The organism is Streptosporangium sp. NPDC006007 (assembly GCF_040614315.1).
Taxonomy (GTDB): domain Bacteria; phylum Actinomycetota; class Actinomycetes; order Streptosporangiales; family Streptosporangiaceae; genus Streptosporangium.
The window spans coordinates 1-54,050 of sequence record NZ_JBEXUG010000040.1; the positions used below are offsets into that span (position 1 = coordinate 1).

General features: G+C 70.3%; 50 protein-coding genes and 1 riboswitch. Of the genes, 33 read left to right on the forward strand and 17 right to left on the reverse strand.

All coding sequences use genetic code 11. The features are described from left to right. Window positions 1-605: 605 nt before the first annotated feature. Entirely contained in the window at window positions 606-2,684 is a 2,079-nt protein-coding gene (locus ABZ194_RS24700; RefSeq protein ID WP_355599381.1) for a S9 family peptidase, read from the forward strand. Next, window positions 2,681-3,136 carry an aldo/keto reductase gene (locus ABZ194_RS24705; protein WP_355599382.1) on the forward strand — a complete coding sequence of 152 codons (456 nt, stop codon included), beginning with the start codon at window positions 2,681-2,683 and terminating at the stop codon, window positions 3,134-3,136. Before ABZ194_RS24700 ends, ABZ194_RS24705 begins: the two co-directional genes overlap by 4 nt. Window positions 3,137-3,259: 123 nt before the next feature. On the opposite strand, the gene ABZ194_RS24710 is transcribed toward ABZ194_RS24705, so the two are convergent. Then, window positions 3,260-5,686, reverse strand: a complete 2,427-nt coding sequence (locus ABZ194_RS24710; protein WP_355599383.1) for a lysylphosphatidylglycerol synthase transmembrane domain-containing protein — start codon at window positions 5,684-5,686, stop codon at window positions 3,260-3,262. An 889-nt stretch (window positions 5,687-6,575) separates the two neighbouring features. Here ABZ194_RS24710 and ABZ194_RS24715 point away from each other — a divergent pair. The 3 genes from ABZ194_RS24715 to ABZ194_RS24725 all read left to right on the forward strand — a co-directional run bounded on the left by ABZ194_RS24715 (window position 6,576) and on the right by ABZ194_RS24725 (window position 10,856). After that, entirely contained in the window at window positions 6,576-8,135 is a 1,560-nt protein-coding gene (locus ABZ194_RS24715; RefSeq protein WP_355599384.1) for a M28 family metallopeptidase, read from the forward strand. A 138-nt stretch (window positions 8,136-8,273) separates the two neighbouring features. Next, entirely contained in the window at window positions 8,274-10,358 is a 2,085-nt protein-coding gene (locus ABZ194_RS24720) for a molybdopterin oxidoreductase family protein (RefSeq protein WP_355599385.1), read from the forward strand. A gap of 30 nt (window positions 10,359-10,388) precedes the next feature. After that, a complete protein-coding gene (locus tag ABZ194_RS24725) occupies window positions 10,389-10,856 on the forward strand; it encodes a hypothetical protein (RefSeq protein WP_355599386.1) in 468 nt (155 codons plus the stop codon). Window positions 10,857-10,960: 104 nt separating this feature from the next. On the opposite strand, the gene ABZ194_RS24730 is transcribed toward ABZ194_RS24725, so the two are convergent. Then, window positions 10,961-11,335, reverse strand: a complete 375-nt coding sequence (locus ABZ194_RS24730) for a VOC family protein (protein ID WP_355599387.1) — start codon at window positions 11,333-11,335, stop codon at window positions 10,961-10,963. A 157-nt stretch (window positions 11,336-11,492) separates the two neighbouring features. After that, on the reverse strand, window positions 11,493-11,816 hold the full coding sequence (locus ABZ194_RS24735; RefSeq protein ID WP_355599388.1) for a multidrug efflux SMR transporter: 324 nt from the start codon (window positions 11,814-11,816) through the stop codon (window positions 11,493-11,495). A gap of 17 nt (window positions 11,817-11,833) precedes the next feature. After that, window positions 11,834-11,900: riboswitch (guanidine-III (ykkC-III) riboswitch) on the reverse strand. A gap of 209 nt (window positions 11,901-12,109) precedes the next feature. Between ABZ194_RS24735 and ABZ194_RS24740 the strand changes: the two genes are divergently transcribed. Then, a complete protein-coding gene (locus ABZ194_RS24740; protein WP_355599389.1) occupies window positions 12,110-13,990 on the forward strand; it encodes an acyl-CoA dehydrogenase in 1,881 nt (626 codons plus the stop codon). A 131-nt stretch (window positions 13,991-14,121) separates the two neighbouring features. Here ABZ194_RS24740 and ABZ194_RS24745 read toward each other — a convergent pair whose 3' ends face one another. Next, the gene (locus tag ABZ194_RS24745) at window positions 14,122-14,859 is read right to left on the reverse strand and encodes a DUF4386 domain-containing protein (protein ID WP_355599390.1); all 738 of its coding nucleotides are present in this window, start codon (window positions 14,857-14,859) and stop codon (window positions 14,122-14,124) included. Window positions 14,860-14,938: 79 nt separating this feature from the next. After that, window positions 14,939-15,163, reverse strand: coding sequence for a helix-turn-helix transcriptional regulator (locus tag ABZ194_RS24750; RefSeq protein ID WP_355599391.1), 225 nt, complete (start codon window positions 15,161-15,163; stop codon window positions 14,939-14,941). Between the two features lie 415 nt (window positions 15,164-15,578). Between ABZ194_RS24750 and ABZ194_RS24755 the strand changes: the two genes are divergently transcribed. The 5 genes from ABZ194_RS24755 to ABZ194_RS24775 all read left to right on the forward strand — a co-directional run bounded on the left by ABZ194_RS24755 (window position 15,579) and on the right by ABZ194_RS24775 (window position 19,926). After that, entirely contained in the window at window positions 15,579-16,313 is a 735-nt protein-coding gene (locus ABZ194_RS24755; protein ID WP_355599392.1) for an NUDIX domain-containing protein, read from the forward strand. After that, the gene (locus tag ABZ194_RS24760; protein ID WP_355599393.1) at window positions 16,310-17,266 is read left to right on the forward strand and encodes a lipopolysaccharide kinase InaA family protein; all 957 of its coding nucleotides are present in this window, start codon (window positions 16,310-16,312) and stop codon (window positions 17,264-17,266) included. Before ABZ194_RS24755 ends, ABZ194_RS24760 begins: the two co-directional genes overlap by 4 nt. A 57-nt stretch (window positions 17,267-17,323) precedes the next feature. Further along, window positions 17,324-18,280 carry a hypothetical protein gene (locus tag ABZ194_RS24765; RefSeq protein WP_355599394.1) on the forward strand — a complete coding sequence of 319 codons (957 nt, stop codon included), beginning with the start codon at window positions 17,324-17,326 and terminating at the stop codon, window positions 18,278-18,280. A gap of 154 nt (window positions 18,281-18,434) precedes the next feature. Next, on the forward strand, window positions 18,435-19,649 hold the full coding sequence (locus tag ABZ194_RS24770) for an adenylosuccinate synthetase (protein WP_355599395.1): 1,215 nt from the start codon (window positions 18,435-18,437) through the stop codon (window positions 19,647-19,649). 52 nt (window positions 19,650-19,701) lie between these two features. Next, window positions 19,702-19,926 (forward strand): DUF6458 family protein, encoded by a 225-nt coding sequence (locus ABZ194_RS24775; RefSeq protein ID WP_355599396.1) that lies wholly within the window; start codon window positions 19,702-19,704, stop codon window positions 19,924-19,926. Between the two features lie 28 nt (window positions 19,927-19,954). Here ABZ194_RS24775 and ABZ194_RS24780 read toward each other — a convergent pair whose 3' ends face one another. Then, the gene (locus ABZ194_RS24780; protein WP_355599397.1) at window positions 19,955-20,248 is read right to left on the reverse strand and encodes a Dabb family protein; all 294 of its coding nucleotides are present in this window, start codon (window positions 20,246-20,248) and stop codon (window positions 19,955-19,957) included. 267 nt (window positions 20,249-20,515) lie between these two features. Here ABZ194_RS24780 and ABZ194_RS24785 point away from each other — a divergent pair, with 267 nt between their 5' ends. Further along, on the forward strand, window positions 20,516-20,839 hold the full coding sequence (locus tag ABZ194_RS24785; RefSeq protein ID WP_355599398.1) for a hypothetical protein: 324 nt from the start codon (window positions 20,516-20,518) through the stop codon (window positions 20,837-20,839). A 224-nt stretch (window positions 20,840-21,063) separates the two neighbouring features. Here ABZ194_RS24785 and ABZ194_RS24790 read toward each other — a convergent pair whose 3' ends face one another. From ABZ194_RS24790 to pdhA, 3 genes are read right to left on the reverse strand one after another with little or no spacing between them, the layout of a single operon-like run. After that, complete coding sequence (locus ABZ194_RS24790; RefSeq protein WP_355599399.1) at window positions 21,064-22,530, reverse strand: dihydrolipoamide acetyltransferase family protein; 1,467 nt, start codon at window positions 22,528-22,530, stop codon at window positions 21,064-21,066. A gap of 15 nt (window positions 22,531-22,545) precedes the next feature. After that, on the reverse strand, window positions 22,546-23,529 hold the full coding sequence (locus tag ABZ194_RS24795; RefSeq protein ID WP_355599400.1) for an alpha-ketoacid dehydrogenase subunit beta: 984 nt from the start codon (window positions 23,527-23,529) through the stop codon (window positions 22,546-22,548). Continuing rightward, a complete protein-coding gene (pdhA, locus tag ABZ194_RS24800; RefSeq protein WP_355599401.1) occupies window positions 23,526-24,617 on the reverse strand; it encodes a pyruvate dehydrogenase (acetyl-transferring) E1 component subunit alpha in 1,092 nt (363 codons plus the stop codon). Before pdhA ends, ABZ194_RS24795 begins: the two co-directional genes overlap by 4 nt. A gap of 313 nt (window positions 24,618-24,930) precedes the next feature. Here pdhA and purS point away from each other — a divergent pair, with 313 nt between their 5' ends. The 8 genes from purS to ABZ194_RS24840 all read left to right on the forward strand — a co-directional run bounded on the left by purS (window position 24,931) and on the right by ABZ194_RS24840 (window position 34,193). Then, entirely contained in the window at window positions 24,931-25,176 is a 246-nt protein-coding gene (gene purS, locus ABZ194_RS24805; protein WP_355599402.1) for a phosphoribosylformylglycinamidine synthase subunit PurS, read from the forward strand. Window positions 25,177-25,347: 171 nt separating this feature from the next. Then, window positions 25,348-25,791 (forward strand): ATP-binding protein, encoded by a 444-nt coding sequence (locus tag ABZ194_RS24810; RefSeq protein ID WP_355599403.1) that lies wholly within the window; start codon window positions 25,348-25,350, stop codon window positions 25,789-25,791. A gap of 100 nt (window positions 25,792-25,891) precedes the next feature. After that, entirely contained in the window at window positions 25,892-26,575 is a 684-nt protein-coding gene (gene purQ / locus ABZ194_RS24815) for a phosphoribosylformylglycinamidine synthase subunit PurQ (protein ID WP_355599404.1), read from the forward strand. A 32-nt stretch (window positions 26,576-26,607) separates the two neighbouring features. Next, window positions 26,608-28,875 (forward strand): phosphoribosylformylglycinamidine synthase subunit PurL, encoded by a 2,268-nt coding sequence (gene purL, locus ABZ194_RS24820; RefSeq protein WP_355599429.1) that lies wholly within the window; start codon window positions 26,608-26,610, stop codon window positions 28,873-28,875. 228 nt (window positions 28,876-29,103) lie between these two features. Continuing rightward, entirely contained in the window at window positions 29,104-31,275 is a 2,172-nt protein-coding gene (locus tag ABZ194_RS24825; protein WP_355599405.1) for an adenylate/guanylate cyclase domain-containing protein, read from the forward strand. A gap of 255 nt (window positions 31,276-31,530) precedes the next feature. Continuing rightward, window positions 31,531-32,199: a Crp/Fnr family transcriptional regulator gene (locus ABZ194_RS24830; protein ID WP_355599406.1), complete on the forward strand. Its 669-nt coding sequence runs from the start codon at window positions 31,531-31,533 to the stop codon at window positions 32,197-32,199. Between the two features lie 61 nt (window positions 32,200-32,260). Beyond that, window positions 32,261-33,766, forward strand: a complete 1,506-nt coding sequence (locus ABZ194_RS24835; protein WP_355599407.1) for an MFS transporter — start codon at window positions 32,261-32,263, stop codon at window positions 33,764-33,766. After that, a complete protein-coding gene (locus ABZ194_RS24840) occupies window positions 33,747-34,193 on the forward strand; it encodes a sterol carrier family protein (protein ID WP_355599408.1) in 447 nt (148 codons plus the stop codon). The genes ABZ194_RS24835 and ABZ194_RS24840 overlap by 20 nt, the downstream gene beginning before the upstream one ends. A gap of 109 nt (window positions 34,194-34,302) precedes the next feature. Here the strand turns inward: ABZ194_RS24840 and ABZ194_RS24845 are convergent, their stop codons facing one another. Continuing rightward, window positions 34,303-35,379: a hypothetical protein gene (locus tag ABZ194_RS24845; RefSeq protein WP_355599409.1), complete on the reverse strand. Its 1,077-nt coding sequence runs from the start codon at window positions 35,377-35,379 to the stop codon at window positions 34,303-34,305. Window positions 35,380-35,549: 170 nt separating this feature from the next. Between ABZ194_RS24845 and purF the strand changes: the two genes are divergently transcribed. Beyond that, window positions 35,550-36,986 carry an amidophosphoribosyltransferase gene (gene purF / locus ABZ194_RS24850; protein WP_355599410.1) on the forward strand — a complete coding sequence of 479 codons (1,437 nt, stop codon included), beginning with the start codon at window positions 35,550-35,552 and terminating at the stop codon, window positions 36,984-36,986. A gap of 43 nt (window positions 36,987-37,029) precedes the next feature. Continuing rightward, window positions 37,030-38,064 (forward strand): phosphoribosylformylglycinamidine cyclo-ligase, encoded by a 1,035-nt coding sequence (gene purM / locus ABZ194_RS24855; protein ID WP_355599411.1) that lies wholly within the window; start codon window positions 37,030-37,032, stop codon window positions 38,062-38,064. A gap of 206 nt (window positions 38,065-38,270) precedes the next feature. Here the strand turns inward: purM and ABZ194_RS24860 are convergent, their stop codons facing one another. After that, window positions 38,271-38,504: a DUF3073 domain-containing protein gene (locus tag ABZ194_RS24860; RefSeq protein ID WP_355599412.1), complete on the reverse strand. Its 234-nt coding sequence runs from the start codon at window positions 38,502-38,504 to the stop codon at window positions 38,271-38,273. Window positions 38,505-38,654: 150 nt separating this feature from the next. Continuing rightward, window positions 38,655-39,758, reverse strand: coding sequence for a Glu/Leu/Phe/Val dehydrogenase dimerization domain-containing protein (locus ABZ194_RS24865; protein WP_355599413.1), 1,104 nt, complete (start codon window positions 39,756-39,758; stop codon window positions 38,655-38,657). Window positions 39,759-39,948: 190 nt separating this feature from the next. Here ABZ194_RS24865 and ABZ194_RS24870 point away from each other — a divergent pair, with 190 nt between their 5' ends. Together ABZ194_RS24870 and bldC are read left to right on the forward strand one after the other, a co-directional pair. Next, window positions 39,949-40,806, forward strand: coding sequence for a hypothetical protein (locus tag ABZ194_RS24870; protein WP_355599414.1), 858 nt, complete (start codon window positions 39,949-39,951; stop codon window positions 40,804-40,806). Between the two features lie 319 nt (window positions 40,807-41,125). Then, window positions 41,126-41,329 (forward strand): developmental transcriptional regulator BldC, encoded by a 204-nt coding sequence (bldC, locus tag ABZ194_RS24875; RefSeq protein WP_013133571.1) that lies wholly within the window; start codon window positions 41,126-41,128, stop codon window positions 41,327-41,329. Window positions 41,330-41,498: 169 nt separating this feature from the next. Here bldC and ABZ194_RS24880 read toward each other — a convergent pair whose 3' ends face one another. Further along, window positions 41,499-42,110, reverse strand: a complete 612-nt coding sequence (locus ABZ194_RS24880; protein ID WP_355599415.1) for a TetR/AcrR family transcriptional regulator — start codon at window positions 42,108-42,110, stop codon at window positions 41,499-41,501. Window positions 42,111-42,325: 215 nt separating this feature from the next. Between ABZ194_RS24880 and ABZ194_RS24885 the strand changes: the two genes are divergently transcribed. The 3 genes from ABZ194_RS24885 (at window position 42,326) to ABZ194_RS24895 (ending at window position 44,721) form a co-directional block, all read left to right on the forward strand. Next, entirely contained in the window at window positions 42,326-43,417 is a 1,092-nt protein-coding gene (locus tag ABZ194_RS24885) for a LacI family DNA-binding transcriptional regulator (protein WP_355599416.1), read from the forward strand. 123 nt (window positions 43,418-43,540) lie between these two features. After that, window positions 43,541-43,789: a hypothetical protein gene (locus tag ABZ194_RS24890; protein ID WP_355599417.1), complete on the forward strand. Its 249-nt coding sequence runs from the start codon at window positions 43,541-43,543 to the stop codon at window positions 43,787-43,789. Window positions 43,790-43,857: 68 nt separating this feature from the next. Then, a complete protein-coding gene (locus ABZ194_RS24895) occupies window positions 43,858-44,721 on the forward strand; it encodes an N-acetylmuramoyl-L-alanine amidase (RefSeq protein WP_355599418.1) in 864 nt (287 codons plus the stop codon). Between the two features lie 56 nt (window positions 44,722-44,777). On the opposite strand, the gene ABZ194_RS24900 is transcribed toward ABZ194_RS24895, so the two are convergent. Together ABZ194_RS24900 and ABZ194_RS24905 are read right to left on the reverse strand one after the other, a co-directional pair. Further along, window positions 44,778-44,981: a cation transporter gene (locus tag ABZ194_RS24900; protein WP_355599419.1), complete on the reverse strand. Its 204-nt coding sequence runs from the start codon at window positions 44,979-44,981 to the stop codon at window positions 44,778-44,780. A gap of 20 nt (window positions 44,982-45,001) precedes the next feature. Beyond that, window positions 45,002-46,090: a quinone-dependent dihydroorotate dehydrogenase gene (locus ABZ194_RS24905; protein ID WP_355599420.1), complete on the reverse strand. Its 1,089-nt coding sequence runs from the start codon at window positions 46,088-46,090 to the stop codon at window positions 45,002-45,004. Window positions 46,091-46,317: 227 nt separating this feature from the next. Between ABZ194_RS24905 and ABZ194_RS24910 the strand changes: the two genes are divergently transcribed. The 6 genes from ABZ194_RS24910 to ABZ194_RS24935 all read left to right on the forward strand — a co-directional run bounded on the left by ABZ194_RS24910 (window position 46,318) and on the right by ABZ194_RS24935 (window position 51,244). Beyond that, window positions 46,318-46,701, forward strand: coding sequence for a hypothetical protein (locus ABZ194_RS24910; RefSeq protein ID WP_355599421.1), 384 nt, complete (start codon window positions 46,318-46,320; stop codon window positions 46,699-46,701). A 71-nt stretch (window positions 46,702-46,772) separates the two neighbouring features. Further along, window positions 46,773-47,531: a phosphatase PAP2 family protein gene (locus ABZ194_RS24915; protein WP_355599422.1), complete on the forward strand. Its 759-nt coding sequence runs from the start codon at window positions 46,773-46,775 to the stop codon at window positions 47,529-47,531. Window positions 47,532-47,550: 19 nt separating this feature from the next. Continuing rightward, window positions 47,551-48,255 (forward strand): phosphatase PAP2 family protein, encoded by a 705-nt coding sequence (locus ABZ194_RS24920; RefSeq protein ID WP_355599423.1) that lies wholly within the window; start codon window positions 47,551-47,553, stop codon window positions 48,253-48,255. Window positions 48,256-48,675: 420 nt separating this feature from the next. Continuing rightward, window positions 48,676-48,891, forward strand: a complete 216-nt coding sequence (locus ABZ194_RS24925; RefSeq protein ID WP_355599424.1) for a hypothetical protein — start codon at window positions 48,676-48,678, stop codon at window positions 48,889-48,891. Between the two features lie 585 nt (window positions 48,892-49,476). Continuing rightward, window positions 49,477-50,289, forward strand: a complete 813-nt coding sequence (gene lepB, locus ABZ194_RS24930; RefSeq protein ID WP_355599425.1) for a signal peptidase I — start codon at window positions 49,477-49,479, stop codon at window positions 50,287-50,289. A 106-nt stretch (window positions 50,290-50,395) separates the two neighbouring features. Continuing rightward, window positions 50,396-51,244 (forward strand): universal stress protein, encoded by an 849-nt coding sequence (locus ABZ194_RS24935; protein ID WP_355599426.1) that lies wholly within the window; start codon window positions 50,396-50,398, stop codon window positions 51,242-51,244. A 66-nt stretch (window positions 51,245-51,310) separates the two neighbouring features. On the opposite strand, the gene ABZ194_RS24940 is transcribed toward ABZ194_RS24935, so the two are convergent. Both ABZ194_RS24940 and ABZ194_RS24945 read right to left on the reverse strand, forming a co-directional pair. Next, window positions 51,311-53,224, reverse strand: a complete 1,914-nt coding sequence (locus tag ABZ194_RS24940; RefSeq protein WP_355599427.1) for a glycoside hydrolase family 15 protein — start codon at window positions 53,222-53,224, stop codon at window positions 51,311-51,313. A 336-nt stretch (window positions 53,225-53,560) separates the two neighbouring features. Further along, window positions 53,561-53,935 (reverse strand): DUF2267 domain-containing protein, encoded by a 375-nt coding sequence (locus ABZ194_RS24945; protein ID WP_355599428.1) that lies wholly within the window; start codon window positions 53,933-53,935, stop codon window positions 53,561-53,563. Window positions 53,936-54,050 lie beyond the last annotated feature (115 nt).

Below are 54,050 nucleotides of genomic sequence, written 5' to 3' on the forward strand. Positions count from 1 at the left end.
TCAAACTCTCCAAACAATGTCTGAAAAAGTTCACCCCGGCTGAAAACACCCGTCCACACAGGACCGGGTGCGTCAACCAAAGGAATCCCTCCCCCTGCACGCCCGCGAAGAGCGCGGACAGGGGCGGGGTTGTGCATCATGCACTGGCTTTTAACACACTGTTGAGTTCTCAAGAAACGGACGCGTTCACCGGTCACCCAGCCAACCGGCCGGAGCTCCCAGGGCGTTTCGTTCGCTTCGTTGTGCCTTTATTCTTTCAGGCCCGCCTTCCCGAGTCAAACCGATCCATTCGGATCCATTCGGATCCATTTGATTCGATCAAGCGAGTCTTACGGGAATTCAGGCTGCCCTGTTCCCAGGGCAACCCCTCAAACTTACCAGCCTCTGAGCGGCTCTGCGAACCGATCTCCAAAACCATTGGTCTGAGGGAATCGTCGACAGACACGGGACAAGCCACACCTAAGTCACCGGAGTGAGGGGGTGGTTTGCGCCGAACATCGCCGACGTCAGAACATTAGCAGCCCCAGCAGGCCGCTCGGGACCGAACGGCAAAGCCCGTACCCGAAATCCGGGCCGGAGGCCATGGAAAACATAGACTCGGCGGGGTGAGCAGCCAGACACCGCCTACGGCGAAGAAGGTTCCCAGCGAGCGCGTGCACCACGGGGACACCGTGGTCGACGACTACGCGTGGCTGACCGTCAAGGACGACCCCGAGACGGTCGCCTACCTTGAGGCGGAGAACGCCTACACGCAGCAGGCGACCGCCCATCTCAAAACCCTCCAGGAGACGATCTTCCAGGAGATCAAGGGACGCACCCTGGAGACCGACCTCTCGGTCCCCGTCCGGAAGAACGGCTGGTGGTACTACTCCCGCACCGAGGAGGGCAAGCAGTACGGCATCCAGTGCCGGGTGGCGGCCGACGGGGAGACCCCTCCGGAGCTGAAGGCCGGCGAGCCGCTCCCCGGCGAGCGGATCCTGCTCGACGGCAACGAACTGGCCGGGGAGAGCGACTTCTTCTCCATCGGCACCAGTTCGGTCAGCCCCGACGGAACCCTGCTGGCCTACTCCGTCAACTTCACCGGCGACGAGCGCTTCACCCTGAAGGTGAAGGACCTCGGCACCGGAGAGCTCCTCGGCGACGAGATTCCGGGCATCTTCTACGGCGGAGCCTGGTCGGCCGACGGCACCACGTTCTTCTACACGACCGTCGACGACGCCTGGCGGCCCAACCGGATCCACCGGCACACGATCGGCACCCCGGCCGAGAACGACGTGCTCGTCCACGAGGAGACCGACGAGCGGTTCTGGATCGGCGTCGGCCTGAGCCGGAGCGAGCGCTATCTCGTGCTCTCGGCGGGCAGCAAGATCACTAGCGAGGTCCGCATCCTGGAGGCCGACGACCCGGCGGGCGAGTTCCGCGTCGTCCGGCCCAGGGAGGCCGGGGTCGAGTACGGCATCGACCACGCCGGAGATCACTTCCTGATCCTGCACAACCGGAACGCGGAGAACTTCGAGCTGGCCACCGCGCCGCTCGACGCCCCCGGTGAATGGACCCCGCTGATCGAGCATCGCGCGGACACCCGGCTGCTCGACGTCGACGCCTTCCAGAGCCACACGGTCGTGCACTTCCGCCGGGACGGCCTCACCGGCATCCGCGTCCTGCCGGAGGGGTCCGGGGACGCGGGCGGCGCCGAGCCGTACGAGATATCGTTTCCGGAGCCGATCTACGACGTCGCGCCGGCCGGTAATCCGGAGTTCGTCACCGAGCGGCTCCGCCTCGGCTACACCAGCATGGTCACCCCGCCCTCGGTCTACGACTACGACCTGCGGACCCGGGAGCTGATCCTGCTGAAGCGGAAGGCCGTGCTGGGCGGTTACGACCCGGACGACTACCAGCAGTTCCGCGAGTGGGCCACCGCCTCGGACGGTACTCGTGTCCCCATCTCGATCGTGGTCAGGAAGGGCACGGAGCGGCCGGCGCCGACCCTGCTGTACGGCTACGGCAGCTACGAGATCTCGATCGACCCGTCGTTCTCGGTGGCCAGGCTCAGCCTGCTGGACCGGGGCTTCGTCTTCGCCATCGCGCACATCAGGGGAGGCGGCGAGATGGGCCGCCGCTGGTACGAGGACGGCAAGTTCCAGAAGAAGAAGAACACCTTCACCGACTTCGTCGCCGCGGCCGAGCACCTGAGGGCGGCGAACTGGTCGAGCTCGATCATCGCCAGGGGTGGCTCGGCCGGCGGGCTGCTCATGGGGGCGGTCGCCAACCTCGCACCGGAGACCTTCACCGGCGTGGTCGCCGAGGTGCCGTTCGTGGACGCACTGAACACGATCCTCGACCCGTCGCTGCCGCTGACCGTCATCGAGTGGGACGAGTGGGGCGATCCGCTGCACAACGCGGACGTGTACGCGTACATGAAGTCGTACTCGCCCTACGAGAACGTGGACGACCGGACCTACCCGCCGATCCTGGCGATCACCAGTCTCAACGACACCCGGGTCTTCTACCACGAGCCCGCCAAGTGGATCGCCAAGCTCCGCGACACCGCGCGCGGCGGACCGTTCCTGCTCAAGACGGAGATGGGCGCCGGGCACGGCGGTCGCAGCGGGAGATACGACTCCTGGCGTGAGGAGGCGCTCGTCCTCTCCTGGATTCTCGACACGGTCACGGTGAACCGATGACCTACGTCGCGGCGGACGACAGATACGACGGGCGTCAGCCCTACAACAGGGTCGGCAGGAGCGGCCTCAAGCTGCCCGCGGTCTCGCTGGGGCTCTGGCACAACTTCGGCGACGACAAGCCCTTCGAGATCCAGCGGGCCATCCTCAGGCGGGCCTCGGTGGGGCACTTCCTCACCCCGGAGATGCTGACCGCGGAGACGATGCGGCATGTCCGCACGCTCAACGAGATCGCCGGGAGTCGCGGCCAGTCTCTCGCGCAGATGGCGCTGGCGTGGGCGCTGCGCGACAGCCGGGTCACCTCGGTGCTGATCGGCGCGAGCAGCGTCCGGCAGTTGGAGAACAGCCTCGGCGCGGTGCGCAACCTGTCGTTCGGGGCCGAGGAGCTGGAGGCGATCGACAGGGACGCGGTCGAGGCGGGTCTCAACCTCTGGACCGAGGCCGACGAGGCGTGATCCTCAGGGGTTCCGCCCCTCGGCGAGAGATCCCGAGGACGCCGGGTGGAGCCCGTAAGAGGGCGGGGCGGGACTGTCCAGGAGAGGCCGGACGGGGACGCGCCGGGCGGGATCTCAGGGGCGTCAGAGGGCCTCGTGTCGCTGCAGGTAGGTGAACGAGGCCCAGCCGGGGAGCACCGGCAGCCAGAAGGTGAGCAGCCGGAACAGCAGCACGGCCGAGGTCGCGACCTCTCCGGGCAGGCCGGAGAGGGTCAGGCCGACGGAGAGGGACGCCTCGACGGCGCCGAGGCCGCCGGGGGTGGGCGCCGCCGAGCCGATGGCGTTGCCGGCGAGGAAGACGATGGCGACGGTGGCGAAGTTGAGTGATCCGCCGAAGGCGCGGACGGAGGCGTCCAGGCAGACCACGAAGAAAATGGTCAGCAGCAGGGTGCCGGTGAAGCCCTCAATGATCTTCCGGGGCGACTGGAGCACGTCCAGCAGCCGGGGGATGACACCGGAGAACAGTGAGCGGAGCCGCCCGGTGAGCACCCGGCGCAGGCGGGGAACGCTCAGGATGAACAGCACCACCATGGCCACGGCCAGCAGGGCGAACACCAGGGTGCGCGACGGGGTGAAGGACGTGGCCGCGCTGGAGCCGGTGATGTAGGCGAACAGCAGGAGCAGCGAGATGTGCGAGGCCAGGCCGATGAGCTGGGAGGCGCCCACGCTGGCCACGGCCTGACCGGGCGGGATGCCGCGTTTCTGCAGGTAGCGGCTGTTGATGGCGACGCCGCTCACCGCGGCGGGGGCGACCAGCTTCACGAACGACCCGGCGAACTGGACGAGCACCGTACGGCCCAGCGGGAGCCTCTCCGGCACGAAGCCCCTGAGCATCAGCGCGGCGGCGACATAGCTCAGCGCCGCGGCGACCAGCGCCACCCCGGTCCAGCCCCACTTGGCAGAGGTGATCATGTTCAGGTTGATCTGCGTGAGGTAGTAGACCAGGAAGTAGGCGGCGAAGGCGCTGGCGATGATGGTGATGAGGGTCCGGGGGCGGAAGCGCTCCAGCCGGACCTCCTCGGTCTCGACCTTGGGTTCGAGTTCGACGATCCGCTCGCGGATCGCGGTCAGCAGCTCCTTGTCCTTGCTGAGGGCGGCCCTGGTCTCGCGGGTGAGCGCGATCCGCTGGAGCAGCGGGAGCGCGCCGGCCAGCGTGTTCGGTCCGGCGACGGCGGCTGCCGCGGCGACGGAACGGTCGGCGCCGACGCGCAGGCTGAGGTAGGTGAGCAGCTGGGCGATGTCAAGTCGGAGCAGGAGGTCGCCGGCGGCGATCTCGCCGCTGCGGGCGTCCATGAGGACGACCCGGCCCTCACGGTCGACGTGGATGCTGTCACCGGTCAGCCGCCGGTGGGCGAGCCGCTGGACCTGCAGGAGCAGAACCTGTTCCCAGATCTGGGCGAGCAGGTTGTCGTCGATCTCGTCGTCGGGGATCTCGTCGAGCGGGCGGGTGTCGATGTGCTCGTAGGCGAGCAGCGCCGCCTCGGTGCCGATCTCACTGGTGCCGACGAGCCGGGGTGTGCTGGCCCCGGCGGCCTGCGCGGCGTACGCCATCAGGGCCTCGCGCTCCAGCTCGGCGCGGAGGGAGCGGATGGCCCGGCGGCGGGTCTCGGTGTTGAGCCGGATCCGCCGCCAGAGCCGGTAGAGCAGCCCGGCGACCTGGCGGTCGCGGTCGAGGACGGTGACGTCGAGGCGGCTGCCGTCCCTGAGCCCGACGGCGTACCTCCGGCTGCTCTGGTGGTCGTCGTCCAGCCTGTGCGCCTTGACCGAGGCGAAGCCCAGCTTGGTGAGGGTGGCGATGACCGCGCTGCCGGGCGGCCGGGTGTTGGGGCTGCCCAGGCCGTACAGCGTGGCGTAGCCGACGGCCAGGCCGACCAGGATCGAGACGACGATGCCGAGGATGGTGGCCGCGGTGGCGGCGAAGAGGGCGGCCGCGTTGAGCGCGACCGCGCTCCACAGGGCGGCGCGCCAGGTGGGGCGGCGGGATATCCGTGCCGCGGTGACGTAGGCGATGACCGAGGTGAGCAGGGTGTTGAGCGGTTCGACTCCGCTCCTGCCCCCGGTCAGCAGGACCTGCAGGTCCTCCGGGCCGGCCTTGAGGATCCACTCGCCGAGGGTGAAGGAGAGCACCATGCCGGCGATCGCCGCGAAGAGGCCCTCGGCGACCCTCAGGCCGTCGCGGTGGAGCACCCGCTCGATGGCGTAGGCGGCGGGGACTCCGAGCATGGCCGCGCCGCTCAGCACGCCGACCAGACCGCTGAGCAGGAACGGCGCCCGGTTCGTCCCGTCGATGACGTCGCCTTCGAGGCCGTTGAGCGTCTTCTTCGCCACCAGGGCGAGCAGCACCACGGCCACGAGCCCGATCAGGGTGGCCAGGAAGCGCAGCAGGTCGGACGGGCGGCGGATGCGCTGCGGGAGCAGCGGCTCGATGACGAGCACGACGGAACCACCGTCCGTCGACGGCTCCACACCGTCGACGGACGACGCTCTGTCACGTTCCCTGATTTCCGTCACCGCCTGCGATTCTGCACGTTCCGCATTACAAGTGCGTCACTGATCTTCTCGTTCAGTGCCCACAATCGACGTCATACCTATCTCTCCGACCCTCTGAGGGCCTTGATCACATAGCTCCCATCCTGGCCGCCGAGATCGAAAAAGAGGGCATCCGATGATGCCGGACGGCGCCGTGACCGGCGAATACGTCGGCGGTGCGCGGCGCCGTACGCGGATCGTGGAGAATGTCGCCTCCGGCGCGGCGGACCAAGTGATCATGTGTTGACGCGCGGAGATCGCAACGCCGGGCGCGACGAACGTGGAGCGGGAGACCGGCGGTCCGGCGTCCGGACACGGCGGAGAAAGGGATCCGGTGCCGTGGCGGCGCCGGCACGTCGGCGGCCGGTCTCCCGGCGGTGTCGGCACCGTCGCCGGAGAGGATGTCGAACGTCCGATTCGCCGGGGGTGTCAGCGCAGACAAGATCAATCCGGCGAACATCGCGTACCTATCCGAGGTTGAGAATTGACCAGCTGACCTGCGGTGATGATAGCCGCAGTGAGCGTTGACCTGGAAAGGTGATCATCATGTGCCGCAGCTCACTCGCCACAGCCCCGGTTTCACCGCACCTGACCCCAGCCGCCTCCGGCGACCGCTCGTGCCCGGGAGACGGCGGGGAACGCCTCGGGCGGCCGTGGGCCGTCCAGGCGCGCGGCGGCACATGACCATGAGCCTTCACGGCAGCGACACCACGACCGTCAAGTGGCCGCGGGGAACACCCCGAACACTGATTTGACTCCACTCGATAACAAAAGTGAGATCGGTCTTTAAAGATCGCGATTGGACATACTACGTTCCGCTTATCGCGATCGCCGGGTATTTCCTGCTCCACTCTCGTTAGAGGAGTTTCGCATGCGCGCACGCGCGTACAAGGGTTTACTGGCCGCTGTCACCGCGGCCTCGGCCATGACCCTCCCCATCATCTCGGCCGGCCCCGCCGGCGCCGAACCCGAGCCCGACGCCAGGACGTTCAGCCAGTCCGTCAAGACATCGTCCGTCAAGCGGCACCTGGAGAGGCTCCAGCGGATCGCCGACGCCGGCGGTGGCACCCGCGCCTCGGGAACCCCGGGGCACGAGGCCTCGGTCGCCTACGTGGCGGGCAGGCTGCGTGCGGCGGGCTACAGCGTGACCCTGCAGGAGTTCGAGTTCCCGTTCTTCCGCAACGTCACCGACGCCGCGCTCGACCGGGTCGAGCCCGCCGCCAAGAAGTACGTGCTCGACACCGACTTCAAGACCATGACGTACTCCGGCTCGGGCAACGTCACCGCCCCCGTGCAGGGGGTGGACCTCGTCCTGCCGCCGAGCCCGACGCCGAGCTCCACCTCGGGCTGTGAGGCGAGCGACTTCGCGGGCTTCACGCCGGGCAACATCGCGCTGGTGCAGCGCGGCACCTGCAACTTCCAGGTGAAGGCCGAGCTCGCCGAGGCGGCCGGCGCCGCCGGCGTGATCATCTTCAACGAGGGCCAGGCGGGGGCGGGCTCCAACGACCGCCGGGTCCTGCTGAGCGGCACGATCGGCGCGCCCACCACCCACATCCCCGTCGTCGGCGCCACCTTCGCCGTCGGCGACGAGCTGGCCGCCACCGGGTCGAAGGTCACGCTCGTCGCCGACACCGAGAGCGACCTGCACCGCAAGACGCGCAACGTCCTGGCCGAGAGCCGCTGGGGCGACCCCGGCAAGGTCGTCATGCTCGGCGGCCACCTGGACAGCGTCATCGACGGACCCGGCATCAACGACAACGGCTCCGGCAGCGCCGGAGTGCTGGAGACGGCCCTGAGGGCCGGCGCCCTGCCGACCAGGAACAAGCTCCGCTTCGCCTTCTGGGGCGCCGAGGAGCTGGGCCTGCTGGGCTCCAAGCACTACGTGGCCAACCTCTCCGCCGAGGAGAAGGCCAAGATCAAGTTGTATCTGAACTTCGACATGATCGCCTCGCCGAACTTCATCTACGGGATCTACGACGGCGACGACTCCGACAGGACGGGCGCTCCGGCGGGTCCCCCCGGATCGGACAAGATCGAGAAGCTCTTCGAGTCGTACTTCAGGGCGATCGGCCAGCCCCACATCGGCACCGACTTCACCGGCCGCTCCGACTACGGTCCCTTCATCGCGTCGGGCATCCCCGCGGGTGGCCTGTTCACCGGCGCCGAGGGCATCAAGACCGCCGCGCAGGCCGCCACGTTCGGCGGCGAGGCCGGGGCGCCGTACGACAGGTGCTACCACCAGGCCTGCGACACCGTCGAGAACATCAGCGACCGCGCGCTGGCGGTGAACACCGGCGCGATCGCGACGGCGGCGTTCGTCTACGCCTACAGCGACGACCTGCCCGGCGGCGGGACCCCCGGCTCCAGCCGGCCGGGAACCGGCGGCGGCGGTCTCGGAAACGACCACGACCACGCCGGGGTCGAGAGGTGACACCGGCGTCCCCGACGCGTTGAGGTCGAGGGGGTGCGGCCGGACAGGCCGCACCCCCTCTCCCATGTCCCTCCCCCGCCCTCCTCTCGCGAGCCCCGCGCCCGGCCGGAGAACGCCACGCCCGGATAAGGTCGGGGCATGGCACTGGGCGAACTGCAGATTCTGGGGGCCTGTCCGCTGGACTGCCCGGACACCTGCTCGTGGGTGGTGACCGTCCGGGACGGCCAGGCGGTCAAGATGCGCGGCAACCCCGACCACCCGTACACCCGCGGCGCGCTCTGTGTGAAGGTCAACCGCTATCTGGAGCACACCCGGGCCGCGGACCGCATCCTGCGCCCGATGCGGCGGGCCGGCCCCAAGGGGTCCGGCAGGTTCGAGCCGATCAGCTGGGACGAGGCCCTGGAGGAGATCTCCGTACGGCTGCGCGGCATCGTCGAGGAGCACGGCGGCCAGGCGATCTGGCCGTACCTGGGCACCGGCACGCTGGGCTACGTTCAGGGGTCCGAGGGGATCGCGGGCCGGCGGTTCTGGAACGTCCTGGGCGCCTCCAAGCATTTTCTGAACATCTGCTCCACCGCGGGAAACGTCGGGCTGCGGCACGTCAACGGCACGCCCGGCGGGATGGATCCGGAGACGTTCGCCCTGTCTCGGCTGATCCTGCTCTGGGGCACCAACACGCTGACCAGCGGCCACCACCTGTGGAAGTTCATCCAGGACGCCCGCGCCGCCGGGGCGTACGTGGTGGCGATCGACCCGATCCGCACCCGAACCGCCGAGCAGGCCGACGAGCACCTGCCGATCCGGCCCGGCACCGACGCGGCCCTGGCCCTCGGCCTGATGAACGTGGTCCTGTCCGAGGGCATGGAGGACCGCGACTACCTCGACCGGCACACGAGCGGCTGGGCGGACTTCCGCGCGGAGATCCTGCGCTGCCCCCCGGAGCTGGCGGCGAAGATCACCGGCCTGCCCGAGCGGGACATCCGGGCCCTGGGCGTACGGCTGGCCCGCACCCGCCCGACCGGCATCCGCGCCACGATGGGCATCCAGCGGCACGCGGGCGGCGGTGCCGCGCTGCGCGCGATCGCCGCCATCCCCGGGGTGACGGGCGACTGGCGCCACCCGGGCGGCGGGATCGCCTACTCCACCAGCGGTCACATCCACCTGAACATCGACACCCGCGACGACCTGCTCGCCGAGCCGGTCCGGCAGCTCACGATGACCCGGCTGGCCGAAGGGCTGGACGAGTCGGTGAAGTGCCTGTGGGTGTACGCGGCCAACCCGATGGGCTCCACCGCCGACCAGAACCGCGTCCGCGAGAGGCTGCTGCGCGAGGACCTGTTCACCGTGGTGATGGAGCAGTTCCCGACCGACACGGTGGACTACGCCGACATCGTGCTGCCGGCGACCATGCAGATCGAGCACGTCGACCTGCACGCGGGCTACGGGCACATGTATCTGATGTGGAACGAGCCCGCGGTCGAGCCGCCGGGCGAGTGCCTGTCCACCACGGAGACGTTCCGCCGCCTGGCCCGGCACATGGGGCTGACCGAGCCGTCGTTGTACGACTCCGACCTGGAGCTGGCCGAGCAGCTGCTCGCCTCGGGGCATCCGTCGCTGGAGGGCGTCACGGTGGACCGGCTCCGTAAGGAGGGCTGGGTGCGGCTCAACGTGCCGCGGCCGTTCGTGCCCTTCGCCGACGGCTTCCCGACGCCCTCGGGCCGGCTGGAGTTCGGGACCGGGCCCGCCTACGTCCCGCCGCGCACGGCCTCCGCAGGGAGCGGGCCGTATCCGCTGGCGCTGATCACCCCCGCCGCCCACACGTTCCTCAACACCACCTTCGGCAACAACCCCGAGCTGCTGCGGCGCTCCAAGGGGCCGCGAATCCTGATCAACCCCGAGGACGCCGCGCGGCGGGGGCTGGGCGACGGGGGGCGGGCCCGGGTGTTCAACGATCACGGCGAGTTCGAGGCCGTGGCGGAGATCAGCGACCGGGTACGGCCCGGCGTCGTGGCCTCCACCAAGGGGCACTGGCGCAAGCTGAGCGCCGGGGGCGCGACGGTGAACGCCGTGGTGGAGGAGCGTGACGCCGACATGGGCCGGGGCGCGGTCTACCACGACAACCTGGTCGAGGTCGCTCCCGCCTCCGGTACGGCCGGCCTCGGCGGACCTCGCGCGTTCTGTGACGAAAGCAAGGGTCGAAATCAGGGTTCCTCCCCGATGTGAGGAGGGGGGTCGGGAGGGCAGGCTGATGTCATGAACGACGAACTGACTCGACGTGACGAGATGTCCCTGGCGGGTGCCGCCCTGCGCGGGGCGCCGTGGAAGGCCGCCGCGGTGACCGGGGGGGCGGCCGCCGCCGCCGGCTTCGGCCTGGGGGTGATCCTGCCGGGCAGGGGGGACCTGACCTGGGCGCTGACACTCGGCATCGGGTTGTTCGCGCTGATCGCGGCCGTCGGCTCGGTCGGCAGGCCCAACACCGGGGACCGGGTGACGCGGCAGGCCCGGCTCTGGGCGCTCCGCCGCCCCTGGCGTTTCTCCCTCTACCCGGCGCTCGGCGCCGCCGCGCTCATGTATCCGGTGCAGCTCGTCATCGACGACCAGGGCGTGTTCGGCGCCGCGCTGGACGCGCTCCAGGGCGGGGTGACGGTGTATCTGATCACCGCGCTCCTGGCGCTGACGCTGAGGGGCCGGGGGCGCCCCTCTCTGCCCTACCGCCCCTAGAGCGGGCCTCCGCCCCGCACCACGGGACCGTCTCCGCGCCGCCCCTGTTCGGGTCTCCGGCCGTAGGGCGGGGACGCGCGCCCCGCCCTCTCATCGGTGGGACGTCACCCCGGCGTCCTCTCGTAGCCGGCCCGGCAGACGCAGAACTCGTTGCCCTCCGGGTCGAGCATGGTCACCCAGCCGCTTCCCTCGGGGGTGCGCCGGTCGTCGTGGATCGTGGCGCCGACCCCGAGCAGCCGCTCGACCTCCTGGTCACGGGTGGTGCCGCCGGCGCCGGTGACGTCCAGATGGACGCGGTTCTTGGCCGACTTGCCCTCGGGGACCCTGATGAACAGCAGATCCGGCGTGCCGGGGAGCAGGACCTCGTCGTCGTCCTTTCCGGTCTCGGGGTGGATCTCGCCGCCGGTGGCCCGGCTCCAGAAGGTCGCCAGCTCGTACGGCCGGGCGCAGTCGAAGGTCACGCACTGAACGTCAATCATGGGTCCACCCAATCGCGACACCATCTAAAGCGTCAAGCCGGTTATTTCCCGTCGCCCACCGGCGGCACCGGATCGATCCGCACCCCCGGCGAGGCCGCCGGCCGGCCCGGCCCCGCCCGGAAGCCCGCGGTTCCGGTCCCATCGGGGGTCCCTCCGGTCAGTGGCCGCCCCCGGCGAGGTTGAGGCCGACGACGCCGGCGAGGATGAGGGCGATCGAGGCGATTTTGAGGAATGACACGTCGTCACCCAGGACGAGCATGCCCAGGGACGCGGTCCCGACGGCGCCGATGCCGGTCCAGACGGCGTAGGCCGTGCCGACCTCCAGGCTCTTCAGCGCCAACGCGAGCAGGCCGAAGCTGAGCACGGCGAAGACGGCGAACCCGACGCTCGGCAGGAGAACGGAGAACCCGTCGCTCATCTTGAGCGAATAGGCCATCGCGACCTCGAACAGTCCGGCGACGACGATGATCATCCAGGCCATGACGGCTCCCCCTGACAGGAGCGTCGTCTTTTCCGACCGGGTACGGCGCGTCTCGTCCGGGAGCGGCTCTTTTGAGGGCTCTAGGGAGAAAACATAGCAAAAATCACTTTGATTCCCGCCGGAGGGTGAACCACCGGTCACGCGGGCGACCCACCGGGCGATCCATCGGGAGATCACCGCGACGAACGTCCCATCGGAGCGGTTTTTAGGGGTTACTGGCGGGTAGCATCAGAGGTAAGGTTACTGGCGAGTATGAAAAGTTCCGGTTCCCCCGGTTTCAAGGAGCAGAGTCCATGGGCCACTACAGGAGCAACCTCCGCGACCTGGAGTTCAACCTCTTCGAGGTCTTCGACCGCCGCGACATCCTGGGCACCGGCCCGTTCACCGACTTCGACGAGGACGTGGTCCGCAGCGTCCTGGAGGAGGTCAACCGGCTGGCCACCGGGGTGCTGGCCGACTCCTTCGCCGAGGGCGACCGCATCCCGCCGACCTTCGACGCCGCCACCCACACCGTGACCCTGCCGGAGGGGTTCAAGAAGTCGTTCGCCGCCTACCGGGACGCGGGCTGGACCAACCTGGGCCTACCGGCCGAACTGGGCGGGCCCGGCCTGCCGCCGAGCGTGAACTGGGCGCTGGCCGAGCTGGTGCTGGGCGCCAACCCGGCGATCTGGATGTACGCCAGCGGTCCCGCGTTCGCCTACGTACTGCACCTGATCGGCACCTCCGAGCAGAGGCGGTTCGCCGAGCTGGCGATCGGGGGGCAGTGGGGGGCGACCATGGTGCTGACCGAGCCGGACGCGGGCTCGGATGTGGGGGCCGGCCGCACCAGGGCGGTGGAGCAGCCGGACGGCACCTGGCACATCGAGGGGGTCAAGCGGTTCATCACCAGCGCCGAGCACGACCTGGCCGACAACATCTTCCACCTGGTGCTGGCCCGCCCCGAGGGCGCCAGGCCCGGCACCAAGGGCCTGTCGATGTTCCTGGTGCCCAAGTACCACGTGGACCTGGAGTCCGGGGCGCTGGGAGAGCGCAACGGGGTGCGCGTCACCGGCCTGGAGCACAAGATGGGGCTGAAGGTGTCCACCACGTGTGAGCTGACCTTCGGCGGGCCGGACGGACCGGCTGTGGGCACCCTGGTGGGCGGGGTGCACGAGGGCATCAAGCAGATGTTCATGATCATCGAGCACGCGCGGATGATGGTGGGCACCAAGGCCATCGCGACCCTGTCGACCGGATACCTCAACGCGCTGGCGTACGCCAAGGAGCGGGTGCAGGGCGCGGATCTGACCCGGATGGCCGACAAGGCCGCGCCGAGGGTGGCGATCACCGCCCATCCGGACGTGCGCCGGGAGCTGATGCTGCAGAAGGCGTACGCCGAGGGGATGCGTGCGCTGGTGCTGTTCACCGCGACCTGGCAGGACGCGGTGCAGATCGCCCGGTCCGCCGGGCGGCGCGACGAGCGGGCCGAGGCGATGAACGATCTGCTGCTGCCCCTGGTCAAGGGGGTGGGCTCGGAGCGGTCCTACGAGATGCTGGCGCGCTCGCTGCAGACGCTGGGCGGGTCGGGATATCTGCAGGACTACCCGATCGAGCAGTATCTGCGAGACGCGAAGATCGACTCGCTGTACGAGGGGACGACCGCGATCCAGGGGCTGGACCTGTTCTTCCGCAAGGTGCTGCGGGACGGCGGGGCGGCGCTGGGCGTGCTGCACGAGCAGGTGGCGGGCTTCGCGGCCTCGACGGCGGGCAACGGGCGGCTGAAGCAGGAGCGGGCGCTGCTGGCCGAGGCGGCCGGCGAGGTCAAGGCGATGGCCGACGCGATGGGCGGCTGGGCGCTCACCTCGCTGCAGACCCCGCGGGAGGTGTATCGGGTGGGGCTGAACACCACCCGGTTCCTGCTGGCGCTGGGCGACGTGGTGATCGGCTGGCTGCTGCTGCGCCAGGCCGAGGTCGCGCTGGAGGCCCTCGACACCCTGACCCCCGCCACCGCCGGCGCCACCGCCGGCGCCGCCGGCTCCGGGACGGGGACCGGCAGGGATCGGGCGTTCTACACCGGCAAGGTGGGGGCGGCGTCCTTCTTCGCGCAGACCGTGCTGCCCCGGATCGCGGCCGAGCGCCGGGTGCTGGAGGCCACCGACCAGAGTCTGATGGACCTGCCCGAAGACGCCTTCTGACCCCGGCCCGTCCGGACCGGCGGCCCTGCCGGTCCGGGCGCCCTCTCACACGGTGGTGACGATCTCGCCGCCCGGCCGGGCGCCTCGTCCGGGCCCGGGACGTTCCTCCCGGGGAGCCATACGATCGCCGCTCAGGCCGCGACGGGGACCTGCCCACCCCGCGGTGAGGCTTTCACACCTCTCAGGAGCAGCCAGAAAAGCAGGGCCACCTCCGCGACCGCGGCCGGCGCGATGGCGAACGGGCTCAGAGTCGCCCCCAGCTCCGGGGCCGGGAACCGCGTGAACGTGTCCACGAGATAGCCGCCGCCTCCGGCGGCGAGAAGGACCCCGAGCGCGCGGGGGAACATGCGCGAGGTGTGGACGAGGTATCCCAGCGGCAGCAGCCACAGGCCGAAGAAGATCTGTGCGATGAGGTAGCCGTGGTGCTGGAGGTCGAACATGAGCAGCACCAGCGCGTCGGCCCCCCGCGCGCCGAAGGCTCCCGCGAAGGAGGGGTCGGTGGCGACGAGGAGCGCCGCGAACTGATGAACCAGGTTGAGGCAGGTGATGGCCACGGCGATCGCCACGAAGATCACCATCACACGGCCCGCGTTCCTGTTCACGTGTTCGAGGAGCAGGAACAGGGTCATGGCCACCAGCAGGAAGAACACCGCTTGCACGAGGTCGGCCACGAAGCCCGCGCGGACCAGGCCGGCGTGCGCCACGACGTTTCGCGCGGTGGCGGTGGCGTCGCCGGGCACGTAGACCTTCTCGCGCGAGTAGAACTGCGCGAAGCCCCCGAGGACGGCGACGACCAGATAGAGGAGTCCGGCGATCCTGGCGAGGCGCCGGGGTGCCCGAGGCGGCTGGGGTGCCTGGGGTGAGCTCATGGTTTCTCCCTGATTTCGGGTATGGCGAATGGAGGCCGCGAGGCGGTCTCCCCCGCACGCCGTGCGATGTCGTCGGCGGCTACTCCTCGGCGCCGGGGTACTGGAAGACGTCGTCCAGCGGCACCCTGAACACCCGGGCGATCGTGAAGGCCATCTCCGGCGACGGTGAGTAGCGGCCCTGCTCGATGGCGATGACGGTCTGGCGGGTCACGCCGATGCGGTCCGCCAGGTCCGCCTGGGTCATCTCCCCGTGCGCGAAACGGAGGGATCGGATCGAGTTGGTGACCTTGGTGGGCCTTCCCATCGTCAGAGGCCCCCGCGGCACGTGACGATCTTCACGATAGATCCACGCGCGCGCTTCTCTCCGATGGACACGGCCGCTCCCATGTAAAGCAAACTTAACACCACTGAACGTAAAGCAGGGCAGACATGATGTCAAGCATCCTTAACATTCCCCCGGTCGCGGCCCGGCTCCGGCTCTCGATCGGGGGGGTGTCGGCGCCCGCCGTACCGGCGCCGTGGCGCCCGCGGCGAACCGACGTCATCACGGCCTGACCGCCGGCCCGTCCCCGTACGGCCACGGCCGTACAGGGACAGCCCCCATCCCCGCGTCCCTCGCCCTCGCCTTCGGCGGGTGAGGGGGGGACGGGATATCGGTGTTGACGTTTGGGTCAAGTTACTCTCATAATGAGATTGTCTTACTATGAGAAGGACGTGGGATGGACGAGTCCGAGTTCCTGGCCGGGTACGACCCGCGCGATTTCCCGCCGGTCGCCGTGACGGTCGACGTGGTCGCGCTGACCATCCGGGAGGGCGCGTTACGCGTGCTGCTGGTGGAACGGGGCCGGCAGCCCCAGGCGGGGCGGTGGGCGCTGCCCGGAGGGTTCATCCAGCCGGGTGAGGACCTGCCCGAGGCGGCGGCGCGGGAGCTGGCCGAGGAGACAGGGCTGACCCCCCGGGTGCACATCGAGCAGCTCGCCAGCTACGGGGCGCCCGAACGGGACCCCCGGATGCGGATCGTGTCGGTCTCCTACCTGGCCTTCGCCCCCGGCCTGCCCGACCCCCGGGCGGGTTCGGACGCGGCGGACGCGGCCTGGCACCGGGCCGACCGGGTCCCCGAGCTCGCGTTCGACCACGGGCGGATCCTCGGAGACGGGCTGGAGCGGGCGCGGAGCAAACTGGAGTACACCCCGCTGGCCACCACCTTCGTGGGCGAGACGTTCACGATCTCCGAGCTGCGCGGTGTCTACGAGACGGTGTGGGGCGTGCCGCTGCACGCGGGCAACTTCCACCGCAAGGTTCTGTCGGTGCCCGGCTTCGTGGAGGGCACCGGGGAGACCACCGAGAGCGGCGGGCCTCGCGGGGGCCCCCGCGCGAAGCTCTACCGGGCCGGAGACGCCCGTCTCCTCCACCCCGCGCTGCTCCGCCCGGCCAGGGAGGAGGAGGTGCGGTGATCACCACGGCCGAGGCGATCGCGCTGGTGTCCGCCGCCCGCACCCCGGAGGACCTGTTCGGCGGGGACTCGCCGAGGCGGGCGTACCGGCGGCTGGCCCGGCTGCTCCACCCCGACCTCGTGCCGGGGGCGGAGGCCGCCGAATGCTTCGCCAAGCTGGTCCGCCTCTGGGCGGCGCACGGCGGAGACGCCGAGGCGGTGATCACCACCGGCCGGGGGACCCTCCGGGTCGGAAAGGTGTTCCGGCGGGGCGCCACCGCCGTGCTGTACGAGAGCGGCGCCGACGCGCTGCTCAAGGTGGCGCGGAGCCACGCCGACAACGACCTCATGCGGCGCGAGGCGGACGCGCTCAGCGGGATCGAGCGGGACGGCGATCCGCTGCTGCTGCCGTACGTGCCCCGGCTGGCCGAGTCGTTCCGGTACCGCTCGGGCGGGGTCGAGCGGCAGGCCAACGTGATCAGCCGGGTGCCGGACGGGTTCGTGAGCCTGACGGAGATCGCCGAGCGCCGGACGGTGCTCGACCCGAGGGACGCGGCGTGGATCTGGCGACGGCTGCTGGTCGCGCTCGGGGCGGCCCACCGGGCGGGGGTCGTGCACGGCGCGGTCTTCGGCCACCACGTGCTGGTGCACCCGATCGACCACGGTCTGGTGCTCATCGACTGGAGCCAGTCCGTCCCGCTCGGCAGCCCGCTGACCGTCCTCGTGGCCCGGCACCGGGACGACTACCCTCCCGAGGTCCCGGCCCGCCGGCCGGCGACCGAGGCCACCGACATCCACCTCGCCACCCGGTGCGTCGCCGCCCTGATGGGCGAGCGGGTGCCCACGGCGATCCGCCGCTTTCTCCGGGGCAGTCTGATCGGCCCGCCCCGGGACGCCTGGCGACTGCTCGGCGAGCTCGACGACCTGCTCGACGACCTCTACGGGCCCCGGAGGTATCGCCCCCTCCACCTCTGAACCCCTCCCCCCCCCGCACCTCTGAAACCCTGCACCTCTGAAACCGGGAGATCCCCCATGGGAAGCGGAATCTGGTCCACCGACGTCTACGCCGCCGCCGCGAGCTACCGCGCGGCCAGCGGCGCCAGCGCCTTCGCCTACAGCGACAGCGGCGCGCGCACCGTGCACCGCGACCTCGATCCGCACGGCGTGACGGCCCGGGAGAGCCGTAACTCCGGCGAGCACCCCGACACCCTGGCCGTGGCCGTCCTGTTCGACGTGACCGGCTCGATGCGCGGGGTGCCCCGCACGCTCCAGAGCAGGTTGCCCGACCTGCTCGGCCTGCTGCTGCGCAAGGACTACGCCACCGACCCGCAGATCCTCTTCGGCTCGATCGGTGACGCCACCTGCGACCGCGCCCCACTGCAGATCGGCCAGTTCGAGTCGGACAACCGGATGGACGACGACCTCGGCAAGATCCTGCTGGAGGGCGGGGGCGGCGGCCAGATGACCGAGTCGTACGAGCTGGCCATGTACTTCATGGCCAGGCACACCTCGCTCGACTGCTTCGAGAAGCGGGGACGTCGCGGTTACCTGTTCATCATCGGCGACGAACTGCCCTACCCGAAGGTCAAGCGCCGCGAGGTCCGCCAGGTGATCGGCGACGACCTTCGGCGGGACATCCCGACCGGCGAGATCGTCACCGAGCTGACCAGGATGTACGACGTCTACTACATCCTGCCCGCCGGAGCGGGCCACGCGGGGGACGGTCAGGTGCTGGCCGCCTGGCGCGAACTGCTCGGCCAGAACGTGCTCGAACTGGACGACCTGGACGCGGTCTGCGAGACCATCGCGCTCACCGTCGGCCTCGGTGAGGACGCCATCGACCTGGACGAGGGGCTCAGCGACCTCGACGAGCTCGGTTCGGCCTCCGGAGAGGCCGTGGGCAAGGCGCTGGCCAGGCTGGAGCGGCGCGCGCTCGTGGTGACCGAGGGCCTGGACACGGGTGGCGACAGCGGCGTGATCCGGCTGTGAACGGGCGGACGGACCGCGGGACGGGGAAGGGCCGGGAGAGGGCGGACCACAACCGGAACCGGAAGGAGGACGGAGACGAGGAGGGGAACCGAAGGGGAAGAGGGGGCGCGGAAGAAGGGCCGAGGACGGAGTGGGGCGGGGTGGGTGGGGGCGCGTGAGTGAGCATGTGATCGTGACCGACCTCGGGTACGGCGACGCGGGGAAGGGCACCGTCGTGGACTGGCTCTGCGCCCAACGGCGGGTGGGGGCGGTCGTCCGGTTCAACGGGGGCGGGCAGGCGGCGCACAACGTCGTCCTGCCCGACGGGCGGCACCACACGTTCGCCCAGTTCGGGTCGGGGACGTTCCGGGGCGTCCCCACCCACCTGTCCCGGTTCGTGGTCGTGGACCCGCTCGCACTGGCCGCGGAGGCCGCGCATCTGGGCGAGGTGGGTGTTCCGCACCCGTTCGGGCTGCTCACCGTGGACCGGGAGGCGCTGCTCGCCACGCCGTACCACGTGGCGGCGGGACGGGGGCGGGAGCTTGCGCGGGGCGCCGACCGGCACGGGTCGTGCGGGATGGGCGTCGGCGAGACCATGGCCTACGCCCTGGAGCACCCCGGCCTCGCGCCGGTCGTCGGCGACTGCGAGACCCCCGCCCGGCTGGCCCGCAAGCTGCGCGCGCTCCGCGAGACGCTGAAGGTGCCGGGGCCGCCCGTGGCCGACTGCGTCGCGGCCTATCGGGCGTTCGCCGAGCGGGTGACCCTGGTGGACTCCTCGTTCACGACCGCCCTGCTGCACGGGCGGCCGGTGGTCTTCGAGGGGGCGCAGGGCGTGCTGCTCGACGAGTGGCACGGCTTCCACCCCTACACGACCTGGAGCACGACGACCTTCGCCAACGCGCTGGCCCTGCTCGACGGGGTGCCCGCCATACGGCTGGGCGTGCTGCGCTCCTACACCACCCGGCACGGGCCGGGGCCGCTGGTCACCGAGGATCCGACGCTGGAGACGGCCGAGGCCCACAACGGGACGGGGCCCTGGCAGGGGCCCTTCAGGGTCGGCCACTTCGACGCGGTGGCCCACCGCTACGCGCTGGCGGTGGCCGGTGGGGCCGACGCGCTCGCGCTCACCCACCTGGACGTGCCGGTGTCGCGGATGTGCGTCTCCTACGACATGGGCGAGCTTCCCGTGGGGACGGCGGGCGACCTCGACGGGCAGGCGGGGCTGACCGGACGGCTGCTGAGGGCCCGCCCCCGCTATCTGGACGGCGTCGACGACTGGCCCGCCGCGGTGGCCGACGCCCTCGATGTCCCGGTCCACCTGGGCTCGTGGGGGCCCACCTCGGCCGACAAGACCCGTCTGGGTAGTGTGATCGCGCCGGAACGGGTATGACCCATCACGTAGGTTCTGTTTACCTGATCATTACTTCCGTCCGGAGGACCTGATGGGTGTCGGGGTCAGCATCTTCTTTCTCACGCTCGGCGCCATCCTCAGATTCGCCATCGAGCCCGACGTTCTGGGCAAGAATGTGCACATCGACGTCATCGGCCTGATCTTCATGATCGTTGGCGCGATCGGGATCGTGCTGAGCATCGTGCTGGGGGCCAGGAGCGGGCATACGTCGGACGACCGTCTGATGCACCGCGAGAACCATCCCTCGGAGGACTAGGAGCGGCCCGCCGCCCGGCCGGCGCGGGTCAGCAGGCGAACTGCACGGCCGCCCGGGACGCCAGGATGGGCTTGATGTGCTCGGCGATCACGGCCTGGTGCGCCGGGTGGTCGCGGTAGGCCAGGTAGTCCTCGACGGTGTCGAAGTCGGCGACGACCGCGAACTCGTGGTTGCCCGGGTTCACGGCCGCGTCGGCGCCGATGGTGTAGGCGCGGATCTCCGGGATGATCCCCGGCAGCCCGCCGAGTTCGGTGGCGACCGTGGCCCTCTGCTCGTCGGTGGCCTCTTCCGCCCAGGTGAACAGCACGACATGCCGGAACATGATCTTCCTTTCCTCGGGTGCTCCGCCAGGGTACGGCCATGCCGTCAAGGAATCGACAGCGGGTGCCGAATGACATTCAGGATGGTAAGAACCCATCGTCCAGAAATGCCCCGATATGGATAATTTATTTCATATTTATACACGTCTGTGCGGCTTTGCCAAAGTATAAGTGCTTTGCGGTGTCATGGCAGCTGCGTCTTCTGCGATGTTTGAGGTGTTCGGAGCTCAGGAGGGCGAATCCGTCCTCTCGTGAAACCGGAGGATCGCATGAAAACGAAGACTGCCACCTCGTTCATCGCGAGCACCATGGGCGCCGGGCTCATCGCCGGAGCCCTGATGGCCGCCCCCGCCGAGGCCATGGTCACATCCGTGGCGAACACCACGACCCCTACCGTCCAGACCGCCGGGGCCACGAACTTCGTCGCCGGCTGCGGATGGCGGCGCCGCTGCTGTCGCCGCTCCTGCGGCTGCAGAAACGGCTGCGGATGTCGCCGCTCCTGCGGCTGCGGAAACGGCTGCGGATGGCGGAGCTGGAGGTGGAGCAACTGGAGCAACTGGGGCGGCGACTGGGGCGGCAACTGGTGGTGGTAAACCGGGCGGAATAGACCGTCCGCCTGAGAACCGCGCACAACCGAGGCGGAATCACGTTTTCTTCTCCGCCGGCCCGGAAAAGGCCCGGACCGGCCGGAAACCGGAACCGCTCTCCAACGCCCCTCACCGGAGATGACGTCGAGCGGACCGGTCCGCCCCTGATGAGCCCGCTCCCCGTGACGGGGGGCGGGCTCATCAGGTGTCCGCGCCGGCTCCGGCCGGGATCAGCTCCAGGCGAGCATCCGGAGGGGGTCCTCCAGCATGGCTCCCAGATCGCGGAGGAAGAGCGAGCCGAGCTCACCGTCCACGATCCGGTGGTCGAAGGAGAGCGCGAGCGTGCACACCTTACGCGGCACGATCTGCCCGTCCACCACCCACGGCATGTCCCTGATCTGGCCGAAGGCCAGGATGGCCGACTCGCCCGGATTGAGGATGGGGGTGCCGGCGTCCACCCCGAACACCCCCACATTGGTGATCGTGATCGTGCCCCCGGCCATGTCGGCGGGCTGGGTACGGCCCGCCCTGGCGGTCTCGGCCAGGGCCCCCAGGGCACCGGCGAGCTCCGGCAGGGACAGCGTCTGAGCGTCCTTGACGTTGGGAACGAGCAGCCCCCTCGGAGTGGCCGCGGCGATGCCCAGGTTCACCCCGTACTTGACCACGATCTCCTGGCGGGCCTCGTCCCACGACGAGTTGATCATCGGATGGCGGCGGACGGCGACGAGCGTCGCCTTCGCGACCAGGAGCAGCGGTGTGACCCTGACCTCGGCGAAGTCGGGAAGCTCCCTGAGCCGCCCGACCGCCTCCACCGCCCGGGTCACGTCCACCTGGAGGAACTCGGTGACGTGCGGCGCGGTGAAGGCCGAGGCCGTCACCGCCTGCGCGGTCGCCTTCCGCACCCCCTTGACGGGGATCCGTTCCTCCGTGACCGCCGCGGGGACGGCCGAAGGACCCGCCCGACCGGCCAGGCCGACCGCCGAGTGGACGTCCTCCCGGGTGATCGTCCCCTGCGGGCCGGTCCCGGTGAGCGTGGCCAGGTCGACCCCGAGCTCCCTGGCCAGCTTCCGCACCGGAGGCTTGGCCGGCGCGATCACCCGGCCGGCCGGCACGGCCGTACCGGCGGGGACCGGGGGCACGGCGGGGACCGGGGGCACGGCGGGGACGGCCCCGGTCTCACCGGCGACGGGAAGCGTGGCGAAGGACGCCGCCGCGCCCGCGCCGCCACCCGCGGCTCTGTCCGCGTCCCCGTTCACGGCCCGGCCGGAGGCGCCCGCCACAGGTTTGCGGGGGCGGCGTTTGGCGGCGCCCGGCTTGACGCCGTACCCCACCAGAACGGGCCGCCGCTCCTGCTCGGGAGGGTGCGGCACCATGTCCTCGGTCAGGCCCCGCCGGTCCGCGGAGACCTCGGTGAGCCCCTCCTCCGCCCGCGCGCCCGAGGGGGCGCCGGGGGCGGGAGCCGTGCCGTCGTCCACCGAGATGATCGGCCTGCCGACCTCCACGGTCTCGCCCTCGACGGCCGTCAGTGCGCTCACCACCCCCTCGAAGGGGCAGGGCAGCTCGACGACGGCCTTGGCCGTCTCGATCTCCACGATGATCTGGTTGATCTTGACCGGGTCTCCGGGCCTCACGTGCCACCGGACGATCTCGGCCTCGGTCAGGCCCTCTCCCACGTCGGGGAGCCTGAACTCCTTCATCGTCGCCTCTCCTCCTCAGAACGCGAACACGCGGTCGACGGCGTCGAGGACCCGGTCCAGGTCGGGCAGGTAGTGGTCCTCCAGCCTGGAGGGCGGGTAGGGGGTGGACGGGCCGCCGACGCGCAGCACCGGCGCCTCCAGGCTGTAGAAGCACCGCTCGGTGACCCGGGCGGCGATCTCCGCGCCGAAGCCGCTGTAGACCGGGGCCTCGTGCACCACGACGCAGCGGCCGGTCCTGCCGGCCGACTCCACGACGCGCTCCACGTCCAGCGGGTTGAGCGAGCGCAGATCCACCACCTCCAGGGATCGGCCGTCGTCCTCGGCCGCCGTCGCGGCCTCCAGGCAGGTCTTCACCATCGGCCCGTAGGCGATCAGCGTGACGTCGGTGCCCCGCCGTACCACCCTGGCCTCGTCGAGGGGGGTCCAGCCCTCGGAGAAGGCGGAGGTGTCGACGTCGGCCTTGTCCCAGTAACGCCGCTTGGGCTCGAAGAAGATGACCGGGTCGTCACAGCGGATCGCCTGCTGGAGCATGGTGTAGCCGTCGGCGGGGTTGGAGCAGGCCACGACGCGCAGACCGGCGGTGTGGGTGAAGTACGCCTCCGGCGACTCGCTGTGGTGCTCCACCGCGCCGATGCCGCCGCCGAACGGGATCCGCACCACGACGGGCAGCCGCAACTTGCCCAGCGAGCGCAGCGGCATCTTGGCGAGCTGGGTGATGATCTGGTCGGCGGCCGGGAAGACGAACCCGTCGAACTGGATCTCGCAGACGGGACGGTATCCCCGGAGCGCGAGGCCGATGGCCGTGCCGACGATGCCCGACTCGGCCAGCGGGGTGTCGATGACCCGCTGTTCGCCGAAGTCCTTCTGCAGCCCGTCGGTGACCCGGAACACGCCGCCGAGCTTGCCCACGTCCTCGCCCATGACGAGAACCTTGGGGTCGTCCTCCATCGCCCTGCGCATGCTCTCGTTGAGCGCCTTGGCCAGCGTGAGAGTCGTCATCCCTCGAACCCCTCCAGATAGGCCGCGAACTGCGCGCGCTCGGAGTCGATCAGCCGGTGCGGTTCGGCGTAGACGTGGTCGAAGATGGCGAGCGGCTCGGGATCGGGCAGCGCCAGACAGCGTCTGCGCGCGTCACGGCCCAGTTCGTCGGCCTCGGCGTCGATCGTGTCGAAGAACTCCTGGTCGGCCAGCTGGTTTTTGAACATGTAGGCGCGGACCCGCTCGATCGGATCCTTGAGCTTCCACGCCTCCAGTTCGTCGGCCACCCGGTAGCGGGTCGGGTCGTCGGAGGTGGTGTGCGCGCCCATCCGGTAGGTGAACGCCTCGATCAGCATCGGACCCTGCCCGGCCCTGGCGTCGGCCAGCGCCTTTCGGGTGACCGCGAGACAGGCGAAGACGTCGTTGCCGTCGACCCGGACGCCGGGGAAGCCGAAGCCGCTCGCCCGGCGGTACAGCGGGATGCGGGTCTGCTTCTCCAGCGGCTCGGAGATGGCCCACTGGTTGTTCTGGCAGAAGAACACCACGGGCGCGTTGAAGACCGACGCCCAGATGAACGACTCGTTCACGTCGCCCTGGGAGGTGGCGCCGTCGCCGAAGTAGACGATCGAGGCGGCCTCGGCGCCGTCGCGCTGGATGCCCATGGCGTAGCCGACGGCGTGCAGGGTCTGGCTGCCGATGACGATGGTGTAGAGGTGGAAGTTGTGCTCGGCGGGATCCCAGCCGCCGTGGTTGACCCCGCGGAACAGCCCGAGCAGGTTGACCGGATCCACCCCCCGGCACCAGGCCACGCCGTGCTCGCGGTAGGTCGGGAAGGCCATGTCCGCGTCGGTCAGCGCCCGTCCCGAGCCGATCTGCGCGGCCTCCTGACCGAGCAGGGAGGCCCACAGGCCCAGCTCGCCCTGGCGTTGCAGCGCCACGGCCTCCAGATCGACCCGGCGCACCAGGACCAGGTCCCGGTAGAGTCCGCGGATCTCCTCCGGTGTCAGGTCGATGTCGTAGTCGGGGTGCTCGACCCGCTCACCCTCGGGGGTCAGCAACTGGACGAGCTCCGGTGGTGCTTCCGCACCATGAGGGGCCTCGGCTGTCACGTGCCACTCCTGTGTGCTCGGGGCCGGCGTGATGGGTTCACCATCGCTGTCCGGCCGGTTAGCAGCGCATCCGATCCGACTGGTGGTGGTTCGTCTGCGTTTGTGGACATCGTGACAGAGGGCACATACCTGTGCGCAAGCCCCGCCCCGGCATCCATCTCGCTCTCCCTCACCCGCCGGATTCCCTGTCACCTTCCCGCCGGACCGGCTTTCACCCTCGCACGAGGAGAGCCGGGACCATGCGACGAACTGCCGACGGAGCCCGTTACGCTTGAGGCGCCGAACCGTCCCCACCGCAACCAGGAGGAACACCGTGGCGCGCGTCATTGTCGACGTCATGCTGAAGCCCGAGATTCTCGACGCGCAGGGCCAGGCGATCGCCCGCGCGCTGCCGCGGCTCGGCTTCTCCGGTGTCTCAGCGGTACGGCAGGGCAAGAGGTTCGAGGTGGAGCTTGAGGGGCCCGCCGACGAGGCCGCCCTCGCGGACGTCCGCAAGATGGCCGAGACCCTGCTGGCCAACACCGTGATCGAGGACTACCGGGTAACCGTGGAGTCCTAGATCATCACGTATCGCGTAGGGCATGCCCGTACGTCCGGGTAGATCACCTTCCGAGCGTGTCGCAATCCCACAGCTTGACCAACACTAAATAACATTAAGGTTATTTTGCGGTTAGCCCGGATTCCGCGGGGAAACCTTGACAAGGTGACGTCTGGCCCCGGGAGGGATCCGGTGGATATCGAGTTCTCGCTGGCTCTGCCCAGAGAGGCCATCGGCATTCCGATGGTCCGCAGGGCACTGGGCGACTCCCTGCGCTCGCTCGGCGTCACCGAGAGCTGCGTCTCCGACATCCTGCTCGCGGTCACCGAGGCGTGCGCCAACGCGGTGCGCCACGGTGGCCCGGACAACCGCTACGAGGTCGAGGTGTCCATCGGCGACGGCCGCTGCGACGTCCACATCATCGACAGGGGGCAGGGGCTCGTCCGGGTCCCCGAGCAGTATCCCCCGGCGGACATCGAGAACGGCCGGGGCATCCTGATCATGCAGGCGGTGGTGGACGAGATCTCCTTCGGCATCACACCCGGCCGGGGAACCACCGTGCACCTGCGCAAACACCTCGACTGGGATGAGGACGCCGTCTTCCTCCGCCAGGGTCGCGTGCTCGCCGCCGTGTGACCCGCTCTCCCGGAGCGGATAGCCTGGGCGCACCGCCGCAGACCGAGGTCCGACGTGTGAGATGTCGGCGCGGCGCTCGTTTGTGGAGGGGAACGCTACCATGAGTGCTGCCCGCGTGGGCGTCGTCACTTTTCCCGGGACTCTTGACGATCAGGACGCGGCCCGCGCCGTGCGCCACGCGGGCGGCGAAGCCGTCCCCCTGTGGCACGCGGACCCCGATCTCAAGGGGGTGGACGCGATCTTCCTGCCGGGTGGTTTCTCCTACGGAGACTATCTTCGGTGCGGGGCGATCTCCAGGTTCGCGCCCCTGATGGAGGAACTGATCCCGGCGGCCAGGGCCGGACTTCCCGTCCTGGGCACCTGCAACGGCTTCCAGATCCTCTGCGAGGCCCACCTGCTGCCCGGCGCGCTGATGCGCAACGCCGGACTGCACTACATCTGCCGCGACCAGCGCGTCCGGGTGGAGAACACCGCTACGCCCTGGACCTCCGACTTCGCCGAGAGGCAGGAGATCGTGCTGCCGGTCAAGCACGGCGAGGGCCGCTACGTCGCCGACGAGCCGACCCTGAAGGCGCTGGAGGCGGGGGGGCAGGTGGTCTTCCGCTACGTCGGAGGCAACCCCAACGGCTCGCTGAACGACATCGCGGGCATCTGCAACGAGGCCGGGAACATCGTCGGCCTCATGCCGCACCCCGAGCACGCGGTCGAGGACCTCACCGGCGCCCCGAGCACGGACGGCCGCGGATTCTTCTCCTCGATCCTGAAGAAGCTGGTGAACCTGTGAGCGAGCACGCCCCCCAGGCCCCCGCCGACGACGTGCGGGCTCAGCCGGCCCTGGACACCGTCAGGCGGGCCCAGGACACGCCCGGCGAACGGCAGCCCTACGCCGAGCTGGGCATGAAGCTCGACGAGTACGAACGGGTCCGCGCGATCCTCGGCCGCCGGCCCACCAGCTCCGAGCTGGCCATCTACAGCGTCATGTGGAGCGAGCACTGCTCCTACAAGTCCTCCAAGGTGCACCTGCGCCAGTTCGGCACCAAGGCCCCCACGTCCGAGGCCCTGCTGGTCGGCATGGGCGAGAACGCCGGCGTGGTGGACATCGGCGACGGCTGGGCGGCCACCTTCAAGATCGAATCGCATAACCACCCCTCCTACGTCGAACCGCACCAGGGCGCGGCGACCGGCGTCGGCGGGATCGTCCGCGACATCATGTCGATGGGCGCGCGGCCCATCGCGGTGATGGACGCGCTGCGCTTCGGCGCCGCCGACGCCCACGACACCCGGCGGGTGCTGCCCGGCGTGGTCGAGGGCATCAGCCACTACGGCAACTGCCTGGGACTGCCCAACATCGGCGGCGAGGTCGTCTTCGACCCCTGCTACATCGGCAACCCGCTGGTCAACGCCCTGTGCGTGGGCCTGCTCCGCAAGGACCAGATCAAGCTGGCCACCGCCCCGGGACCGGGCAACAAGGTCGTGCTGTTCGGCGCGCTGACCGGCCCGGACGGCATCGGTGGCGCGTCCGTCCTGGCCTCGGCCACCTTCGAGGACGAGTCGCACGCCAAGCGTCCCAGCGTCCAGGTGGGCGACCCGTTCATGGAGAAGCTGCTGATCGAGTGCTGCCTTGAGCTCTACCAGGCGGACGTGGTCGTGGGCATCCAGGACCTCGGCGCGGCCGGCGTGTCCTGCGCGACCACCGAGCTGGCGGCCAAGGGCACCGGCGGCATGGACGTCAGGCTGGACCTCGTCCCGCTGCGCGACCCGTCGCTGCGGCCCGAGGAGATCCTGATGAGCGAGTCGCAGGAGCGCATGATGGCGGTCGTCACCCCCGACGACATCGCTGCCTTCATGGCGATCTGCGCCAAGTGGGACATCCCGGCGACCGTGATCGGCGAGGTCACCGACGGGGGCCGCCTGGTGATGACCTGGCACGGCGAGACCATCGTCGACATCCCGCCGGGCACCGCGGCCGACGAGGGCCCGGTCTACGAGCGGCCCTTCCACGAGCCGGCCGGTCAGTCCGCGCTCAACGCCGACGACCCGGTACGGCTGGCACGCCCCGACGACCTGCGGGCGACGCTGCTGGAGCTGCTCGGCTCGCCCAACCTCGCGTCCAAGGAGTGGGTCACCTCCCAGTACGACCGCTACGTCCGGGGCAACACCGTGCTGGCCCAGCCCGCCGACGCCGGGGTGCTGCGGATCAGCGAGATCATGCCGGGGGCCGAGGAGACGACCCGGGGCATCGCGCTGTCGACGGACGGCAACGGCCGCTACGCCAGGCTCGACCCGTACGCGGGGGCGCAGCTCGCGCTGGCCGAGGCGTACCGGAACGTGGCCGTGACCGGCGCGACGCCGCTGGCGGTGACCAACTGCCTCAACTTCGGCTCCCCCGAGGACCCCGAGGTCATGTGGCAGTTCGCCGAGGCCACCCGCGGCCTGGCCGACGCCTGCAAGGCGCTCGGCGTGCCGGTGACCGGCGGGAACGTCTCCTTCTACAACCAGACGGGGTCCACCCCGATCCACCCGACCCCGGTCGTGGGCGTGCTGGGCGTGATCGACGACGTGGCCCTGCGGGTCGGCAGCGGCTTCACCGGCCCGGACGAGAGGATCGTCCTGCTGGGTGAGACCGAGGAGGAGTTCGGCGGCTCCGAGTGGGCCCACGTGGCCCACGGTCACCTCGGCGGCCTGCCGCCCAAGGCGAACCTGGAGGCCGAACGCGCCCTGGCGACCGTGCTCACCGAGGCCGCCTCCCGCGGTCTGCTGACCGGCTCCCACGACCTGTCCGACGGCGGCCTGGCCATCGCCCTGGCCGAGGCGTGCCTCGCCAGGGGGGTCGGCGCCACGGTCTCCGCGGCGGGGGACGACCCGTTCGTCGAGCTGTTCAGCGAGTCGCCGGCGCGCGCGCTGGTGACCGTGACACCGGAGTCCTTCCAGCTCCTCGCCGAACTCTGCGTCGCCCACGAGGTGCCCTGCCACGGCCTGGGCGTCACCGGCGGCGACTCCCTGATCGTGGAGAACGTCCTGGACATCCCGATCACCGAGCTCCGGGAGACCCACACGGCCACCCTGCCGGGAATCTTCGGCTGACCCCGCGCACGACCCGAGGGGGGTACGGCTCAGCTGAGCCGTACCCCTCTCGGCGTCCAAGCCCCGGAAGGGCCCCAGCGTGGAAGGGCCGGGTGTGGACCGCATGACCGCATCGACCACATGCGGGATAATCACCGCTGTTCGGGGAGAACTCCGGCCGTCGCCGGTCGGAGGCGGACGCGACAGGGAGCCGGAACGGCTCCCGAGGACACGGAGGTCACCGTGCCGGTGAACAACCCGAGAACCGCGTCGCCCGAGAGGCTCCGGGGACCCCGGGAACGCGGGCAGGGCGGTCGTGGAGGTCGTGGAGAGAGCGGGGGTCACGGGGAGGACGACGGGGGCTGGGGCGGCAACGGCGGCGCCGGGAGCGGCGAGGGGCCGGCGCCGTACCTGCCGCCGTCGGGCCAGCCGGTCCGCCTGGTGGTCTGGGCCATCCACCTGGCGCTGCCGATGGCGGGGCTCTGGCTGCTGCTGACCAGGCCGAGGCTGAACGCCGTCCTGCGGGACAACGTCGGCCACTTCTGGCTGATCATCGCCGTGGCCGGGGTCAACGTGGTCCTCGGCACCATGATCGGCCAGGCCTCGGCCAGGCGGGCCGACGCACGGCTGCTGCTGGTCTCCCTGGTCTTCCTGAGCAGCGCCGGATTCTTCCTGATCCACGGCCTGACCACGCCGAAGGTCATCCTCCAAGGACCGAACTACGGGTTCGAGCTGTCCCAGCCGGTCGGCCTGCTCATCGCCTCGATGTTCGCCTTCGCCTCGGCCCTGCCGCTGAACGAGCGGGTGGCCCAGGCCGTACTGAAGGCACAGATCCGGCTGCGCGGCGGCCTCGTCCTGCTGCTGGCCGGCTGGGGAGTCGCGTCGCTGCTCCCCGATCTCACCCCGCTGGGGGGCCGGCCACCCGCGCACGGAGCCGGCCTCGGCGGGCTGGAGGCGCTCGGGGTCGCGCTGTACGCGGCGGCGGCCGCGATGATGTTCCAGCTGCACCGGCGGCGTCCCTCGGCCATGCTGATCAGCCTCCTCACCGCCTACGCGCTGCTGGCCGAGGCCACGGTCGCCGGGATGTCGCACTTCAACTGGCACCTGTCGTGGTGGCTCTGGCACCTGCTGCTGGCCGTGGCCTTCCTGTTCGTCGCCTACAGCGCCTACCTGCAGTTCCGGCAGGAGGGCTCCAGCGCGGGCCTGTTCGACTCGGTGGCGCTGGCTGCGACCGTCCAGCGGCTCAGGGGGGAGTACGAGGCCGCCCTGGAGGAACTCGTCGGCCACCTCAGGCGCAGGGCGGACACCCCTTCAGGCGGCGGGAGCCGGGTCCCCGTCGCGACCAGGCTGGCGGGCAAGTTCGGGCTCACCGAGGGGCAGGCCGCGGTGCTCGACCGGGCCGGCGAGGCGCTGGCCGACGAGCGGGAGGTGTCGGAACGGCTCGCCGCGCTGGTGGACATGGGCAACCGGGCCAGGGTGGGGATGCCGGAGGACGAGCTGCTGACGCGGGGGCTGGAGCGGGTACGGCGGGCGTACGGGGACGTGCGCGTCGGACTGATCTCCGGCGGGCGGGTCACCCTGGACTCCGGCGTGTACGGCCCGCAGGACTTCCCCGGCGACGGACCCGTACGGCTGGGCGGAACCGTCGTCCACCCGCTGACCGTGCGGGGACGGCTCGCCGGGGCGCTGACGGTGCCGGTGGGCAGGACCCGGCAGGACGAGGCGCTCGCCGCCACGCTGGCGAGCCAGCTGTCCATCTCCCTGGAGAACACCCGGCTGTATCAGGAGCTGTCCACCCTGTTCCGGCAGTACATGTCCCCGGATGTGGCGAAGTCCCTGCTGGCCGATCCGCGGACCGCGGCGCTCGGGGGCGAACTGGTCGAGCTGACCGCGCTCTTCGCCGACCTGAAGGGTTTCACGAGCTACTCCGAGCGGGTGGCGCCCGGCGAGATCGTCGAGATGCTGAACCGGTACCACTCGGCGGCCGTGCCCATCGTGCTGGGCAACGGCGGCACGATCGTGCAGTTCGTGGGTGACGCGCTGCTGGCGCTGTTCAACGCCCCCGCCAGGCAGGCGGACCACGCCGTCGCCGCCGCCAGGACCGCCCTGGCCATGCAGGAGGCGGCCGAGGAGATCGCCGCCGGGACGCCCGGCTATCCCCGGTTCAGGATCGGGGTCAACACCGGTGTCGCGCTGGTCGGCAACATCGGCAGCCCGGAGCTGCGCGGGTTCAACGCGATGGGTGACTGCGTGAACGTGGCCGCCCGGCTGGAGGGGATCGCCGAGCCGGGAACCGTGGTGATCGGCCAGAGCACCCTCGACCTGATCGGTCCCGGCGCCAAGGTCCGCCCGCTGGGCGAGCTCGCCCTCAAGGGCAGGGAGCGGCCCGTCCACGCCTATGTGCTGTCCGCTCTGCGGTAGAACCCGCCGTGGAGCCGCGGAACCCGCGCTGTGGAGCATGAACCCGCCGGAGAACCGGCAAGCCAGCGAACCGGAGAGCCCGAGAGCCCGAGAGCCCGAGAGCCCGAGAAACCATCGTGAAAACTCAGAAACCCATGTGAGACTGGAGAGTCCACCGTAAAACCACGGAAACCGCCGTGGAAGCGGGCTCTCCGGCGAGAGCCGTACCGGCATAATCGACACCGGCCAGACCGCACGAGGTAGCAGGAGACAGTCGTGACCTCCACCCCCGAGCCGGGCGAGTTCGCCACCCTGCTCACGTCCGACGAGGCCGCCGCGCTGCACGCGGCCGGCACCCCAAGGCGCTGGGGGCGGGGGGCGACGGTGTGCACCGAGGGCGACGTCGCCGAATGGGTGCTCCTGCTGACGTCGGGGCGGGTCAAGGTCTCCTCGCACACCGCCGGTGGGACCGAGGTGGTCCTCGCGATCCGCGGGCCCGGCGCGCTGCTCGGCGAGTTCGCCGTCATCGACGGTCTGCCGAGGTCGGCCACGGTGACCACGCTGGAGCCGGTGGAGGGCGTCACGATCCACGACTTCCCGGCCTATCTACGTGAGAACGGCCGGGTGGCGGTGCTCCTGATGCGGATGCTGATCGGCAAGATGCGCGACGCCGACCGCAAGCGGATCGAGTACGGCGCGTTCGACACCACGGGCCGGGTGGCGACCCGGCTGATCGAGCTGGCCGAGCGGTACGGCGAGCCGGTCGGCGGCGCGGTCCGGGTGACGCTGCCGCTCTCCCAGGACGAGCTGGCCGGCTGGACAGGGGCCTCCCGCGAGGCGGTCAGCAAGTCCCTGCGCTCGCTGCGGGACCGCGGCCTGATCGAGACGGGCCGTCGCCGGGTGACCATCCACGACATGGAGGGCCTGCGCAGGCGAGCCCGCTGACCCCGCCCCGCCGGCCGATCTCCTTCAAGATCGACATACCGGATAAGTCAGACTGGGGCATATGGTCGCAATCCTCCAAGACCTTCCTAATTCCCCCGAATATCGCTCAAAGCTCCGCTACGCATGGCGTGTCTGCTCGGTCACCAGCCTCGGCATCGTGCTGATCGGCATCTCGGGAAGCACGCTGAACGTGGCACTTCCCGAGGTGGTAAGGCACTTCCACGCCGACGCGTTCGCCTCCGGATGGATCCTGCTGGCGTACCTGCTCGTCAGCACCGCGACCCTGGTCCTCTTCGGCCGCGTGGCCGACCTGCTCGGGCGCAGAGAGGTCTACCTCGCGGGGTTCGCCCTCTTCACCGCCGCCTCGCTGCTGGCCGGACTCTCGCCCACCGTCTGGTTCCTGATCGCGATGCGGGCGGTGCAGGCGGTCGGGGCCGCGATGATCCTGGCCAACGGGACCGTGATCATCACCGACGCCTTCCCACCCGACCGGCTCAGTCAGGGCATGGGCGTCTACATCGGAGCCTTCTCGGTCGCCCAGCTGGCGGGGCCGACGCTGGGCGGCCTCGTCGCCCAGGCCGCGGGCTGGCAGTGGATCTTCTGGGTGAACGTGCCCGCCGGGCTGATCGCCCTCGTATGGGGGGCGATCATCCTCGGCAGGCTTCCCCCCAAACCGCGCGAACCGATGGACGTGCTCGGCAACCTGCTGGTGTTCGCCGTGCTGTCGGCCACCCTCGTCGCGCTGTCCGAGGCGGGGTCCCGGGGTCTGTCCAGCCCCGTGGTGATCATCGGAGCCGGGGTCGCGGCGATCCTGACCCCGATCCTGGTCACGGTGGAGCGCAGGGCGTCCCACCCGGTGCTCGACGTGCGGCTGTTCGGCCGGCGCCTGCTGGCCTTCGCCAACCTCGCCTCGTTCTGCAACGCCCTGGCCCGCGCGGCGCTGATCCTGCTCGCCGCCCTCTACTTCCAGACGGTCCAGGGCGTCGACGCCCTCACCGCCTCCCTGGGCGTGCTGCCCATCCCGGTCGGCATGGCCGTGGCATCGCCGGTCGCCGGCGCCCTCGGCCACAGGATCTCCCCCCGCGCCCTGTCGGTCGGGGGGTCGCTGCTGAGCGCGGCGGGGCTGGGCGTCCTGCTCCTGACCGCCGATCCGGCCACGCCGTACTGGGTCGTGGGGGTGGGACTGCTGCTGTGCGGCTGCGGCAACGGCAGCTTCCTGACCGGGAACACCACCCAGGTCATGGCCGCCCTGCCCGCCGGGAGCCTCGGCGTGGTGAACGGCTTCCGGCTCATGATCATGAATGTCGGGATGGTGCTCAGCGTCGCCCTCTCCCTGAGCGTCCTCACCGGCTCGGTCAGCGCCGAACTGCGCGGCCAGGTCTACTCCGGCACGCTGTCGAGCGCGTCACCGGCGGCCGTGGAGCAGCTCATGGACGGCTTCAGGAGAACGTACGCCGCGCTGTTCGCCGTCGCCCTCGCGGGCGCGCTGGCCTCCGCCCTGGCCCGGCCAAGGCGGGCACGGGCCGGCGGCGGGCATGATGGAGGGCGTGCCACCTCACAGACCTGACGCCGCCAAGGTACGCGCCGCGCTGGACGCCCAGCTGACCACTCTGGACGAGCCGCCCTACGACGGGCCCGGAGGAACCGCCGAACTGCTGGGGGCGTGCGTCACCGTGGTGCTGCGGGCCTACGAACGGAAGGTCCGGCCGGAGCGGGAGATCACCCGCTTCGCCGTACGGCACCTGCTCGACCTGCTGGCGACCGCGGCCCCCGGGCGGACCGTCGAGGTGCGGGTCCCGCCGTACGCGGCGGTGCAGTGCGTGGCGGGCCCCCGGCATACCCGGGGAACCCCGCCGAACGTGGTGGAGACCGACGCGCCGACCTGGCTGGCGCTGGCCACCGGACGGCTGGCGTGGGCCGAGGCGATGTCCGAGGGCAGGATCTCGGCGAGCGGCGGCCGGGCCGACCTGTCGGAGTACCTACCGGTCCGGTAGGAGCCGGACCGTGTCCGCCGGTCCGGCGGTCCGGCGGTCCGGCGGTCCGGCGGTCCGGCGGTCCGGCGGTCCGGCGGGAGCCACGGGGAGCGCTGGAACCGTCCAAAACCTACGGCGTGTTCTGGAGTTGGACACCGAATCGCTCCTCTATACAGCGCTGCTGGAGTTCCGGCGGCAGGTTGGCGCAGTCGCCCACCTTGCTGTAAAGCCAGCTCAGCAACACCACGGCGATGATCAGGGTCAGCACGCTCAGCGCGATGCCCACCCAGGCGCGGCCGCGGTTGGAGTTCCTGACCACGGCGACGATGCCGAGCACCAGGCCGCCGATGGCCGTCAGCACGCCCAGGCCGCACACCACCAGCAGGAAGACGCTGATGATGCCGAGCACCAGGGCCGCGGTGCCGAGCCCTCCACCCGCCTTCGGCGCGCCCCACCCCGCCCCGGGCGGCGCCGGGTACGGCGGGGCCCCAGGGTAGCCCGGACCTCCTGGATATCCGGGCCCGCCCGGTGAGAGCGGCGCCTGGTAGGGCGGCCCCTGGGGAGGCTGGTACGGCTGCCCCTGCGGGGACGGCCCCCGCCCCTCCGAAGGACTCGGCCACCCCTCGGGAGGTCCCTGCTGAGCCGGGCGGCCCGGCCCCCCGTAGGGACTCGCGCCGGGGATGCCCCCGGCGGGCGAGGCGGCTCCGGCGTCCTCCGCGGGCCGCGCGGGTTCACCGGGCCTCTCGGACGGCCCGGCATGGCCACCGGGCTCACCGGGCTCACCGGGCCGATGTGAGGCGGCCGGGAAGCCCTGGGGCGGCGTCGGCGGATCGTAGCGCGAGTGCCTGGCGGCGCTCGACGGCGTCTCCGGACCGTCAGGACGGTCGGTGGGCGACGCCTCCGGGGCGCTCTCCCAGCCCGGGTAGGCGGGCGGGGGCGCACCCGGCACCGGGCCGTACCCCCTCGTGGTCTCGGAGTCCGCCTGGACCGGCGGGGGCACCTCCGGGGCCGTCGGCACGTCCGGATGCCGGGGCAGTGACGGCTCACCGGGCGTGGAGATCGGCGGCCACTCCGGATTCTCCTCCGGGGCGGGCTCCTCCGGCTCCGGAGGCCCGGGAGCCGGTTCCGCGCCCGTCCCCTCCTCTTCAGGCCGCCTGTCCCGCCGACGGCGCGGATCAGGCTGATTCGGGTCCTCAGGTGTTGTCACGTCCGCTCTCCCGACGTATAGACATGCCGGATACCTCACACTCCCCCGGCTCTTTCCCATGAAACAGGCTGACACGGTAAAACGGCGACGATTGTTCGGTAACAGTGACGGGCGGGACGGACACCGCCCCGAGGTGCGAGCAGCGAAGGGCCCGACCTAGACTGAAGCATGTGCTGAAGGGCGACGGCCATCTGAGCCATGACCTTGACCCCCACGACCGAGCTCCGAAGGACGCATGTGGCGTCTTCGGAGTCTGGGCGCCTGGGGAGGAAGTCTCCAAACTCACCTACTACGGGCTGTACGCGCTACAGCACCGCGGCCAGGAGTCCGCGGGCATCGCGGTCAGCGAGGGCAGCAGAATCCTCGTCTACAAGGACATGGGACTCGTGGCCCAGGTCTTCGACGAGTCGGTGCTGGGCACCCTCCGCGGTCACCTGGCGATCGGTCACTGCCGCTATTCGACCACCGGGTCGAGCGTCTGGGAGAACGCCCAGCCGACGCTGAGCTCGACCGAGGTCGGCGGGCTCGCGCTCGCCCACAACGGGAACCTGATCAACACCGCCGAGCTCTCCAGGCGGCTGGCTCCGGGATCGACCAGGGCGACCACCGACACCGAGGTGCTGACGTCGCTGCTGGCCCAGGACCGCAGCCGGCCCATCGACGACGCGGCCGCCGCGCTCCTTCCCCAGGTCAAGGGCGCCTACTCGCTCGTCTTCATGGACGAGAAGACGCTCTACGCGGCCCGTGACCCGCAGGGCATCCGCCCGCTGGTCCTGGGCCGTCTGGAGCGTGGCTGGGCGGTGGCCTCGGAGACCGCCGCACTGGACATCGTGGGTGCCACGTTCGTCCGGGAGATCGAGCCCGGCGAGCTGATCACCATCGACCAGCGCGGCGTGCGCTCCCGCAGGTTCGCCCTGGCCGAGCCGAAGGGCTGCCTGTTCGAGTACGTCTACCTGGCCCGTCCCGACACCACCATCGCCGGACGTGGCGTACAGACCACCCGGGTCGAGGTGGGCCGGGTGCTGGCCCGTGAGCACCCGGTCGAGGCCGATCTGGTCATCCCGACGCCCGAGTCGGGCACCCCCGCCGCCGTCGGCTACGCCGAGGAGAGCGGGATCCCGTACGGCCAGGGCCTGGTCAAGAACTCCTATGTCGGCCGGACCTTCATCCAGCCGTCCCAGACGATCCGCCAGCTCGGCATCCGGCTCAAGCTCAACCCGCTGAAGGAGGTCGTCGCCGGCAAACGCCTGGTCGTCGTGGACGACTCCATCGTGCGCGGCAACACTCAGCGGGCGATCGTCAAGATGCTCCGGGAGGCGGGGGCGCGGGAGGTCCACGTCCGGATCTCCTCTCCGCCGGTCTCCTGGCCGTGCTTCTACGGCATCGACTTCGCCACCCGGGCGGAGCTGATCGCCGGTTCGCTCAGCGTGGAGGAGATCCGGGCCTCCCTCGGCGCCGACTCCCTGGGATACATCTCGCTGGAGGGCCTGACGGAGGCCACCACGATCCCCGCCGAACGGCTCTGCCGGGCCTGCTTCGACGGGGTTTACCCCATCCCCGTCGACCAGGACAACGTGGGCAAGTACGTCCTGGAGGCGAAGCTTTGAGCCGGCCGGGCACGACGGCCGTCCGGCCAGTGAGGGAGATCTCATGACGAGCTACGCCGCCGCCGGTGTGGACATCGACGCGGGTGAGCGCGCCGTCGAGCTGATGAAGGCGAAGGTCGCCCGCGCGCGCCGGCCCGAGGTGGTGGACGACGCCAGCGGCTTCGCCGGTCTGTTCGACGCCTCGGCCCTGCTGAGCTATCGGCGGCCGTTGCTGACCACCTCGACCGACGGCGTCGGCACCAAGGTCATGCTGGCGCGGGCCCTCGGCAGGCACGACACGATCGGCATCGACCTGGTCGGCATGGTCGTGGACGACCTGGTGGTCTGCGGCGCCGAGCCGCTCTTCATGACCGACTACATCGCCTGCGGGAAGGTCGTCCCCGAGCGGATCGCCGAGATCGTGGGCGGCGTCGCCGAGGGCTGCCGGCTGGCCGGCTGCGCCCTCGTCGGGGGCGAGACGGCCGAGCACCCCGGGGCGATGGACGCCGGCGAGTACGACCTCGCGGGTGCCGCCACGGGCGTGGTGGAGGCCGACGAGATGCTCGGCCGTGACCGGGTCCGCGAGGGTGACGTGGTGCTGGGGATGGCCTCCTCGGGCGTGCACTCCAACGGCTACTCACTGGTCCGGCACATCATCGAGCTGGCCGGGCTCTCGCTGGAGACCGAGCTCGACGAGCTGGGCCGCACCCTGGGCGAGGAACTGCTGGAGCCGACCAGGATCTACTCCCTGGACTGCCTGGAGCTGGCCCGCGCGACGGAGGTTCACGCCTACGCGCACATCACCGGTGGCGGGCTGGAGGGCAACCTGTCCCGCTCGCTGCCGCCGACGCTGGACGCGCTGCTGGACCGCGCCTCCTGGACCCCACCGGCCGTCTTCGAGGTGCTCGCCGGGCACGGGAAGGTGGCGCAGGCCGACATGGACCGCACCTTCAACCTGGGCGTGGGCATGGCGGCCGTCGTCGCGGCCGAGGCCGTCGATCCGGCGCTGGCCCTGCTCAAGGCCCGCGGCCTGCCGGCCTGGGTGCTCGGCGAGGTCGTCGAGGGCACCGGCCGGGCCCGCTACCGCCGGCCCGTCTAGCCCATCGGTCTCCCGCCTTCCCGGCGCCGGCCGGGAAGGCGGTCCCGACCGGACACGGACACGGGCCGGACGCGGAACCGATCGGACGCGGACACGCCGAAAAGCGCTCTGAGTCATCGGAGCGCTGTCAGGAACCGCGGCGCGGAGAAAACACCCGGTGGCTCTCCCGCCACCGGGTGTTCCGCTCGCATTCGATATGAAGTCGCCTAACGGCGGCCGGACGTCCCGTCGTCGCGGTCGCCTCCGGAGCCGAAGTCATCGGCGTAATCGGCGTACCGATCAGCCAGTTCATCGTAGGAGTCGTTGGCGTCGTCATTGTGGTTGGAGTCGTCTCTGACTCCGAGCTCGTCGCGAAGACGCTCAAGATCAGTGCCACCGCTGTTGTACTTCAGCTGGCGAGCAACCTTGACCTGCTTGGCCTTTGCTCGGCCGCGCCCCATTGGCTCGACCCCCTCGTGTGGGGTCGTGCCCGACCCCTCGTCGCTAACGCACCACGCACTGACGCCACCTGACTTGAGGCGTCAGCTCTCGTTCGACTACAACCGTACCTGTTTTACGCCCGGCTCGGTACGCCGTATGGGCGTGAGGGGCTAGTGGCCCAGCCAGATGCCCCTAATTCGCCCGACTTCCGACATTCTGCGCTCGGCAAGCCTATCGGCTGCGACAGCCGGCGGAACGCCATCCTCCGCCGCAGCGGCAAAGATCTTGAGAGTCGTGTCGTAGATCTGGGTGGCCTTTGCCTTCGCCCGATCCATGTCGAACCCCTGGATCTCGTCGGCGACCTGGATGACGCCTCCGGAGTTGACCACGTAGTCGGGCGCGTAGAGCACGCCCCGGTCGGCGAGCTCCTTCTCCACCCCCGGGTGCGCCAGCTGGTTGTTGGCCCCGCCACAGACGATCCCGGCGCGCAGCCGGGCGACCGTGTCGTCGTCCAGCGCCCCGCCGAGCGCGCACGGCGCGTAGACGTCGAGATCGGCCCCGGTGAGCTCCAGCTGGTCGGCGACGACCGCCACCTCCGGGTGGCGCCGCAGGACCCGCTCGACGGCCCGCTCGCTGACGTCGCAGACCACCACCTCCGCCCCGTCCGCGACGAGGTGGTCCACCAGGCGGTGACCCACCTTGCCCACACCCTCGACGCCGACCCGCCTGCCCCGCAGCGTGGGCGCGCCGTAGACGTGCTCGGCGGCGGCCCGCATGCCCTGGAACACGCCGTAGGCGGTCAGGATCGAGGAGTCGCCCGCCCCGCCGTGGGCCGGCGTGCGACCGGTCACGTAGGAGCTCTCGCGGGCCACGACGTCCATGTCCTCGCTGTAGGTGCCGACGTCGCACGCGGTGTAGTAGCGGCCCCCCAGGGACTGCACGAACCGGCCGTAGACCCGCAGCAGCGCCTCGCTCTTGTCGGTCGCCGGATCGCCGATGATGACGGCCTTGCCGCCACCGAGGTCGAGTCCGGCCAGGGCGTTCTTGTAGGCCATCGCCCGCGAGAGGTTGAGCACGTCGGCCAGCGCGGCCTGCTCGCTCGGGTAGGGATAGAACCTGGTGCCGCCGAGGCTCGGGCCGAGGGCGGTGTTGTAGATCGCGATGATCGCGTGAAGGCCGCTGTGCTCGTCGGAGCAGAAGACGACCTGCTCGTGCCTGGCCTGGCCGCTTACTGGGCTCTTGTCCTTGTGGGACAGCCCGAAGACGTCGGTCACGGTGGTGACTCCCGGTCGTTCCGGTCCGCCGCCCCGTGGCGGCGGAGATCACCCTCAGCGTAACCACAACTTCCAGGAGAACCATGAGAGAAACCCCCGGTTCTCACCAGACGAGACATGACATGCGCCACCACATCCCACTCGGGGCCGATACCGGACAACAGCCGGTGCTTCGTGACACGATGCGGTCGTGTTGCCCTATGCCGCGTATCTCCGCGTCTACGAACCGCTGACCGCGTTCACCCCGCCGGAACGCTCCTCCTGGGCCGCCTACGCGGAGGCGACCGACCGCCCCCGCCGCGCCCGCGCGCTCCACGCGGAGCACGGTGAGGCCGTACGCCGCCTGCTGGGGGTGTCGCCCACCCCCGCGCCCGCCCAGGAGAGCCCCAACGCCTATCTCAGGCGCGTTGAGGACGTTCTCTATGTCTGCCCATGGCAGAGCAGGCTCAGGTCCTGGCTGGCCTTCTCACGCCTCCGCGGGGCGACCCCCGCGAGGCTGATGGAACGGTTCGTGCCGACCTCCGTCGCCGAGCGGACGGCCGACGACTTCGACCGGTTCAAACGACGCGCGGGCTCGGCGGCCCTGCGCACCCACATCCGGACCTCGACATGGCACGTTCCCACGGCGTGGTTCGTGCCCTTCGACGGCAACGAACGCTGGCTGGTCCTCGACCGTGAACCGGGGCCGGGGGGCGCGACGACCACCCGCAACCTGATCTACATCACGTCCATGGCCCACGCCAGGCGGCGCGGCGCCCGCGCCCTGCAGATCATCCGCAGGCAGGTGGGCGAGGCCGCGATGACCGCGGAGGTCGAGGAGGTGGCCCGCTGGCTGGAGGAGTTCCATCCGCACTCGCTGGTGGAGCTCGACTACGGCGGCATCGTCCATCTCATGGAGGACGAGCAGCTCCAGGCCGACCAGTCCGTGGCGGAGATCGCGGCGGCGCTGACAGGTCTGGAGAGCGGCGAGGAAGAGTTGGCCTTCGCCATGTACCGGCGGGTGATTCTCCGCTGGAGATCAATACAACTTCTCGAATCAGCAAACTGAGTCGCAAATCATCCCTCTGACCTGCATAAGTAGGTTGGTCGATGACCGGCGACACGTCTACGAACTGAGTAGTTTGCCGTTTTCACTGCGATACCACGAAACGTGTCGCTAGAATCACCGAGCGTGACAACAACAGGTGCACAAGAGAGATGAGCCACTCAAAGGCTCGCCAATCGCTCTACGTGGCTGTATGGTCACATCGGGTGATGCCGCATATGGTCCGAACAGCCGCACGCAAGGGGCCATAGGGGGACATCCGTGACAAGCGTCAAGTCGCAGGATCGCTGTCGCCGGTCCACATGGAGGAGAGGCCGCACAAATGTCAGCTCGTACACCCGAGGCAGAGCCGCTGCTCACCCCGGCGGAGGTCGCAACCATGTTCCGGGTCGATCCCAAGACCGTTACACGGTGGGCGAAAGCGGGCAAGTTGACGTCCATCCGCACTCTGGGGGGACACCGCCGCTACCGGGAGACCGAGGTTCGCGCGCTGCTCGCGGGGATTCCGCAGCAGCGCTCCGAGTAAGACGGGGCCGTCACGGACTTTAGGGGGGACCAAGTGGGCGCTCACCCCGTGAGCGCGTAAGGCCACACGGGTTCTGTGGGGAGCGGCGCCGCCCGCCCGGCGCCGCCCCACATCGTTCCTTACGGCCCGCGCCGGTCTTCCCGACGAGGTACGACTCCCCCCGGACGGCTTACGGCGCGTGCTCGCGGAGCAGGCCCCTCAGCAACCGGTCGACCTGCGGGTCGTGGCCCGCGCCCACCCTGAGCAGCGCCACCATGTGCTCAACCAGCATGCGCTCAAGCGCCGGCCGCTCGACGTCCCGGTGCTCCAGCCAGTCGAGGCCGGCCGTCTCCACGGAGGCGATCCACGCACGCAGCGTGACACGCAGCACCGGCCCCGGCTCGTCGACCCGCATCTGCCGCGTGATGAGGTGGAACAGGCGGTTCCGTACACCGTCGACGATCTCGCCGATCTCCCCGCTGTGGTTGGCCGGTCCTCCACTCAGCAAGGCCGCGAAACCGGCCGCGTGCTGCTCGACGAAGTCGAAGTAGCGTGTCAGCCCCTCGGCGAGCTCCTCCAGCGGGCGATCGTCCCGCCTCGGCCGGAGCCTCGCCTCCAGGTCGGCCGCCGCGCTCCTCAGCGCGGCCACGTACAGCTCCTGCTTGCCGCCGAAGTAGTGGTAGACCAGGGCCCGCGACGCCCCGGCCGCCGAGGCCACGTCGTCGATGGACACGTTCCCCGCGTCCCGCCTGCCGAACAGTTCCAGGGCCGCCGCCATGAGCTCCTCGCGGCGCCGGTCCACGGTCAGTCTGCGCCGCGCGGGGCGCGCGCTCCCCGCCGGGGGCTTCCCTCGCCCAGTCGTTCCGGATGTCGAACCCACACCGCGCACACTACTCGGAGCCGCCGCCCTTCACCGGCCGGGTCAAGATCGGAGTTCCCTTCGAAGAAAGCCGTACCCCATTCGGAACTCGATCGTTTTGAGTGACAGGTGCCCATCCACCATCCCGGGGGAGAGCCATGTCAGGACCACCGGTCAACACCACCACCACCGTCACCCGAGCCCGTGAGCTCGCCGACCCCGTCCTTCCGGACAACGTCGGGCCACGCCCGCGGCCCACGATCCGCAACGTGGCCGAGCGTGCCGGTGTCTCCAAATCACTGGTATCGCTCGTGCTGCGCGGATCGCCGCACGTCAGCGAGCATCGCAGGCAAGCCGTACTCCAGGCGGCCAGAGAACTCGGCTACCGGCCCAACGCGGTCGCGCGCAGCCTGGTCGAAGGCCGCACCCACCTGGTCGGGGCGCTCGTCGCCGACCTGCACAACCCCTTCTACGCCGAATGCCTGGACGGCCTGCAGGAGAGCCTGCACGGCGACGGGCTCCGGCTGCTCATCGGCAACAGTCAGTGGGACCCCGCGTTCGAGGACGAGGCAGTCGAGGCGTTCCTGGAACTGCGGGTGGACGGTCTCGTGCTGCTCGGCATCGCGCCGAGCAGTGAGACGCTCATCGAGGCCACCGGCTACACGCCGACGGTCGTGGTGGGCGAACGCGACCTCGAACTGGGCGGCGTGGACATCGTCGTGGACGACGACCAACTCGGCGCCCGCCTGGCCGTGGACCACCTGGTGGGACTCGGCCACCGCCGAATCGCCCACATCGAGGGCGCCGGCTCCTCCTCGGGCCGGTTCCGGTGCGAGGGCTACCTGGTCGCGATGCGCAGGCACGCGCTGGCGCCGTACATCATGGTCGAGCAGGGCGAATGCACCGAGGAGGGAGGCGCAGAGGCCGCCCGGAGCCTGCTGACCCGTGACCCCCGGCCTACCGCGATCTTCGCCGCGAACGACGCGGTGGCGATAGGCGTTCTCTCCACGGCGGCCGAACTGGGCCTGCGGGTGCCGGACGATCTCTCGGTGATCGGTTACGACAACACCCATCTCGCGGGAACCCAGAGGATCTCGCTGACCACCGTGGACCAGCCCCGCCGGGCCATGGGCCGTTCGGCGGCGGCGCTGCTCAGCGACCGGATAGGCGACCCCGGCAAGTCCTCGCGGCTGCGCCAGGTCACACCCCAGCTGGTCGTACGGCGCAGCACGGGCCCCGCGCGGCCGTAGAACGCCTGCCTGGAGCGTTACACCACGCCCAGGCAGGCTTTAAGACCTCGTCAAAAACGGGTCAACCTCCGACGTGGTGATCACGCGCCGGTGTTGACTCCGGTGGTGACGAGGGGGGTAACAATGCGTGATCCAGAACTGGTGTCATGCGCCCAGCGCGCGGCCGCCGAGCTTGAGCGGGCGTGGGCGCACTGGCGTGCCGCCCGTGGACGGAACGGAGACGCCGGCGCCGAGTCCGTGGCCAGCTATGTGGCCCATTCCATCGACCATCCGTGGGGACGCCCGCGTGTGGTCCTGGGACTGGACGCCGAGGACGCCAGGGAACTCGCCTCTCTCCTGCAGAAACAGGAAATAGGAGAGCACGTCTGGTGATAACGGCTGAGTCACGACGTCGAGCCCCATAGGTTGGGTGGTTGACGATTCCTTCGAGAGGGATGAGCGTGACCAGCAAAACACTCGCGGCGGCCCTTGTCCTGTGCGGCCTGAGCGCCACCGCCTGCGGTGGCGTCGCCGCCGGGGCGGGCCCCGCGCGGACCGGCGGGGCCGCCTCTCCGGCGGCCCCGCCGGTCCGTACGGCGCCGGCGGCGTCTCCAGTGACCTCGGGGTCCCCGGCGACCCCCGCGGCCGGAGGCAGCGCCACGACCTTGCCGCTCAGCGGCAAGGTCGTGGTCGTGGACCCGGGCCACAACGGGCAGAACCACCGCCACCCATCGAAGATCAACAAGCGGGTCAACGTCCTGACCCAGTGGAAGTCCTGCGACACCACCGGCACGGTCACCCCGAGCGGCTACAGCGAGGCGGCCTTCGCCTGGGACGTCTCCCAGCGCCTGGTCAAGATCCTCAAGAGCAGGGGCGCGACGGTGAGGCTCACCCGGCCCGACAACGCCGGGGTGGGTCCGTGCATCACCGAGCGGGCGGCGATCGGCAACAGGGCGAAGGCGGACGCGGCGATCTCGATCCACGCCGACGGATCGGGCACCGCCGACCACGGTTTCCACATCATCATGCCGAAGAAGATCAACGGACCGGTGGATCCGGTGGTGGGCGCGTCCAGGAAACTCGGTCTCGCCGTCCGGAACGCCTACCGGGCCGGCACCGGGGAGCCGTACTCCACCTACATCGGCAGCAAGGCCATGAACTTCCGCAGCGACCTCGGCGGTCTGAACCTCTCCACGGTTCCCAAGATCTTCATCGAGTGCGGCAACATGAAGAACCCGGGCGACGCGGCCAGGTTCCAGGACGCGGCGTTCCGTCAGAAGGCCGCGTCCGCTCTGGCCGAGGGGCTGCAGAACTACCTCGAATAGTCACGGCTCCGGAGCGGCCGGTGACGACGGCGGGCGGCCGGGGCGCCGGACGGGGGTCAGTCGATCACCGTGTAGCCGGCCTCCTTGATGGCGGCACGGATGGCCGCGTCATCGGAGAGGTCGGCCGAGACCGTCACCCGGCCGCTCTCCAGGTCGACCTCGACCCCGGTGACACCGGGGACCGCGCCGACCTCCTCGGTGACCGAGCTCACACAGTGGCCGCAGGTCATTCCGGTGACGGTGTACGTGCTCACGCTCATCGCGCCTCCAAGGTCGAAAGTTACCCACCCAGGGTATTGCCTCGGCCCGCGGTACGGCCGACGATCTCCCGTAGATCGGTGACGCCGTGCCGGCGCATCCGGCGGACGAGGTCGCGGTGGACACGGTGGGCCCACAGGGGACCTTCGTAGATCATGGCGGTGTACCCCTGAACCAGGGTGGCCCCGGCGAGCAGCCGCTCCCAGACGTCGTCCACGTCCTCGACACCGCCGGCCGAGACGAGCGTCAGGCGGTCGCCCACCCGGGCGCGCAGCCTGCGCAGCACCTCCAGCGAGCGGGCCTTCAGCGGGCGCCCCGACAGCCCACCGGTCTCGGTGCTGGTCACGGCCGCGCGGCTGATCGTGGTGTTGGTGGCGATGATGCCGTCGAGGCCGAGTTCGACGGCGAGGTCGGCGACCGCGTCCACGTCCTCGTCCGCCAGGTCAGGAGCGATCTTGACCAGCAGCGGGGTGCGCCGGGGCGTCCCGTCGGCGACCTCCTTGACCGCCGCCAGCAACGGGCGCAGGAGGTCCACCGCCTGCAGGTCGCGCAGCCCCGGGGTGTTCGGCGAGCTCACGTTGACCACCAGGTAGTCGGCCAGGGCGGCCAGTTCCCTGGCGCTGGTCACGTAGTCGTGAACGGCCTCGGCCTCGGGGACGACCTTGGTCTTGCCGATGTTGACGCCGACGATCGCCGGGACCCCGCGGGGCCTGCGCAGCGTCCGGGCCGCGGCGCCGGCGCCCGCGTTGTTGAAGCCCATCCGGTTGATGATCGCCCGATCCCCCGCCAGCCGGAACAGCCGGGGCCTGGCGTTACCCGGCTGGGCGTGCGCGGTGATCGTGCCCACCTCGACGTGGCCGAAGCCGAGCGCGGACATGGCCTCCACGCAGCCGGCGTCCTTGTCGAAGCCCGCCGCCAGGCCGAACGGACCGGGAAAGTGGACGCCGAACGCCCGCACGCGCAGGACGGGGTCGCGGGGGGCGAGCCGGCGGTGGACGAGCCGCTTGACCACGGGCGTCACCGAGAGAAGGCGGAGCGCGCCGACCGTCAGACGGTGCACGTCCTCCGGGTCGAAGCGGCTGAGGACCTGCGTGAACACGAATCGATACATCACCGATCAGGGTAGTCCCCCGGTGCGGTACGGCTCGCGCCGGCCGTACCCCTTGAAGGAGGGGAGGCCGGGGGACGGGGGACGGGGAGCGTGCGGGTCGCGCGCGACGGCGTCCGCGCCGTGAGCCGGACCAGGCGATTCCCGGCGCCGCCCGGCGGCCCGACGTCGCGTCTCGCCGTCAATAGATCGTTAAGCGTTCGGCAAACCGGGGTAGGCATGGTGAGAATATGAACAATTCGTCACGTTCGGCCATCATCCGGCGGCGTCGCGCCCTGGTACATGTCGTGCTCCGCGACATGGCTGAGACCGGCGACACCGCGATACCACCCTGGTGGGACTCCGACATCCAACGGGAGTTCGACGGCCTGAGCGGGTTCCTGGCCGAGTTGAGCCGCCAGTGGTGGACGGCCTACGCCGCGCACCTGGACGCGCTGATCGAACTCGGCCTGGACGACCCGGCGCAGGCGTGGACCGACATCGCCGAGCGGATGCCGCAGCTGCGAGCCGTGCTCGACGTCTACATCGACGAGTCGGCACTCGCCGAGGCGGAGCGGCGCCACTGCGACGTACTGCGCTGGACCACCCGACGCGAGCCCCGCCGCGCCGCCTGAGACCCGGCACCGCCCCGGGCTTCTGCCCGTTCCGGCATGCATATCCCCCTGTCATCGGGTATCGATGGACGATGGTCAGGTCCATCAATCACCGGAGCCCCCAGAGTTCGGACGGCCGCCTGGGTGTGCGGCTCACGCTCTCGACGGTGGCCGTCGCGCTGTTCTCCGTGCCGTTCGTCCTGCTGCTGGTGCTGGTCATGTCGTCCTTCGCACCGCTGAACGACCTCGACGAGAGCGTGGCCAGGCACCTTCACGCGGACGCCCTGGCCCATCCCGGCTACGCGCGCCTGCTCGGCATCGGCACCGAGGTGTTCGGGCCGACCACGTGGCGCGTCCTGGTGGTGCTGGCGGCGGTCTGGGCCTGGTATCGAGGGGCGAGACGCCTGGCGGTCTGGGCGGTCGTCACGATCACCGTCAGCGGCCTGCTGAACCTCGCTGTCAAGGAGGTCGTCAACCGGGCACGGCCGGTCCTGCCCGACCCGGTGTCGTGGGCTCCGGGCTCCTCCTTCCCCTCCGGGCACGCGATGGCGGTGGCGACGGGGACGGGCATTCTGGTGCTCATGCTGCTGCCCTCCCTCAGGAGGACGGCCGCCAGGATCGCGGCCTGGGCCGTCGCGGCGGTCCTCATCGTCTTCGTCGCCTACACGCGGGTGGCGCTGGGCGTCCACTGGCTCAGCGACGTGATCGCCGGGGTCGCCCTGGGCGTCGTCGTGGTCGCGGGGATCACCGCGGGGTTCGAGACGTGGCGCAGGGAGGAGGGGCGCAGGCCGGCCGAGCCGTACCTGGAGGGCGTCGAGCCCGAGGCGTTCCGGGGGAAAAAATCAGGGTAGTTCGCGCGCCATGTCGAAAATGTCGGTCGATTTCACCGCCGTGGTACGCCGCATCCTCCTACCGCTGGCCGCCCTGGCCGTCGTGACGGTCGGCGTCGGGCTCCTGATCACCAAAGTCCTGCAGACGACGACCCTGGTGGCCGGCGACCGGGGGGTCAACGAGCGGCTGAGTCACGGCCGCACGGCCCTCCTGAACTCCATAACCGACAGAATGACCGGTCTGTCGGACATGCCGACGATCATTATCGCCACCGCGGTGCTCGTCGTCCTTTTCCGGCTGATCTTCAAGCGCTGGAACGAGTCGGCCTTCCTCCTGCTGGCCGTGTTCTCCCAGTCGGCCGTCTTCCTGCTGGCGACCGTCTTCGCCCAGCGCAGGCGGCCGGCGGTCCAGCACCTCGACCCCGCTCCCCCCACCTCCAGCTTTCCCTCCGGGCACACCAGCGCCGCGGTCGGCTTCTACTGCGCCGTCGCCCTGGTGCTGACCCTCCACACCCACCGCTACAAGATCCTCAACGTGCTGTGGTGGCTGGTCGGCCTGGCGATCCCGCTGGGGATCGCCTACTCCCGCATGTATCGCGGCATGCACCACCTGAGCGATGTGAGCTGGGGGCTGCTGCTCGGAGCCGTCTGCGTCGCGGTGGCCGCCAACGCGCTGCTGCTGCGACCCGTGCTGACCGAGCGGGCGCGAGAGGGGGAACGGGAGGAGCGGGCCGTGACGGCATGACGGCGCGTCCTCCCGGCGCCGTACCCAGGATGGCGAATCCCGACAAAGACCGTCAGTTCATGCCATCAATCAAGTGATATACCACCTTTTCCTGCTTTTTCCGGTTCGCTCGCCGGGGAAATGCAGGAGGATGAGCGGCAAAGGACCTCATGCAGCAAAGATCACTATCCGCACCGACCAGCCCGTTCATAAAGTGCCCGCCCGTGGAACCGCAATAGACGCCAGAGTCCTGCGCCATATGAGATGGTTCACGGGAACAGTCCACAGATGTCACTGATTGCAGATCTGCGGCTACCGTATGTTACGAAGTACGATAGAAGCGCCGATTGGGAGACCAGGTGTTCCCGGTCGGTGCACCACAGCAGCAGCCGGCCGGACCCAGCAACGTTCGACGGCTACCCTCAGGAAGGAAGCCGGTCCATGGATCGCCAGCCCGTTGTCTGCCATACCTGCACAGGTGTGCTTCTCACCACCGACTCCCGCGACTACACGCCGCAGCGGGGACGACTGATCGTCGCGAACGGATACTGCGCCTGCCCGTCCGCGCCCGCGCCGGCCGTCCAGGGCGTCCTCCCGCACCGGCAGCCGCAGAATCGCCAGCAGCACACCGGCGAGACGGCGATGGTGGGCGCCTGAGCATCTGAGCACGTCCGGCGCCGGGCGCCGGACGGGCATCGAGAGCGCCTCGCACGCCGGGTAAACCGCCACGCCGTACGGCCTGGCGGGCAACCCGGCAGCGTCGCACGGACCGCCGGGCGCCGGTTCGGCGCCCCCCTCGGCCTGTCGGCCCCATATCCCACCACATGTCCGAAACACATGTCCGGGCTCGACGTCCGGGCTGCGCGCGCGGGCTCAGGGGCCGGAGTCAGCCGGAGAGACTCCAGGACGCGATCACGGCCAGACCGCTCGTTCCAATCAGCCCGACAAGTACGACAATGGCGACAATCCGCTGCTTCATTCTCCGGAGCCTAGCCATGCCCCGCCGATGCGCCCGCCCAACCGGCGTCCCTTCCCCGCGCGGGAGGGCGACGGGACCACCCCGGGGTCGCGGATTGATCACGTTCTGTCCTCTCCCCGCGCGGGAGGGCGACGGACCCGGCGATGTCCGGGCCCGATCCGCCCGACGCGGAGCGCCGGAGGTAGACATGATCTAGGCTCATCAGCGAAAACCAGCGAGGGCCGTGGGCGGGAACAGGCCGTCCCGCCGGGGACGGGGGGCACGTGGTCACGGAAGACGTCGAGCAGCCGACCAGGAGCCGCAAGAAGAAGGGCTCGTTCTGGCGGGAACTCCCCGGCATGATCCTGGTCGCCCTCCTGCTGGCACTCCTGATCAAGAGCTTCGTGGTCCAGGCGTTCTACATCCCGTCGGAGTCGATGGAGAACACGCTCCTGACGAACGACCGGGTGCTGGTCAACAAGCTCGTCTACCGCGTCCGCGACATCGAGCGCGGGGACGTGGTGGTCTTCTCCGGGGTGGACTCCTGGAAGAGCGAGGTCGCCCTTGAGGAGCCGTCCAACCCGATCGCGGCGTCCTTCCGCTGGGTCGGCACCCTCTTCGGCGTCGTGCCGGGTGAGAAGGACTACATCAAACGGGTCATCGGCGTGCCCGGCGACACGGTGAAGTGCTGCGACGCCAAGAAACGCGTCACGGTCAACGGCGTCCCGCTCGCCGAGGAGAGCTATCTCCATCCGGGTGACAAGCCGTCCGACAGGCCGTTCGAGATCAAGGTGCCGCCGGGGCGGCTCTGGGTGATGGGCGACCACCGGTCGGTGTCGTACGACTCCCGGTTGCACCAGGGCGACCCGGGCGGCGGCGCGATCCCCCAGGAACAGGTGCTCGGCCGCGCCTTCGTGATCGTGTGGCCGTTCTCCCGCGCCACCACGCTCCCCATTCCCGACACCTTCTCACAGCCCGCCCTGCGGGCCGCTGGGGCCGTCGGCTCCGCGGCCCCGCTCCTGCTCGGGTTCGCGGGCGCGGTGCCCCTGACGCGCTGGCGCCGCCGCCACCTGTCGAGGCGCCGTAGCCGGTCGTAACGTCCTTGGCCGGCCGGACCAGAGGAGGTCCTCCGGCGCGTGGCGCTCATCACATCCGCGGGAATGGGCAAGGATGAGGTGAGGGCGCGACGGGGAGGGGACCGCGATGCGAGCGCACGACAACAGACGGCCGGTGGTCGCCGGATACGACGGTTCGAAGGCGAGCGAGCGGGCTCTCCGGTGGGGCGTCGACGAGGCCCGCCTGCGCTTCGTCCCCCTGATCGTCTGCCACGCCTGGCAGTGGCCCTACCCCATGCCCGCGATCTCCGCCGAGAGCATGGAGGCCGTACGGCACATGGGCCGGCATGTGCTCGACACCGGGGTGAGCCTGGCACGCGCGCTGGCCCCCCGGCTGGAGGTGCGCTCCCGTCTGGAGACGGGGTCGGCGTCGGTCGTCCTGATGGGCGAGTCGAGCGCCGCCGAGCTGGTCGTGGTCGGGCAGCGTGGCGCGGGCGGGTTCGAGGAGTTGCAGATCGGCTCGACCGCCTTCCAGCTGGCCTCGCACACCCACTCCCCCGTGGTCGTCGTCAAGCAGCACTTCCGCCCGCGCACCGGCCTCGTGGTGGTCGGTGTGGACGGCGCGAACCCGGAACGGCCGGAGCTCGGGCTGGCGTTCGAGGAGGCACAGCTGCGGCAGGCGTCGTTGCGGGCGATCTGCATGTGCCCGGAGGACACGGCGGACAGCCGGGAGATATCAGCCCGCTTCTACCGGACCATCGCGGTGTGGGAGGAGAAGCACCCCCAGGTGACCGTGGAGACCGTGGTCCAGCTGGGATCCCACATGGCCACGCTCCAGCGGGTGGCCGACGGCGCGGACGTGACGGTGATCGGTGACCGCACGCCGGAGGACCCGGTGGAGCTGCCGCTCGGGCTGGTCTGCCAGGCGCTGCTGCGCGGGGCCCCCGGCACGGTCGTCGTGGTCCCGTCCCGCGCACCGGGCCCGTCCTCGCGGTGAGCCCCTCAGGCGCCGCGCGACCGGTCGCGGCGGCTCCGGCCGCCGGTGGATGCGCGGGGCACGCCGTCAGAGCGGTTCCCCCGTGGGCATCCGCCATGTTCTCGTGCCGTGCCGGCCGCGTTCGACCCTGATGATGTGGATGACCGCGTTGATAAGGGCGAGGTGGGTGAACGCCTGGGGGAAGTTGCCCATGTGACGCCCGCTGAGAGGGTCGATCTCCTCGGCGTAGAGGCCGAGCGGGCTGGCGAAGGAGAGCACCTTCTCACAGAGCCTGCGGGCCCTGGCGTGCTCCCCGATCTCGGTCAGCGCCGAGACGAGCCAGAACGAGCAGATCGTGAAGGTCCCCTCGTCCCCCGTCAGGCCGTCGTCGGTCTCCTTCGGCAGGTAGCGCAGGACCAAATCGTCCACGGTCAGCTCGTCGGCGATGGCCAGGACGGTGTTACGGACCCTGGGGTCGCCGGGCGGCAGGAAACGGACCAGCGGGATGAGCAGGAGCGAGGCGTCGAGGGCGTCGGTGTCGTAGTGCTGTTTGAAGATCCCCCGCTCGCTGACGCCGTTGGCGCACACGTCGGCGTGGATCTCGTCGGCGACCCCCTGCCAGCGCGCGGCCAGGTCCATGTCCTGGCGGAGCCTGGCGAGCCGCGCCCCCCGATCCGTCGCCACCCAGCACATGACCTTCGACGAGGTGAAGTGCTTGGGTTCGCCGCGCACCTCCCAGATGCCTCGGTCGGGCTCCCGCCAGTACTTGATGGCGCACTCGACCTGGCGCTTCAGGACGGGCCAGATCCGCTCGTCCAGGCGGTCGCGGGAACGGGTGTGGATGTAGAAGGAGTCGAGGACCGCTCCCCAGACGTCGTTCTGGCGGTGGTTGTAGGCGGCGTTGCCGACCCGGACCGGCCTGGCCCCCTCGTATCCGTCGAGATGTTCCAGGATGCGCTCGTCCAGCTCACGCTCACCGTCCACACCGTACATGACCTGGAGATCCTCGTCCCGCTCCGCGACGTCGGCGATGAACCAGAAGAAGTCGTCGGCCTCCCAGTCGAAGCCGAGGGTGTACAGGCCCCAGAGGGCGAAGGTGGAGTCACGGATCCAGCTGTAGCGGTAGTCCCAGTTCCGGTCCCCGCCCGGCACCTCGGGCAGGGAGGTGGTCGCCGCCGCGATCAGCGCGCCACTCGGCGCGAAGATCAGGCCCTTGAGGGTGAGGGCGCTGCGCTCAAGGAAGCTCCGCCAGGGATGGTCGGGGAAGTCGCCCCTGGCGAGCCAGTGCTGCCAGTGGTGGGCGGTCCACACAAGCCGGTCGTACGCGTCCTCGAAGGAGTAGGGCGGTTCGTGATCGGTCCAGGAGAGCGCGCAGAACCGGGTGTCCCCCTCCCTCAGCAGGGTGCGCGCCGTCGCCCGCGACCCTTCGAACCCCAGCCGCATGTCGGTGGTGAGCCTGAGCTCCAGCCCCTCCCCTTCGGCTCGGGCGATGCCCTGGTGGTAGCCCCGGTCGCTGTAGGACCACTGGGCCGGTCTGCGGCCGTAGCCGAACGCGGGCTCGCAGTCCAGCGTGATCTGTACCTCCCCGCTGACGCAGCGCACCGTACGGAGCAGCACATGGCTGGCGTCGTAGTCGGTCGGCGCCCTGCGGTGGGTGTGGGAGAGCTCCTCGTGATGGTGCCAAGGACCCATGATCAGCAGGTCGCGCACGACGATCCAGCCGGTCGGGGTGCCCCAACTCGTCTCCAGCACCATGGTGCCCGGCAGGTAGCGGCGCGCGGCGGGCACCCTGATGTCGGCGGGGCCGAGCCGGAACCCTCCCGCGTCCCGGTCCAGGATGGCGGCGAACACGCTGGGCGAGTCCATCCGGGGCAGGCAGAGCCACTCGACGTTTCCGCTCGGCGCCACCAGCGCGGTGACCTCGCAGTCGGACAGGAAGGCGTAGTCCGCGATGGGCGGGAAAGGAGAGCAGTCGCAGAACACGCCTGCCGAAGGATCCATCGTCATCCGATGACCTGCCTTCCCCGGGAACCTCGTTCAGGCGGCCGTGCCGAACATCGGAACCGCTCCGGCGCGCCTCGGGCACCCGCCGCGCGCACGGGCGGCGCCACGCGCCCTCGGAGGCGTGGACACCGGTGTGCGGCGGGCTCGCGGGCCTCCTCACCCCGGCGACCCGCCGTGACCTGCGGCGACGACCGTCACACCATCACTCTAAGCACGGAGCGCCGGCGAGGGAAGGCACGCCCCCCTCGGTGCCCCGGCGCCGGAGGCGGAGGCCGGGGCGGGGCCTCTCCGGCCGTGGCCCGGACCCGCTCACCGGCCGGGTGGGAGGACCGGTCAGGAGGCGGGTTCGACCATCCCCTGGAAGTCGGACGGAAGCTGCGCCATGACATGGTCGAAGGCCTCGGCGGAGACCGTCTCGCGCAGCGTCGTCAGGACGGCCCGGACCCCGTCGACGGCCTCCTTGGTGGTCAGCCCGGTGCGCCTGCCGACCCGCATCACGAAATCGTGGAGCCCGAACTGCCGGCTCCGATCCCGGGCGGGAAGGGACTTTCTCAGGAACTCCGGCAGGTGCGTGGCGAGATGACGGACCTCTCCCGCGCTCAGCCGGTCCCCCAGCGTCTCCAGCGTCGCCCGGAGGAGGTCGGCGGCCGCCTCCCGTGACAGGTTGGCGCGCTCCGCCACCGTCTGAACGAACTCCTTGTACTCCACATCGATCCCCCCTTGACCGGCTAGTGCGGTGACCGGGAACGTTCACCGGGTCGCTGCTCGCGGTGGCCAGGCCTGAGCGGGTTGGATGTGAGTCGGCAGATCCAGCTCAGCGCGG

Coding starts and splice junctions, on each gene's coding strand:
- ABZ194_RS24705 (WP_355599382.1), top strand. CDS start 2,681: ATGACCTACGTCGCGGCGGACGACAGATACGACGGGCGTCAGCCCTAC.
- ABZ194_RS24715 (WP_355599384.1), top strand. CDS start 6,576: ATGCGCGCACGCGCGTACAAGGGTTTACTGGCCGCTGTCACCGCGGCC.
- ABZ194_RS24720 (WP_355599385.1), top strand. CDS start 8,274: ATGGCACTGGGCGAACTGCAGATTCTGGGGGCCTGTCCGCTGGACTGC.
- ABZ194_RS24725 (WP_355599386.1), top strand. CDS start 10,389: ATGAACGACGAACTGACTCGACGTGACGAGATGTCCCTGGCGGGTGCC.
- ABZ194_RS24730 (WP_355599387.1), bottom strand. CDS start 11,335: ATGATTGACGTTCAGTGCGTGACCTTCGACTGCGCCCGGCCGTACGAG.
- ABZ194_RS24735 (WP_355599388.1), bottom strand. CDS start 11,816: ATGGCCTGGATGATCATCGTCGTCGCCGGACTGTTCGAGGTCGCGATG.
- ABZ194_RS24740 (WP_355599389.1), top strand. CDS start 12,110: ATGGGCCACTACAGGAGCAACCTCCGCGACCTGGAGTTCAACCTCTTC.
- ABZ194_RS24745 (WP_355599390.1), bottom strand. CDS start 14,859: ATGAGCTCACCCCAGGCACCCCAGCCGCCTCGGGCACCCCGGCGCCTC.
- ABZ194_RS24750 (WP_355599391.1), bottom strand. CDS start 15,163: ATGGGAAGGCCCACCAAGGTCACCAACTCGATCCGATCCCTCCGTTTC.
- ABZ194_RS24755 (WP_355599392.1), top strand. CDS start 15,579: ATGGACGAGTCCGAGTTCCTGGCCGGGTACGACCCGCGCGATTTCCCG.
- ABZ194_RS24765 (WP_355599394.1), top strand. CDS start 17,324: ATGGGAAGCGGAATCTGGTCCACCGACGTCTACGCCGCCGCCGCGAGC.
- ABZ194_RS24775 (WP_355599396.1), top strand. CDS start 19,702: ATGGGTGTCGGGGTCAGCATCTTCTTTCTCACGCTCGGCGCCATCCTC.
- ABZ194_RS24780 (WP_355599397.1), bottom strand. CDS start 20,248: ATGTTCCGGCATGTCGTGCTGTTCACCTGGGCGGAAGAGGCCACCGAC.
- ABZ194_RS24785 (WP_355599398.1), top strand. CDS start 20,516: ATGAAAACGAAGACTGCCACCTCGTTCATCGCGAGCACCATGGGCGCC.
- ABZ194_RS24790 (WP_355599399.1), bottom strand. CDS start 22,530: ATGAAGGAGTTCAGGCTCCCCGACGTGGGAGAGGGCCTGACCGAGGCC.
- ABZ194_RS24795 (WP_355599400.1), bottom strand. CDS start 23,529: ATGACGACTCTCACGCTGGCCAAGGCGCTCAACGAGAGCATGCGCAGG.
- purQ (WP_355599404.1), top strand. CDS start 25,892: ATGAGTGCTGCCCGCGTGGGCGTCGTCACTTTTCCCGGGACTCTTGAC.
- ABZ194_RS24835 (WP_355599407.1), top strand. CDS start 32,261: ATGGTCGCAATCCTCCAAGACCTTCCTAATTCCCCCGAATATCGCTCA.
- purM (WP_355599411.1), top strand. CDS start 37,030: ATGACGAGCTACGCCGCCGCCGGTGTGGACATCGACGCGGGTGAGCGC.
- ABZ194_RS24860 (WP_355599412.1), bottom strand. CDS start 38,504: ATGGGGCGCGGCCGAGCAAAGGCCAAGCAGGTCAAGGTTGCTCGCCAG.
- bldC (WP_013133571.1), top strand. CDS start 41,126: ATGTCAGCTCGTACACCCGAGGCAGAGCCGCTGCTCACCCCGGCGGAG.
- ABZ194_RS24885 (WP_355599416.1), top strand. CDS start 42,326: ATGTCAGGACCACCGGTCAACACCACCACCACCGTCACCCGAGCCCGT.
- ABZ194_RS24890 (WP_355599417.1), top strand. CDS start 43,541: ATGCGTGATCCAGAACTGGTGTCATGCGCCCAGCGCGCGGCCGCCGAG.
- ABZ194_RS24900 (WP_355599419.1), bottom strand. CDS start 44,981: ATGAGCGTGAGCACGTACACCGTCACCGGAATGACCTGCGGCCACTGT.
- ABZ194_RS24905 (WP_355599420.1), bottom strand. CDS start 46,090: ATGTATCGATTCGTGTTCACGCAGGTCCTCAGCCGCTTCGACCCGGAG.
- ABZ194_RS24910 (WP_355599421.1), top strand. CDS start 46,318: ATGAACAATTCGTCACGTTCGGCCATCATCCGGCGGCGTCGCGCCCTG.
- ABZ194_RS24915 (WP_355599422.1), top strand. CDS start 46,773: ATGGTCAGGTCCATCAATCACCGGAGCCCCCAGAGTTCGGACGGCCGC.
- ABZ194_RS24920 (WP_355599423.1), top strand. CDS start 47,551: ATGTCGGTCGATTTCACCGCCGTGGTACGCCGCATCCTCCTACCGCTG.
- ABZ194_RS24925 (WP_355599424.1), top strand. CDS start 48,676: ATGGATCGCCAGCCCGTTGTCTGCCATACCTGCACAGGTGTGCTTCTC.
- ABZ194_RS24935 (WP_355599426.1), top strand. CDS start 50,396: ATGCGAGCGCACGACAACAGACGGCCGGTGGTCGCCGGATACGACGGT.
- ABZ194_RS24940 (WP_355599427.1), bottom strand. CDS start 53,224: ATGGATCCTTCGGCAGGCGTGTTCTGCGACTGCTCTCCTTTCCCGCCC.